The organism is Streptomyces sp. NPDC127068 (assembly GCF_042724695.1).
Taxonomy (GTDB): Bacteria; Actinomycetota; Actinomycetes; order Streptomycetales; family Streptomycetaceae; genus Streptomyces.
In genome coordinates, this window is sequence record NZ_JBHXEN010000067.1 from 1 (window position 1) to 42,877 (window position 42,877).

Here is a 42,877-nt window from a genome sequence, read left to right on the forward strand (position 1 = left end):
CGCCACCGGTCCGTCCGCATACGTTCGTCCCGCTGCGGGCCGCCGAACGACGGCGGCTCCCCAACGGGAACCGGGGGTGTGCTCGTGCGGATCGGATTGTTCGCCGAGGGGGGCTCCCCCTCACCGAACGGTGAGGGGCGGCTCCGCTGTGACCTGCCGGCTCCGTTCCGGTGCACGCCCGAGCCGGCGCCCGGGGCGGCGTCCGAGGTGGTGGCCGAGCAGGGTTGCGGGGCCGCCGGGGGCGCGCCGGGGCGCAGGGCGCGCCGAGGGGTCGCCGAGTACCACGGGTCGCTGTTCGGCGCGCTGTGTGCGCCGGGGGCGCCGGCTCTCGGGGGCGCCCCGGGTGGTGCGTGGGTGCAGGGGGCGCCCGGCAGGTGGAGTGCGCGGGGCGCGGGTTCGACCGGTTCCCGCGCGGTTTCCCCCACCGGCTCGGCAACTATGCCGTCGGACGGGCCCGCCGACGCTCCGATAGGCAGCTGCACCCTTCTGGAGGACCGTTTCGTCACTGCCGTGCCCGGGCTCGCCGACCTCGCCCGTGACACCCCCCGCGCCCCGGCGCTCACCACCGCGCACCGCTGTTCCTGGGCCGGCACCGCACTCGGGGGCGCCCACCGTGCGCCCAGCGCCCCGGCGGCCCCCCGCAGCGCCCGTTGTCTCGGGGGCCCCGCCCTTCCGCCCGTCGCGACCCCCGTCGTCGGTGCCCCGCGCGCCCGCGCCGCCGGACGGTCCGCGCTCGGCGGCACCGGGGACGTCGACCCGGGCCACACGTTCACTCCCAGCCCCGCGGCCCGCGCCGAACCGCTGGCCCGGCGGCCGTGCGCCCCTGTCGTCATCGAGCAGGACGGCACGGCATTTCACGGCATTTACCGAGTGACCCGAGTAACGGCGCCCCCGCACCGGCACCGGAGGCGCCACCTGACGCCCTAGCCCCCGCGCGCCCCCACGCCACCCGTCCGCCACCCCCCACCACACCCCACGCTCCACCCCCCACCCGCTCCACCCCCCACACCTCCCGCGTGGCCGACACCGCGGGCGTTCCAGTACGGCACCACCCCTGAAGGAGAAAGCGAGATGACCACCCTCCGATCCGGAGACCGCGTTCCTGGAGGCGCCCGATGAGAGTGCTGCTGATCGGAGCCGGCGGGTACATCGGCCGCTTCGTCGCCGACCGGCTCATCGCCGACCCGGCCGTACAGCTCACCGCCCTCGGCCGCGGCGACGACGCCGATGTGCGTTTCGACCTCGCCACCGGCAGTCCGGGCGCGCTCACCCGGTTCCTCGACGCCGTCCACCCCGGAGTCGTCATCAACTGCGCGGGCGCCACCCGGGGCGGCGCCCGCGAGTTGATCCGGCACAACACCGTCGCCGTCGCCACCGTCTGCGAGGCCCTGCGCCGCAGCGGGTGCGGGGCCCGGCTCGTCCAGATCGGGTGCGGTGCCGAGTACGGTCCCAGCCAGCCCGGTTCCTCGACCGCCGAGGACGCCGTGCCGCGCCCCGGCGGCCCCTACGGCGTCAGCAAGCTGGCGGCCACCGAACTCGTCCTCGGCTCCGGCCTCGACGCCGTCGTGCTCCGGGTCTTCTCACCCGCCGGTCCCGGCACCCCCGCGGGCTCGCCGCTGGGGCGGCTCGCGGAGGCCATGCGCCGGGCCATGCAGTCCGGTGACGGCGAGCTGAAGCTCGGCGGTCTCGGGGCGCAGCGCGACTTCGTGGACGTGCGCGACGTGGCGCGGGCCGTGCACGCGGCCTCCCTGTCGGCCGCGCAGGGCGTCGTCAACATCGGGTCCGGCCGCGCCGTGCGCCTGCGCGACGCCGCCGCCGTCCTCGCCCGGGTCGCCGGCTACGGGGGCGCGCTGCACGAACTCGACACCTCGGCCGGGCCGCTGCGGGCCGCCCTCGGGCACCCGCGCCCCGACCCCGACCACGTGTCCCCGGCGGCCCACCCCTACCCGGACGGCTGCGGCAGCTGGCAGCAGGCCGACGTCCGCACCGCGCGCGACCGGCTCGGTTGGCGTCCCCGCATCAATCTGGAGGAGTCCCTCGCCGATATCTGGATGGAGGCGGCGTGCCGTATCTGACCAGCGCGCTGCGGGGCGCCACCGGGACGGGCACCGGACCGGGCGTCGGCGCGCCCGGCCCCGCGCACCCCCTGCTCGCCGCCGAGGACTGGCATGCGCTCACCCGGACCGCGGCGCCGCTGCACTGGGTCGTCCTCGACGTGGCGGGCGGCCCCGGGGACCGGCCCGACCCACAGTGCCTGGACGTCGTCGGACGGCTCACCAACGCGGGCGTCCGGGTACTGGGACACCTCGACCTCGACCGGGGGCGCGGCGACCTCCCGGCCCTGCTCGACCAGGCCCGGCGCTACCGCGACTGGTACCGGGTGGGCGGCTTCTACCTCGGTCGCTGTCCCGTCGACCACAGCAGCCTCCGGGCGGTCCGACGCACGGTGAGCAGTGTGCGGGCCCTGCTGGAGGACCCGCACGTCGTCCTCGGTCAGGGGCGTCACCCGCACCCCGGGTACGCGGCGGTCGCCGACCAACTGGTCACCTTCGCCGGCCCGTGGTGCGACTACCGTTGGTCGCAGGTCGCCGAGTGGACCGCGGAGCATCCGCCGGAACGCTTCTGCCACCTCGTCCACGGGGTGCCGCGCAGCCATCTGGACGAGGCGTTGCGCATCGCCCGCTGGCAGGGTGCGGGCACCATCTGGTTCACCGACCGCACCGATCGAGCCGGCGTCGCCGACCCCTGGGAGGGCATGCCCGGTTACTGGGACGAGTTCGTCTCGCGGATCGGAACAGGTGTCTCGGAATGACGGAGTGCGTGGCAGTGTTACACGCAGAACAACCTTCCGATATACCGACCAACGGAGTCCCCGTGTCGCTGCCACCCCTGGTAGAGCCCGCTTCTGAGCTCACTGTCGACGAGGTCCGCAGGTACTCCCGCCACCTGATCATCCCGGATGTCGGGATGGACGGGCAGAAGCGGCTGAAGAACGCCAAGGTGCTCGCCGTCGGCGCCGGCGGTCTCGGGTCGCCGGCGTTGATGTACCTGGCGGCGGCGGGTGTCGGCACCCTAGGAATCGTGGAGTTCGACGAGGTCGACGAGTCGAACCTCCAGCGCCAGATCATCCACAGCCAGGCGGACATCGGCCGGTCCAAGGCCGAGTCGGCCCGGGACACCGTCAAGGGCATCAACCCGTACGTCGAGGTCGTCCTGCACGAAGAGCGGCTCGAAGCCGACAACGTGATGGACATCTTCAGCCAGTACGACCTGATCGTGGACGGCACGGACAACTTCGCCACCCGCTATCTCGTCAACGACGCGTGCGTGCTCCTCAACAAGCCGTACGTGTGGGGCTCCATCTACCGCTTCGACGGTCAGGCCTCGGTCTTCTGGAGCGAGCACGGTCCCTGCTACCGCTGCCTCTACCCCGAGCCCCCGCCGCCCGGCATGGTGCCGTCCTGCGCCGAGGGCGGTGTCCTCGGCGTGCTGTGCGCCTCCATCGGCTCCATCCAGGTCACCGAGGCCATCAAGGTCCTCACCGGCACCGGCGAGTCCCTGGTCGGCCGCCTCATGATCTACGACGCCCTGGAGATGCAGTACCGCCAGGTGAAGATCCGCAAGGACCCGAACTGCGCGGTCTGCGGTGACAACCCCACGGTCACCGAACTCATCGACTACGAGGCGTTCTGCGGTGTGGTGTCCGAGGAGGCCCAGGAGGCGGCGGCCGGCTCGACCATCACGCCCAAGCAGCTCAAGGCGTGGATGGACGAGGGCGAGAACATCGAGGTCATCGATGTCCGTGAGCCCGGCGAGTACGAGATCGTCTCCATCCCCGGCGCCAAGCTGATCCCGAAGAACGAGTTCCTCATGGGCTCCGCCCTGGAGAGCCTGCCGCAGGACCGCAAGATCGTCCTGCACTGCAAGACGGGCATCCGCAGCGCGGAGGTCCTCGCCGTCCTGAAGGCGGCCGGTTTCTCGGACGCCGTCCACGTCGGTGGCGGTGTCATCGGCTGGGTCCACCAGATCGAGCCCAGCAAGCCGGTCTACTGACCGTCACCGCACTCCGCGCATGACCACCGGGTCCCCGTGCTTCCGGGCACGGGGACCCGTCGTGTGCGGGGTGCGCGGCTCGCGGGCACCCCGCACGGCCCACCGGCCCACCGGTCAGGAACAGACCTTGCCGTCCTTCGGCGCCCGGCCGTCCAGCAGATAGGCGTCGACCGCGCCGTCCACGCAGTCACTGCCGTTGCCGTAGGCCCCGTGCCCCTCGCCCTTCCAGGTCATCAGGACGCCGACGCCCGCACCGAGCCCGTCCGCCATGCGGCCCGCCCCCTCGTAGGGCGTCGCCGGGTCGCCGGTGTTGCCGATGACCAGGATGGGCGCCGCGCCCGGGGCGCTCACCTCGGAGCGCTCCTGAAGACCCGGCACCGGCCACTGGTGACACCACCCGGCCGTGTCCCAGCCCAGGAACTCCCCGAACACCGGTGATATCTCACGGAACTCCGCCAGCGAGGCGCGCGCCTGTGCCGGGGTCGTGCGGTCCTTGGAGTCGCGGCAGGAGATCGCCCGCTGGGAGTGGCTCTGGGTGCTGTAGCCCCCGGCCTCGTCCCGCTCGTTGTAGGCGTCGGCGAGGGCGAGCAGCGCGCTGCCGTCACCGTCCTCCGCGCTCTCCAGGGCTTCGGCGAGCGCCGGCCACGACTGCTCGCTGTAGAGCGTGATGACGATGCCGATGGTCGCCAGGGTCTGGGTCAGCTCGCGGTCACCGGAGGTGGGCAGCGGCTCCGCGTCGATGCGCTGCAGCAGGTCCGCTATGGTCCGGCTGCCCTCCGCCGGGTCCTGGCCCTGGTCCTTCAGGTAGTTGTCCAGGGCGCGTTGGAAGCCCCGGGTCTGGTTCTTCGCCTGGGCGACGCCGTCCGCGGTGGGGTCCACCACCGCGTCGAAGACCAGTCGTCCCACCCGGCCCGGGAACAGATGGGCGTAGGCGCCGCCGAGTTGGGTGCCGTACGAGATGCCGAAGTAGTGGAGCTCGTCGTCCCCGAGGACGTGGCGCATCAGGTCCATGTCCCGCGCGGTGTTGTCGGTCGACAGATGGGCCAGCAGCTCCCCGGCGCCGCGCTCGCACCCCGCGGCGAAGTCCGCCGCGTCCGCCAGGAACGCCCGCTCCTCCGTGCCGCCGTCGGGGCTGAGGTCGACCTCCTCGGCGGCCTGGATCGCCTCGTCGGCGCGACAGCGCACGCCCTCGCTGTCGCCGACCCCGCGCGGATCGAAGCTGACCAGGTCGTACCGCTTCTGGAGGCGGTCGTACTCGGGGGCGAAGGAGGGCAGCATGGAGATGCCGGAGCCACCGGGCCCGCCGAAGTTGAAGACGAGGGAACCGATGCGCGAGCCCTCGTCCTTCGCGCCCGCCCGGATCAGGGCGATGTCGATCGTCTTGCCGTCGGGCTTCGCGTAGTCCAACGGGACCTTCAGGTCGGCGCAGCGCCAGGAGTCGTCGGGGGCCTCGCCGTCGGCACCGGCCCCGCACGCGCCCCAGGACAGCCGCTGCTCGGTCAGCGAAGCGGGGAGTCCGCCGCCGGCGGTGTCCGACGGGGCGGGGGCGGGGGAACGCGACGCGGTGCGGTCGCCGGGCGGATCGTCCGCACCGCCGGAACCGCTACTGCATCCCGCGATCATCACGACGGCGGCGAGCAGCGCCGCCGACCGTACGTACCGGGCCATGACCTTCCCCCTCCACGAACTGTCCGGCCATAGTAGGCAGGCCCGGCCGCTCCCCGTCGGAGCCTGTGGACAACTCCTGACACGCCCTCGTCAACCCGGGTTCCGTGCCGTCGGCGCGGGTCAGGGACACACCGTCCCCTTCTTCGGCACCTTCCCGTCCAGCAGGTAGCCGTCCACCGCCCCGCGCACGCAGGTGTCCCCGCTGTCGTACGCCCCGTGCCCCTGGCCCTCGTACGTGAGCTCCACGCCCACGTTCCCGCCGAGCGCGTCCACCATCTTCCGGGTGCCCTCGTAGGGGGTGGCCGGGTCGCCGGTGTTGCCGACGACCAGGATCGGCGCGGAGCCGGGCGCGCTGACGTCCGGGTGGTCGGCGGCGCCCGGGACCGCCCAGTCGGTGCAGGTCACCATGGACCAGGCGAGGAAGTCCCCGAACACCGGGGACGCGGCGCGGAACGCGGGCAGCCGTGCCTCGACGTCCCCCGGCGTGTACCGCGGTTCGTCGTCGGCGCAGTTGATCGCCACGTTCGCGGCCTGGACGTTGCTGTAGTGGCCGTCCTCGCCCCGCCCGTTCATCGCGTCGGACAGGGCCATCAGGATCTTGCCGTCCCCGTCGTACGCCTGCTCCAGTCCCTCCGTCAGGTACTCCCAGAAGTCCGGTGAGTACAGGGACTGGGCGATGCCGCCGGTGGCGGCCGTCTGGGTCAGCTGGCGGGGGAACAGTCCGGGCAACGGTCGGGTCTCCAGGTCCCGCAGGAGCGCGGCGATGCGGTCCTTGACGTCCTCGGCGGTGTCGCCGACCGGGCAGTCCTCGACCTGGGACACGCAGTGCTCGGCGTAGTTGTCGAGGGCCAGTTGGAAGCCGCGGGTCTGCCCGAGGGCGCCCTGTTCCGGGTCCTGGGTCGGGTCGACCACCGCGTCGAACACCGCCCTGCCGACCTTCGTGGGGAACAGGTGCGCGTACACCCCGCCCAGTTCGGTGCCGTACGAGATGCCGAAGTAGTGCAGCCGGTCGTCGCCGAGCACCTGACGCATCAGCTCCAGGTCGCGGGCGGCGTCCGTGGTGCGCACATGGGGGAGCGTCCGGCCCGACCTGTCCTCGCAGGCCGCGTTGAAGGCCCGGGTGTGCGCCACGAGCTGCCGCTGTTCGGCGGCGTCGTCGGGGGTCGCGTCCTGCTGGAAGTACTCGTCGAGCTGTTCGTCGTCCTCGCAGATCACGCCCGCGCTGCGGCCCACCCCGCGGGGATCGAAGCTGACCAGGTCGTAGCGGGTGCGCAGCTTCTCGTACTCGTTCTCGAAGGCGGGCAGGGTCGTCACCCCGGAGCCGCCGGGACCGCCGAAGTTGAAGATCAGGGAACCGATCCGGCGGTCTTCCGGTCCGCTGGCCCTGGCCCGGATCAGGGCGATGCCGATGGTGTCCCCCTTCGGATCGTCCCAGTCGAGGGGGGCCTTCAGGGTGGCGCACTGCCACAGTTCGCCGTCGGGGAGCGGTGAGGGCGCCGGGCCGCCGCCCTCCGCCTGGGTCGGCTTGGGGCAGTCGGCCCACTGGAGTTCCTGCGCCGCCGGGTCGTCCGGGGAGTCGTCGTCGCCGGCGCACGCCACGGCCGATGCGGCCAGCAGGGCGACGGAGGCGGCCAGTGCGGCGGCCCGCCGGGGGAGGGGCTTCGGCATGTCCCCATCCTGTGGCCCCGGCGCGCGGGGCGCGCGGGCCGTGAGCCGTGCGGGTGACCGGCCGCCGGCCCACGCCCTCACGCCCCCACGAGGAGGCGGTCGGACACGCGGCCCTACAGGGCGCCCTTGCGGGTGAGGTGGTTGAAGAACAACCAGCCAGGCAGCACCGGCAGCCACAGCGTCAACAGCCGGTACAGCAGCACCGCCGGGGCGGCGACCTCCTTGGGCAGCCCCACCGCGATCAGACCGACCGTGAGCGTCGCCTCCACCGCGCCCACCCCGCCCGGGGTCGGCGCCGCCGAGCCGAGCGCGTTGCCCGCGAGGAACACCACCGCCACGCTCGCCAGGCTCAGTGAGGTGGTCTCGTCGCCGAACGCCCGGATCGACGCGTCCAGACACATCACGAAGCAGGCGGTCAGCAGCAGCATCCCGCCGATCCCGGTGATCAGCTTCTGCGGGCGCTGGAGCACGTCCAGCATGCGCGGCACCACCCCCGCGAACAGCGAGCGCACCCGGGTCACGACGAACTTGCGCAGGAACGGGATCGAAGTGACCACCAGGACCAGCACGGCGACCGTCAACAGCCCCGCGATGACCGTCCGCGACGGCGACAGGGACGGCGTCTTCTCGGTGCCCGTCAAGTACCCGAACGCCAGCAGCAGCAGGATGTGCGAGCCGAGCCCGAACAGCTGCGAAGCGCCGACGCTCGCCACCGCGAGCCCCGGACGGACCCCGGAGCGCTGCAGGAACCGGGTGTTGAGGGCCACCCCGCCGACCGCCGCCGGAGCCACCAACTTCACGAACGAACCGGCGACCTGGGCGGACACCGTGCGCAGGAAGGGCACCCGCTCCGGTACGAATCCGAGCAGGCTCATCGCGGCGGCGAAGTAGCTCAGCGCCGAGAACAGCGCGGCGGCGGCGACCCACCCCCACTCGGCCTCCTCGATCAAGGTCCCGAACTCGATGTGGGTGAGCTGCGACAACAGGAAGTAGGCACCGATCGCGCCCGCGATGAAACTGATCAGGGTGCGGGGCCGGATGCGTTCCAGCCGGGCCGGTTCCACGGGGGCCTGCGGACGGATGAGCAGCACCTGGTGACGGATCTGGGTGAGCAGGTCCTCCTCGCGGGCCTCCTCCAGCGCGTCGTCCATGGCCCGTTTCTCGGCCTGCTTTTCGGCGCGCACCGCCTTCTTGTCGCCCGCCGGGCGGGCGACGGCGCTCCCCGGGACCGCCCCGGCCGTCCCGACCGCGGTGCCTGCCGTTTCCGGTGCGCCTGCCGTTTTGGGTGCGTCTGGCGTGCCCGCTGCACTGGTTGTGCCCGCCGTGCCCGCCGTGCCCGCCGTGTTCGCGGTGTCGGTGTCGGCGGTGTCGGCGAGTCGCTCCTGCTTCGCCTTGCGGGACGCCTCAAGCACGGCCTCCCGCTCCCGCTGCGCGCGTTCCCTGGCGAGCTTGCGCAGGGTGCCGCGGGTCGCCCGGGTCAGGGCGATCGGCTGGAGCAGCGGCAGACAGTCCGCCACCAGGTCAGGCCCCAGCACGGCCACCGCCGAGGCCACCGACCGCTCGGCGCCCACCCGCAGCCCCAGGGTCGTCAACAGCTGGGCGACGTCCATCCGCAGCACCAGGTCGCCCGCCGCGATCTCGCCGCCCCGCAGATCGGTCAGGATCACCGTGCCGGAACGATCCACCAGGATCGCGTCGCCCGCCAGCCTGCGGTGCGCGATCCGACGCGACTGGAGGGCCTGCACCTGCCGCCAGGTGTCGTGCAGCAGCCCGTCCGTGATGTCGCTGTCGGGCAACGAGTCGAAGCTCCGCCCGCCGGTGTGCTCGTACACCAGCATCACCGCGTCCGGGCCCAGCTCCGAGGTGGCGATCAACTTGGGCGCGTTGGCGCCCGCCGCGATCGCCGCGTACGCGATCAGCGCCTCCTGCTCCAACGCCTGGCGCAGCGACTGGAGACTGCGGCGCGTGGTGATGCCCCGCAGCGTCATCCGCCGCCACACCCGGTAGAAGAACCCCTGGGCCTGCTGTTCCCGGTCCACCACGGTCACGTCGAGCGGGGGACCGTCCTCCAGGGTGACGCAGTACCGCCGGCCCCGGTCACCGCTGTCGGCGCTGTCCGGGGCGCCTTCCTCGCGGGCCGCGCTCACCGGGTGGAAGCCCACCCTGCGCAGCCCCGCCAGGAGCGTCTGGCCGGTGGGCCGCACGTTCGGGGAACCCACCGCGTACAGCGTCCCGTACGCGATGGTCCAGCCGATGAGGATCGTCAGGATGATCGAGAACGGGGTGGTGTAACCGGTGACGAGCATCGCGAACGCGTCGAGCAGCAGCACCACCCACAGCACGACCCGCCAGCGCGGCCGGCGTGACATCCCCACGGCGGTCATGTACGCGATCACGGGCGCCAGATAGCCGTGCACCGGGTCGGTCAGCGCGTGGATGTCCGCGGGGGACGGCCGGGTCAGCGCGTCCTGGATCGACTGCGGCGCCGCCTGGGCGACCCACAGGTCCGTGGCGAGCGTCACCCCGTGCGCCAGGACCGCCGCCAGGACCCCGTCGGCGATCCGCAGCCCGTCCCGTTTGATCAACCGCTCGACGGCGAAGGCCACCGGGACCAGCAGCACCGCGATGCTCGACGCCAACCCCGCGAACTTGATCAGCAGGTCGGGGGCGTCCTCGGTGCCCTTGCTGATGTCCTGCTCCAGGCCCGACGTCGTCCCGTGCGCGAACGTCGCGATCGCCAGCACCACCGCGATCGCCAGCACCCCGCTGAGCAGCCGCATCAGGTCGGACGGCCGGTGCACCCGCGCGGGCAGCAGCGGCTCGTCGCCCTCCACCTCGTCGACGTAGGACCCCGACGAGCCGACGGCCTCCGTCAGCTCGTCGGGATCCGCGGGACCCTCCGGAGTGACGGTCACGGGGTCCGCACCGGCCGGCACCGGCACCGGCGCGCGCCGCTCGGCACCCGGCCCGTCCGGCCCGGGTGCTCCCGCGCCGGCGGGCGCGGTCTCGTCCGAATCCTCGTGCGCCTTCAGGGGCTGCTCTCCGGTGTCAGGGCGCGTCGACGCACCAGGGATGCCCGCTCCATCGGGTTCCATGCCCTGTCGCTCCGCCGCGCCTTCTTGTTCTCGTATCACCAGTCACCGCCCGCATGATCCTGGCATGCCCTCCCGGCAGAGCGGGGCATCAGGGTGCGATACGGCGGTGCCGGGACCTCCTCACCCGCCTTCCTCGGGCGCCCCGCGCGGATCGCTGCGCGCCCTTCGTGCTGTCGGTGGTGTGGGGCAGGATAGGACGGATGAGCGAGGAGAGCCGTCCCGCGGACGGACCGTCCGAACACCCCGGTCACCCCGAGTACGCCGAGCGGGTCTTCGAAGTGGCCGAGCTGATCCCGCCCGGCCGCGTGCTGACGTACGGCGACGTCGCCGAATGGCTGGAGACGGGCGGCCCCCGCCAGGTCGGCCGGGTCATGGCGCTGTACGGCGGAGCGGTGCCCTGGTGGCGCGTGGTGCGCGCGGACGGCGTACTGCTCCCGGGGCACGAGCGCGAAGCGCTGGGCCACTACCGCGCGGAGGGCACCCCGCTGCGCACGGCGGGCGGCACCTCCGGAACCCACCTGCCGCGGCTCGACATGCGGCGCGCCCGATGGGACGGACGAACCGAGACATGACACGCACCACACGACGAACTGACGCACACCGGCAAGCTTCCGCCACGCGACCCCCGAACGGGCGACGGACCGCCGCAGCAGAACGGAACCGGACCGCCGGAACCCGCCGGGACCGGCCCGCCCGCGGGGACCGTCCCCGGCCCGCTCCCGCCCCGGTCGTCCCGCGCCCGCTCGCCACCGCGTAGCGTCCGGGGTACCCGGCGGGCAGTGACCCGCCGGCAGACGCCCACCGCCCCCCGCGCACCACCGCGCCCCCATCAGCACGACCACCAGGACCGGCGACCCACGTGAGCTTCCCCTCCTCCACCAGACGCCCGCCGCACCCCCGTGCGCGGCCGGGGAGCCCCGGCGCGTACCGACTCGTGCGCACCGCGCAGGCTCCGGTGGACTCCCCTCGTCTGGACGCAGGCCAGCGCGCGGTGGTTGACCACGGCAAGGGCCCGATGCTCGTCCTCGCCGGGCCCGGCACCGGCAAGACCACGACCCTCGTCGAAGCGGTCGCCGCCCGGCTGGCCCGCGGCGCCGACCCCGCACGCGTCCTGGTGCTCACCTTCAGCCGCAAGGCCGCCGTCGAACTGCGCGACCGGATGGCCCTGCGCATCGGCGCCGCCCGCGCCCCGCAGGCGACCACGTTCCACTCCTTCTGCTACGCCCTCGTCCGCGCCCACCAGGACGCCGACCTGTTCGTCGAGCCCCTGCGCCTGCTGTCCGGCCCCGAGCAGGACGTCACCGTGCGGGAACTGCTCGCCGGACAGATCGACCTCGAACGCGCCGGCCTGCGCCACGTGCGCTGGCCCGACGAACTGCGCGCCTGCCTGACCACCCGGGGCTTCGCCGACGAGGTGCGCGCCGTCATCGCCCGCACCCGGGAACTGGGCCTCGCCCCCCGCGCCCTCGGGGACTTCGCCGCCCGCACCGGCCGCCCCGACTGGGGCGCCGCAGCCGCGTTCCTCGCCGACTACCTGGACGTCCTCGACCTCCAGGGCGTCCTCGACTACACCGAACTCGTCCACCGTGCCGTCCTCCTCGCCCGTCGCCCCGAGGTCGCGTCCGCCCTGGCCGGACAGTACGACGCGGTGTACGTCGACGAGTACCAGGACACCGACCCGGCGCAAGTACGCCTCCTGGACGCGCTCGCCGGCGGCGGACGCACCCTCGTCGCCCTCGGCGACCCCGACCAGTCGATCTACGCGTTCCGGGGCGCCGACGTGAACGGCATCCTCGACTTCCCCACGACCTTCCGGCACCCGGACGGCACCCCCCCGCGCGTGACCGTGCTCGGCACCTCCCGCCGCTCCGGCGCCGAGCTGCTCGCCGCGACCCGACGGATCACCCAACGCATGCCGCTCACCCGGCTCCCCGCCGAGCAGGTCCGCGCCCACCGGGACCTCGGCGCCGCCCGGGACGGCGGGCGGGTCGAGGCGTACACCTACCCGACCGCCGGTACGGAGCTGGACAACATCGCCGACGTCCTGCGCCGCGCGCACCTGGAGGACGGGGTGCCCTGGCGGGACATGGCCGTCCTCGTCCGCTCGGGCGGGCGCACCATCCCGTCGCTGCGCCGCGCCCTCACCTCGGCGGGGGTGCCCCTCGACATCGACGGCGACGACCTGCCGCTGCGGCACGAGCCCGCGGTGGCGCCGTTGCTGATGGCCCTCAAGGCGGTCGCCGAGGCAACCCTCGCCGGGCCCGCGGGTGCGGGCACGCCGGCGGGGCCGGGCACCTCCACGGGTTCGGCTGCGCCCACGGGTTCGGCTGCGCCCGCCGGTGCGTCCGGCGGCCCTGCCGGCCCGCTCGACGGTCCCGCCGAAAGCTCCGAGGACGCCCCCGGAGACGCCTCCGAAGGCACCTCCGGGAACACCCCGGCGCCCGCCCCGGCGCCCGCCCCGGCGCCCACCCCCGGGAACCCCCCTGGGAACACCTCCTGGCTGGACACCGAGACCGCGCTCACCCTCCTCGCCTCACCCCTCGCCGGCATGGACACCGCCGACCTGCGACGCCTGGGCCGGGCCCTGCGCGCCGAGGAACGCGCCGCCGGCAACCCGCTGCCCGAAGCCTCCGACGTGCTCCTCACCCGGGCGCTCGCCGAACCCGAACGCCTCACCGCGCACGACCCGTCCTACGCGCGCGGCGCACAGCGCCTCGGCGCACTGCTGCGCGCCGCCCGCACCCGCCTCGCGGACGGCGGGACCGCCGAGGAAGCCCTGTGGGACCTGTGGCAGGGCACCTCCTGGCCCCAGCGCCTGGAACGGTCCGCCCGGCGCGGCGGCGCCGCCGGACGCAACGCGGACCGCGACCTCGACGCCGTCTGCGCGCTCTTCGCCGCCGCGGCCCGCGCCGAACAACGCACCGGCGGGCGCGGCGCCCTCAACTTCCTCGCCGAGACCGAAGCCGCCGACATCGCCGCCGACACCCTCACCCGGCGCGCCGTCCGCCCCGACGCGGTGCGCCTGATGACCGCCCACCGGTCCAAGGGCCTGGAGTGGCGACTCGTCGTCGTCGCCGGCGTCCAGGAGGGACTCTGGCCCGACCTGCGGCGCCGCGGCTCGCTGCTGGAGGCCGACCGCATCGGCCGGGACGGGCTCGCCGAACCGCTCTCCCCGGGCGCCCTGCTCGCCGAGGAACGCCGCCTCTTCTACGTGGCCGCCACCCGTGCCCGCGAACGCCTCGTCGTCACCGCCGTGAAGGCCCCGGCCGACGACGGCGACCAGCCGTCCCGCTTCCTCGCGGAACTCGGCGTCGAACCCCGGGACGTCACCGGCCGCCCGCGCCGCCCGCTCGCCGTCGCCGCGCTCGTCGCGGAACTGCGCGCCACCACTGTCGACCCGAACGCCTCCGCCGCACTGCGGGAGGCCGCCGCAAGACGCCTCGCCGAACTCGCCGCACTCGACGACGGCGAGGGCCGCCCCCTGGTGCCCGCCGCCCACCCCCACCGCTGGTGGGGCATGGACGACCCCACCGAGAGCAGGGTCCCGCTCCGCGACCGCTCCCACCCGGTGGCCCTGTCGGGCAGCGCCCTCGACCAACTCGCGAACACCTGCGCCCTCCAGTGGTTCCTGGGCCGCGAGGTGAAGGCCGACGCCCCCGCCACCGCCGCCCAGGGCTTCGGCAACGTGGTGCACGTGCTCGCCGACGAGGTCGCCTCCGGACGCACCCCCGCCGACCTCGCCGTCCTGAGGGAACGCCTCGACTCGGTGTGGGACGCGCTCGCCTTCGACGCGCCCTGGAAGTCGGCCCAGGAGAAGGAACACGCACGGGCGGCACTCGAACGCTTCCTGCACTGGCACGTCACCGACCGCGCCGGGCGCACCGCCGTCGCCAGCGAGCAGGACTTCGACGTGACCCTGACGGCCGGCTCCTTCGAGGTGCGCATCCGCGGCTCCGTGGACCGCGTCGAACGCGACGGCGAGGGCCGCGCCTACGTCGTCGACTTCAAGACCGGCAAGCACGCCCCCTCCGCGGCGGAGGTCGCCCGCCACCCCCAGCTCGCCGTCTACCAGCTCGCCGTCACGGAGGGCGCCGTCGACGACGCCTTCGGCGGCGAGCGCCCCGTCCCGGGCGGCGCGGAACTCGTCCACCTGCGGCAGGGCGCCGCCCGCCGGGACGGCGGTGACGAGGTGCCCAAGATCCAGGCCCAGGAACCGCTGGCCGGACAGTGGATCGGCGACCTCCTCGCCACCGCCGCCGGCAAGGTCCTCGACGAACGGTTCGCGCCCACCACCGGCCAGCACTGCGGACACTGCGCGTTCCGCGCCTCGTGCAGCGCCCGCCCCGAGGGACGCCACGTCATCGACTGACCGCGGGCCCCGCACCCACGTCACCCCACGGCCGTACGGCCACCCGACCCGGTGACGACGACGGGCACCGCGGGTCCGGGGGGCGTTGCCGGAACCGCCGGCCGGCCCGGAATGTCACCGTCCCCGGTTAGCCTCGTCCGTGTGCCCGCACGCATCACCGACCCCGAGCAGCTGAAACAGCTCCTCGGCATCCCGTTCACCCCGGAGCAGACGGCCTGCATCATCGCGCCGCCCGCCCCGCAGGTCATCGTGGCCGGAGCCGGCTCGGGCAAGACCACCGTCATGGCCGCCCGCGTGGTGTGGCTCGTCGGCACCGGACAGGTCGCCCCCGAACAGGTCCTCGGACTGACCTTCACCAACAAGGCCGCCGGCGAACTCGCCGAACGCGTCCGCAAGGCCCTCCTCGCGGCCGGCGTCACCGACCCCGACGCCATCGACCCGGACAACCCCCCGGGCGAACCCGTCATCTCCACGTACCACGCCTTCGCCGGCCGGCTCCTCACCGACCACGGACTGCGCATCGGCCTGGAACCCACCACCCGGCTCCTCGCCGACGCCACCCGCTTCCAGCTCGCCGCCCGCGTCCTGCGCGAAGCCCCCGGCCCCTACCCGGCGCTCACCCGGTCCTTCCCCGACCTCGTCAGCGACCTCCTGGCCCTCGACGCCGACCTCGCCGAACACCTGGTGCGCCCCGAGGACCTCCGCGCCCACGACGCCGCACTGCTGCGCACCCTGGACGGCGCCACCCTGTCCAACCCCGATCTGCGTAAGGTCCCCGAGGCCGCCGCCGCCCGCCGCGACCTCGCCGCCCTCGTCCAGCGCTACCGCGAGGCCAAACGCAGTCGGGACCTCCTCGACTTCGGCGACCAGATCGCCCTGTCCGCCGCCCTCGCCCGCACCCGCCCCGAAGTCAGCGGCATCCTGCGCGACGAGTTCCGCGTCGTCCTCCTCGACGAGTACCAGGACACCTCCGTCGCCCAGCGCATCCTGCTCTCCGGGCTCTTCGGCAACGGCACCGGCCACCCCGTGACCGCCGTCGGCGACCCCTGCCAGGCGATCTACGGCTGGCGCGGCGCGTCCGTCGCCAACCTCGACGACTTCCCCCGGCACTTCGCCCACGCCGACGGAACCCCCGCCACCCGCCACGCCCTCAGCGAGAACCGCCGCAGCGGAGGGCGCCTCCTCGACCTCGCCAACCACCTGGCGACCCCCCTGCGCGCCCTCCACGCCGGCGTGGAAGCCCTGCGCCCCGCCCCGGGCGCCGAACGCGAGGGCACGGTCCGCTGCGCCCTGCTCAGCACCCACGCCGAAGAGCTCGACTGGCTCGCCGACTCCCTCGCCCACCTGGTGCGCACCGGCACCCCGCCCGGCGAGATCGCCGTGCTGTGCCGCACCGCCGCCGACTTCGCCGACATCCAGGGCGCCCTCGTCGCCCGGGACGTCCCCGTCGAGGTCGTCGGCCTGTCCGGACTGCTGCACCTGCCCGAGGTCGCCGACCTGGTCGCCGTCTGCGAAGTCCTCCAGGACCCCGGCGCCAACGCCTCCCTGGTCAGGCTGCTCACCGGACCCCGCTGGCGCATCGGCCCCCGCGACCTCGCCCTGCTGGGGCGCCGCGCCCGGCTCCTCGTCCGCCACGCGCACCCTGCCGACGAAGGGGCCGACGGCGACCTCGACCGGCGGCTCGCCGCAGCCGTCGAAGGGATCGACCCGGCCGAGGTGGTGTCCCTCGCCGACGCGCTCGACACCTTCCTGGAACGACCCGCCGACTCCGGCGACGACGGCCTGCCGTTCTCGGCCGCCGCCCGCGTCCGCTTCGCCCGCCTCGCCGCCGAACTGCGCGATCTGCGGCGCTCCCTCGCCGACCCCCTGATGGACGTGCTGCACCGGGTCCTCGCCACCACCGGCCTGGAGGTCGAACTGTCGGCGTCCCCGCACGCCCTGGCCGCCCGCCGCCGCGAGACCCTCGCCAACTTCCTCGACACGGCCGCCTCCTTCGCCGCCCACGACAACGACGCCACGCTCCTCGCCTTCCTCGGCTTCCTGCGCACCGCCGCCCAGTACGAGAAGGGCCTCGACAACGCCCTGCCCGGCGGCGAGAACACCGTCAAGGTCCTCACCGCCCACAAGTCCAAGGGCCTCGAATGGGACGTCGTCGCCGTCCCCGGGCTCGTCCGCGGCACCTTCCCCAGCGCCCAGGGCCGCGACAAGTGGACCGCCCAGGGCAAGGTCCTCCCGCACCCCCTGCGCGGCGACGCGGACACCCTGCCCGAGGTCGCCTCCTGGGACGCGCGCGGCCTCAAGGCGTTCCACGAGGACCTGAAGGACCACCAGCACACCGAGGAACTACGCCTCGGCTACGTCACCTTCACCCGCCCCCGGTCCCTGCTCCTCGGCTCCGGCCACTGGTGGGGACCCACCCAGAAGCGCACCCGGGGCCCCTCGGACTTCCTCCACGCCCTCCACGACCACTGCGCCGCCGGCCACGGCGAGATCGAAACCTGGGCCGACCGCCCCGAACCGGAGGACGAGAACCCGGCGCTCCGGGCGGCCACCGCCGAGCACGCCTGGCCGCTGCCGCTCGACCCCGACGCGCTCGCCCGCCGCCGGGCCGCCGCCGACGTCGTCCTCGGCCACCTCGACCGGCTCACCGACACCCGCGCGCCCGGGTACGACCCGGCACCCGCCTACGACCCCGAGTGGCCACCGCCCCCGGACGACCCCGAGGACGAGGCGCACCACCCCGTCGGGGAGAACTCCGCCGACAGGGAGGACTCCGCCGACTGGGAGGAGTGGAGCCACGACCGTCCCACTCCGCACCCGCACGCCCCCACCCCCGCGATCCCGCACGCCCGCGCCCCCCACCCACCGACCGCGGCGGAGCGACCCGCCGCCGCCGCGGACCTCACCCCCGAGGAGGCCCGCACCATCGCCTCCTGGGACCGCGACCTCACCGCCCTCACCGGGGAACTGCTGCGCGCCCGGCAGAGCGTCACCGACGTCCCGCTGCCCCCCTCCCTCACCGCCTCCCAACTCCTCCACCTCGCCGCCGACCCCGACGGCTTCGCCCAGGAACTCGCCCGGCCCATGCCGCGCCCCCCGCAGCCCGCCGCCCGCCGCGGCACCCGCTTCCACGCCTGGGTCGAAACCCGCTTCGAGGCGCTGCGCCTGCCCCTGCTCGACCCCGACGACCTCCCCGGCAGCGACGCCGAGATCGACGACGAACACGACCTGGAAGCCCTGAAGGACGCCTTCGAGCGCACCCCCTACGCCCGGCGCACCCCGTACCGGGTGGAGGCCCCCTTCCAGCTGGAACTCGCCGGACGCGTCGTCCGGGGCCGCATCGACGCCGTCTACCGCGACGACGACGGCGACCGCACCACGTACGAGATCGTCGACTGGAAGACCGGCCGGGGCCACCACGCCGACCCGCTGCAACTCGCCGTCTACCGACTCGCCTGGGCCGAGCGGCAGGGCGTCCCCCCGGAGTCGGTGACGGCGACCTTCCTGTACGTGCGCAGCGGCGAGACCGTGCGCCCCGCGCACCTGCCCGGCCGCGCCGAACTGGAACGACTCCTCACCGGCGACGACGACGGCACCGGGCGCGCACCGGCCCCCGGGGAACCAGCGGACGGGACCACCTCGCGGGACGGTTAGGCTCAAGGCCATGAGCAAGCCCGTTGACAGTGCCGTCAGCGCCGTCAGTGCCGTCAGTGCCGTCCGCGCATACGTCCAGAACCATCGCGACGCCTTCCTCGCCGACCTCGGCGACTGGCTGCGGATCCCGTCCGTCTCGGCCCAGCCCGAGCACGCCGCGGACGTGCGGCGCAGCGCCGACTGGCTCGCCGCCGCCCTGAAGGACACCGGGTTCCCGACCGTCGAGGTCTGGGACACCCCCGGTGCCCCCGCCGTCTTCGCCGACTGGCCCTCCGACGACCCGGACGCCCCCACCGTCCTCGTCTACGGTCACCACGACGTCCAGCCCGCAGCCCGCGAGGACGGCTGGCAGACCGACCCCTTCGAGCCGGTGGTCACGGGCGGCCGGCTGTACGCGCGCGGCGCCGCCGACGACAAGGGGCAGGTGTTCTTCCACACCCTCGGCGTCCGCGCCCACCTCGCCGCCACCGGCCGCACCGCGCCCGCCGTCCACCTCAAGCTGCTGGTCGAGGGCGAGGAGGAGTCCGGCTCGCCGCACTTCCGCGCCCTGGTCGAGGAGCGCGCCGCCCGGCTCACCACCGATGCCGTGATCGTCTCCGACACCGGCATGTGGTCCGCAGACACGCCCACCGTGTGCACCGGCATGCGGGGCCTCGCCGACTGCGAGATCGAACTGTTCGGACCCGACCAGGACATCCACTCCGGGTCCTTCGGCGGCGCCGTGCCCAACCCGGCGGACGCCGCGGCCCGCCTCGTCGCGGCCCTCCACGACGAGCACGCGCGCGTCACCGTCCCCGGCTTCTACGACGGCGTCGAGGAGCTGACCGACCGCGAACGGGAACTCTTCGCCGAACTCCCCTTCGACGAGGCCGCGTGGCTGCGCACCGCGAAGTCGTACGCCACCCGCGGCGAAGCCGGCTACACCACCCTGGAACGCCTGTGGGCCCGCCCGACCGCCGAGGTCAACGGCATCGGCGGCGGCTACCAGGGCCCCGGCGGCAAGACGATCATCCCCGCGCGGGCGATGCTGAAGCTGTCGTTCCGGCTGGTCGCCGGCCAGGACCCGGACCGCGTCGAGGAGGCCGTCCGCAGCTGGGTCGCCGACCAGCTCCCCGCCGGCATCCGCCACGACATCGTCTTCGGCGCGGCGACCCGCCCCTGCCTCACCCCGCTCGACCACCCCGCCCTCCAGTCGGTGACCCGGGCCATGGCCCGCGCCTTCGACACCGACATCCGCTACACCCGCGAGGGCGGCTCCGGACCCGCCGCCGACCTCCAAGACGTCCTCGGCGCCCCGGTGCTGTTCCTGGGCATCTCGGTGCCCTCCGACGGCTGGCACGCCCCCGACGAGAAGGTCGAACTGGACCTGCTGTTCAAGGGCGTGGAAACCGCCGCCCACCTCTGGGACGACCTCGCCGAGAACTGGCGCGGTGCCCGCTGAGCCCCCGCCCGCCCGGACGGGCCACCCTCCGGGCGGCACCCCGGGGCACACGGGTGGGACCCCCCCCACCACCGCCGGGCCGCGCCCCCCACCGCCGCCCGCCGCCCGCCTCGCTGAACCCGCCGACACATCCGCATCCCCGGGGGAGATGGAAGCACCTGTGACCACCTGGACCGAGCGCAACGCCGATCACCCGCTGCCGCTGACCGCGCCGAGCGGCATCGACCGCGCCGCCCACCAGCGCCTCGACGAAGCGTGGCTCGCCGCTGCCTGGAGCCACCCCACGACCAGGGTCTTCGTGGTGTCCGGGGGGCAGGTCCTCATCGACGAGACACCGGACGGCCACACCGAACTGGTGATGACCCCGACCTTCGAAGCACCCCTCACCGAAGCCCACCGCTACTTCCTCGGCACCGACGAGGACGGCGTGCGGTACTTCGCGCTCCAGAAGGACACCCTGCCGGGCCGTCTCGACCAGTCGGCGCGCGCGGCGGGCCTGAGGGAAGCGGGCCACCTGCTGTCCCCCCGTGACGTCGGTCTCATGGTGCACGCCGTCGCCCTGGAGAACTGGCAGCGGATGCACCGCTTCTGCTCCCGCTGCGGCGAACGCACCGTCATCGCCGCCGCCGGCCACATCCGCCGCTGCCCCGCCTGCGGCGCCGAGCACTACCCGCGCACCGACCCCGCCGTGATCATGCTGGTGACGGACGACGAGGACCGGGTGCTCCTCGGCCGCCAGGTGCACTGGCCCGAGGGCCGCTTCTCGACCCTCGCCGGGTTCGTGGAGCCCGGGGAGTCCATCGAGCAGTCGGTGCGGCGCGAGGTCCGCGAGGAGGTCGGCGTCACCGTCGGCGAGGTCGGCTACGTCGCGAGCCAGCCGTGGCCCTTCCCGTCCAGCCTGATGCTGGGGTTCTTCGCCCGGGCCACGACGACCGAGATCGACGTGGACGGCGACGAGATCTCGGAGGCCCGCTGGTTCTCCCGGGACGAACTCGGTGCGGCCTTCGACGCCGGTGAGGTGCTGCCCCCGTACGGGATCTCGATCGCGTCCCGGCTGATCGAACTCTGGTACGGCAAGCCCCTGCCCAAGCAGGGCCCCGCCGTCTGACCGCGCAGCGCCCGCAGCGCCGTAGCCCCTGCCGCCCCTGCGGCATGACGAAGGCTCCCCCCGACGGGCGGCCCGTCGGCCGCGGGGGGAGCCTTCGGCGGTGCGTCACCGGGACGCACCGCCACCGTTCAGCTGGCGAGGGCCTGCTTCACCTGGGCGAGGCTCGGGTTCGTCATCACCACGTCGGAGCCGCCGCCGCGGGGCGCGACCACGACCGTGGGCACGGTCTGGTTGCCGCCGTTCGCCGTCTCCACGAACTTCGCGGACTCCGGGTCCTGCTCGATGTTGATCTCCGAATAGCCGATGCCCTCACGGTCCATCTGGCTCTTCAACCGCTGGCAGTAACCGCACCACGTGGTGCTGTACATCGTCACAGTGCCCGGCATCTGTCTCCTGCTCCTTCGTGCCCAGGGGTGAGCCTCGGCGCCCGCCCGCACAGCAAGAACGTACGTGGGGGAGCCGCCATTCCCGCCGCCGGGTCGACCGACCCCCCGCGCGCAGCGAACCGCCCCCCGCCCCGCCGGGCAGGGGGCCACCCCGGAACGACAGGCGACCCACCCCCTCCGAACAGCGGGCAATCCGAACCCGCCGGACGGCGGGAATGGCGCCGGACGAGTCATACAAGTACGACTGCGATCGTCACCCTGTGGATAACTTCCGCGACCGGGTCGAGGGACCTGGCAGCATGGCGGGGTGACATCAGCAACGCACTCCACACTCTTCCCACGGGAACCGGGCCCCGGCCAGTTCCCGGCGCCGCCGCAGGGCGCAGACGCCGTGCTGGACGGGCTCGACCCCGAACAGCGCGCCGTCGCCACCGCCCTGCGCGGCCCGGTGTGCGTACTGGCCGGCGCCGGCACCGGCAAGACCAGGGCCATCACCCACCGCATCGCCTACGGGGTCCACGCCGGAATCCTCCACCCCGGCAGCATCCTCGCCGTCACCTTCACCCAGCGCGCGGCGGGCGAGATGCGCGGACGCCTCCGCCAGCTCGGCGTCCAAGGAGTGCAGGCCCGCACCTTCCACTCCGCCGCCCTCCGCCAGCTCCAGTACTTCTGGCCCAAGGCCGTCGGCGGCGGCCTGCCCCGCCTCGTCGACCGCAAGATCGCCATCGTCGCCGACGCCGCCGCCGCCTGCGGCATCCGGCTCGACCGCAGCGAGCTGCGCGACGCCACCGCAGAGATCGAATGGTCCAAGGTCACCCAGACCGTCCCCGCCGACTACGCCGCCGCCGTGCACGCCGCCGGCCGGACCGCCCCCCGCAACCCGGCCGAGATCAGCCAGCTCTACAGCGCCTACGAAGACCTCAAACGCCAGCGGTCCGTCATCGACTTCGAGGACGTGCTGCTGCTGACCGTCGCCGTCCTCCAGGACCGCCACGACATCGCCGACCAGGTCAGAAGCCAGTACCAGCACTTCGTCGTGGACGAGTACCAGGACGTCAGCCCCCTCCAGCAACGCCTGCTCGAACTGTGGCTCGGCGACCGGGACGACCTCTGCGTCGTCGGCGACGCCAGCCAGACGATCTACTCCTTCACCGGCGCCACCCCCGACCACCTGCTCGACTTCCGCACCCGCCATCCGGGGGCCACCGTCGTCAAGCTCGTCCGGGACTACCGCTCCACCCCCCAGGTCGTCCACCTCGCCAACGGCCTGCTCGCCCAGGCCAGCGGCCGGGCCGCCGACCACCGCCTCGAACTGATCTCCCAGCGCGACACCGGCCCCGAACCGCAGTACCGGGAGTACCCCGACGAACCCGCCGAGGCGGAGGGCGCCGCCCGCCGCATCCGCGACCTCATCGCCGCCGGCGTGCCCGCCAGCGAGATCGCCGTCCTCTTCCGCACCAACAGCCAGTCCGAAACCTACGAACAGGCCCTCGCCGACGCCTCCGTGCCCTACCAGCTCCGGGGCGCCGAACGCTTCTTCGAACGCCCCGAGGTCCGCGAAGCGGGCGCGGCCCTCCGCGGAGCCGCCCGCTTCGGCGCCAACGACAGCCTCCTCGACGACGCCGTCGACCTGCCGTCCCAGGTCCGGGCCGTCCTGTCGACCAAGAACTGGACACCCCAGCCCCCCGCCGGCTCCGGAGCCGTACGCGAACGCTGGGAATCCCTCGCCGCCCTCGTACGACTCGCCGAGGACCTCACCCGGGCCCGCCCCACCGCGACCCTCGCCGACCTCGTCGCGGAACTCGACGAACGCGCCGTCGCCCAGCACGCCCCCACCGTGGAAGGCGTCACCCTCGCCTCCCTGCACGCCGCCAAGGGCCTCGAATGGGACGCCGTCTTCCTCGTCGGAGTCGCCGAGGGAATGATGCCGATCACCTACGCGCGCACCCCCGCACAGATCGAGGAAGAACGCCGCCTCCTCTACGTCGGAGTGACCCGCGCCCGCCACCGCCTCCACGTCTCCTGGGCCCTCGCCCGCTCACCCGGCGGACGACCCGGCCGCAGCGCCAGCCGTTTCCTCGACGGACTGCGCCCCGGCTCCACCGGCGGCGGCACCCGCATCGGCCAGCTCGGCCGAGGAGGCGTCGAACCCGGCAGCGGACAGGACGCCCCCGCCCCCGCCGCCCCGCGCCGCGCCCGCACCCCCGCCCGCTGCCGCGTCTGCCGCCGCACCCTGACCGACGCCGGCGAGATGAAACTGATGCGCTGCGACGACTGCCCCTCGGACATGGACGAGGGCCTCTACACCCGGCTGCACGACTGGCGGGCCACCCGCGCCAAGGAGACCGGCCAGCCGGAGTTCTGCGTCGTCACCGACAAGACCCTCATCGCCATCGCCGAGACCGTCCCCCTGGATGAGGGAAGCCTCGCCCGCATCCCGGGGGTGGGGATGCGCAAGGTCCGCGGCTTCGGCGGCGAAGTCCTCGCCATCTGCGCAGGTCAGGAACGATCTCCAGAGGGAGATGACCACTGAGGCAAACTCGTCGGAAAAATAGTTTGCACATGCCCCGGCCGTCACCATAGGTTCTTAAGCACGGAAACGGGGGCTTCTCCGAAGCGCCCGATCCGTGCTGTACTTCATATCCGTCGGACCAGGCTCGACCAGGTCCCCCAAGACGCCGAGAGGAGGCGAATCCAGTGAGCAGCATCAAGACCCGCACCTTCGTCAGCAGCGCCGTGATGCACGATCGCTCGGCCATCGCCTCCTGCCTGCCCGGCTTCTCGAACCCGGGGACAGGTCTGTCCGCCGCCGTCGCTCTGCGTCCTGAGCCCGTCCTGGTCGCCAATGGCCTCGTGATCCGCGAGCGCTCCGGCCGACCGACCGAGGCACCGGAAGCAGGAGAGGCAGCCAAGGCACTGGCCTATGGCTTTACCGCGACCGGCGCCGAACTCGGCAAGCGGCAGTCGAAGCAGCACCACACGATGTGGGCCTTCCGTGGGCTCGAACCCTGGAGTCATCCAGCCTGATCCTCGATCAGGCCGGCGCCTTCAGGGCCGCGGAACCCCACCCGGGATCCGCGGCCCTTCTGTTTTCCCCGAGCGGGAAGACGGAGCGAAGGGGTCTCGGGACAACAGAACAACCCGGTACCAGCCTCCCCAGCCACCGCTGCGGGAGACAGCCACCGGCCGACCGGCCGGACCGAACCAAACGAGGAAGACACCCCGTGCAACTCGAAGCGCACGCTCCGTCAGCTCCGCCCTCGGACACGATCTCCCCGCCCGGCCCCACGAAGGACTCCACCGTGACGCCCCTCACCGCGCTCACCGCGCTCGACGACGCCATCGAGAACCTCGGCGTACCCGTACCCTGCCGCTCCTACGACCCGGAGGTCTTCTTCGCGGAGTCGCCGGCCGACGTCGAGTACGCCAAGTCGCTGTGCCGAACCTGCCCGCTCGTCGAAGCCTGTCTCGCCGGGGCCAAGGAGCGGCGCGAGCCGTGGGGCGTCTGGGGCGGCGAACTGTTCGTCCAGGGTGTCGTCGTCGCCCGGAAGCGGCCCCGCGGCCGTCCGCGCAAGAACCCGGTCAGCGCATGAACGCCCTAGGCACCATCGACCGCCCCCTCACGCACGACCCCCGGAAACAGGCCCCGATGACCACCACCCACGAGCCCGCCGGCTCCACGCACACAGACTTCTCCACCACCACCGGCGTCGAAGCACGCCAGAACAGGAACCGAGCCATGCAACTCATCCCAGAAGCCCTGGCACGCGCGCATATGCGCGAGCGGCTTCGAGAGGCCGAGGCGGCCCGCCCGGCCGCCCGGATCGTCGCGGCCCGGCGCATGCAGCGCCGTGCCGAACGTGCGTCGATGCGGGCGCGCCGCGCGCTCGCCGTCGCCGTCATGCAGTAACGCGCAGTACCCCCGCATCCGGTGCGGCGACCACCACGGTCACCGCACCGGCACGGCACGCGGAACGCCTGCACGGTCCGCTGAACACCCGTACGGCACGGGGAACGCCTGCCGCGGCATGGGCAACGGCTACCGCGACACGTGGAACACGCACACGGCACCCTGCGGGGCCCGGTGCGGCGGCACCCCGCACGGCCGCCCCCGCCGCCCCGGGCGAGCAGCCGCCGCGGAGTCGACAGCCGCCCGTAGAACGAGTGTGCGGTTCTCGATCCGGAACCCGCGCAGCACCCACCAGCCCGCGGGGGCCAGTCCCGAACGGACCGGCCCCCGTAGGCAGTTGACGCACACGCCGCACACCGACGCCACCGCGAACCCACCCCGACCCGGCGCCCCCGCCGACAGCGCTGCGCCGCGGTCGGCCGACCCGTCACCGCGGGGATATCGTCGCCCGGTGGAACGTCAGAACATCGACAACCCCAGCGGCACCCGTGCCCCCGACCGCACCAGCGGCGCCGGCCCCGCACCCGACACCCCGACCGCCTGCGCCCGCTGCGGCACCACCGACGGCGCCGCCACCACCTGGACCTGTTCCGTCGAGAACGGAGTCCGCCGCTACTTCTGCGACCGGTGCGCCCGGAACAACCTCAGAGCCATCGAGGGTCGCCTCGACTCACCCTGGTGGTGACCGGGCGTCCCGCGGTCAGGACGAACCGGCCGGTACGGCCGCCTCGGAGACGTCCTCGTCCGGCAGGAAACCGGGAACCCACGCCTCCAACTCCGCGCGGAGCCGAACCGTCGCACCCAGCTGGCACAACACACCGATCGTGCTGAGCGTCACCCGGTGGATCAACAGATACGCCGGCGGAAGGTTCAACCGCTTGCCCAACTGGTACGCGGGCGACCGCGGATCAGCGATCCGAGCCGCCTGCCTCCGCATCCACTCCCGGGTGAACGTGAACTCGTCCACCTCGGCAGCCTCGACGATCGGCAACAGGTAGTCGACCACCCCCTGCGGATCGAGCGCGATGTCCGCCTTCACGAAACCCTCGTCACGCAACAACTGGTACACGGCCTCCGCCTCGCCGTCCAGCGTCATCCGCAGGGACTCGCCTATCGTCGCGGGCAGACCACCGGGCAACCGGTCCACCGTCCCGAAGTCCAGGACACCGAGCATCCAACCCCCGTCACCGTCCGGCAGCAGACGGAAGTTCCCCGGATGCGGATCGGCGTGCAGCAACCCCGTCCGAGCAGGGCCCGAGAACAGGAACCGGGCCAGCAACTGCCCCGCACGGTCCCGCTGTTCCTTCGACCCGTCGGCGATCACCTCCGACAGCGGAACGCCCTCGATCCACTCCGTCACCAGTATCCGATCGCACTGGTGAACCACCGCCGGCACCCACACGTCCGGATCATCGGCGAACTCCTCCGCATGGACGCGCTGCGCCTGCGCCTCCAAGCCGTAGTCGAGCTCCTCCTCGACCCGGTCCCGCATCTCGGCGATCAGCGGCTTCACGTCCACGCCCGGCAACAGCGGCCCCAACATCTTGGCGAAGCGCCCCAGTTGCGTGAGGTCCGACAACAGCGCCTCACCCGCGCCCGGATACTGGATCTTGACGGCCACCTCGCGCCCGTCGTGCCAGACCGCGTGGTGCACCTGACCGATCGACGCCGCCGCCGCCGGCTCGTCCTCGAACTCCTCGAACAAGTCGCGCCAGTCTTCCCCCAACCGCTCCACCAACACCCCGTGCACCGTGCGCTTCGGCATCGGAGGCGCGGCCTCCTGGAGCTTCGTGAGGGCGGCCCGGTACGGCCCCGCCACCTCTTCCGGAAGGGCCGACTCGAAGACGGACATCGCCTGCCCGAACTTCATCGCCCCGCCCTTCAGCTCACCGAGGACCTTGAACAACTGGTCGGCCGTGCGCTGTTGCAGCTCCCGCCCCACGATCTCCGCGGACTTGCCGCCGATGCGTTTCCCGAGCCCCCACGTCGCGCGCCCGGCGATGCCGAGTGGCAGCGCGGCCAGCTTGGCGGTTCGGGTAACCGCCTTCCGGGGAAGATCAGACATACGCCCCTCCAAGTCCCAGACCGCCGTGCCGCGTACGGCGGCTACCGGGCCATTGTCTCGTGTGCCGCGGGTCGCCCGGAGGGGTGTTCCGCATTCGCGGCGCGGGCCGCCGCACCACACCGACACTCCGGGTGCGGCCCCAACGACCGCGCACGCCAGGCGAGACGCGGTAACACGGCCTCCCAGCGACTGTCCGCACTCGCCGGAACCGTACCGTCCAGCACGGCCAACGCGTGCCCGGCGGCGAGTCCCGCCACCGCAGTGGCCAGTGTCACATCACAGGGCGGGACGCGCTGCGCGGCCCCCGAACGCCACTGGGCCAACAAACGCGGCCAGGCGGGATCGTCAGCCAGCTGGTGCAACGCGAGGCACTGGGCGCAGGCCGTCACCCCGGGCAGCACCAACGGCCCCACCACCCCCGTACCCTCCACCACCCCCGCATACAGGTGCGGGACCCCGGCCGCCATGAGCTCCGCCGCCGCTCCCGGGTCGGGTGCGTGGACGTCCACCCCCTCGCGCGGGGTGAGGAGCACCAGGGCGAGCGGCGGCTCAGCGGTGGGGGAGGGGCACGGGGTGCCGGAGGTGTCAGAGGTGCCAGAGGTGTCGGGGGCATCCGGGGCATCGGGAGAAGCCTGTCCCCCGGAAGGCCGTGGTCGGGGTCGCGACCGTGGGCGGGGCCGCGGTGCCCGATCCGGCCTGGCCCCGCGCACCGCTCGACGTGCGGAGTCCTCACGCCGCTCACCCACTGCATCGGGACCGTGCCCACCCGGTCCCACCTCCCAGGGCGCGACGCGACCCCCGTCGCGCACGTCCACCAGCCCCACCCCCGCCGCCGCCAGCAGCGAGGCGATCACGGCACCGGTACGCCCCGCACCCCGCACCTGAACCCGCGCCGTGCCGCGCGCCGCCAGGGCACGCATCGCCGCGCCCGCCCCCAGCCGGGTCACCGTCAGCGAGGCGTGATCGGCGCGGAGGCGGTCGACGACGGTGCCGCGCCGGCGCAGCGCCCCGGCCGAAGGGCCGCCGCCCGTCGTGTCGTCCAGGAGCCCCGCCTCAGCGAGCTGCTCCACTACGGCATCGGCGCGGCCGTCGGGCAGCCCCAGCCGCCGGGCCTCCTCGCGCAGGAGCACGCGTCCCCGGGTGCCGTCGAGGAGGGCCAGGAACGAGGCGGTCGCCGGGTCGAGGGGCCCGAAGGTCAGCGCGTGCGCCGGAGCCACGCCGCACTGAACGGTGCGCAGGTCACGCCAAGCACGTCGGAGAGCGGGCTTCAGCAGGGGGTGCGCGGGCATGGCGGGTGCTCCTTGGGCGGTGACGGTTGATTTGGTTCGCGCTGTTCTTGGGGGGGCTCCCCCCTCCCCCTCCCCACCCCAGCCCCCCTCCCCACCCACACCCCCGCACCGCCCTCCCCTCGCCGCCGCCCCGCGGGACGGCGGCGGATGCCGGGCCCAGGAGCCCGAGCACCGACCAGTGGTCGTGTCCCCGTACCCCAGATCCGGCCCCGGGTCTTTGGCCCCGGGTCTTTGGCCCCGGTCCGGCCCCGAGCCCGGCCCCGGCCCAGGAAGAGCGGGCTGCTGCACCGGCGGAGACCCCCGTGCTCCGCCGGTGTGTTCAATGATGCGGAATCGGGGGTGAGGGTGCGGAAAGTTATCCACAGGCGGGGGGATTCTTCATACCGGCTCGACGCTGAGGGAGTGGATCAACGGGGACCCGACCCGGGGTCGGGACTTCTCACCGGTGCAACGGGTAACGTCGTGGCGTGCCCGTCGACCCCTTGCACAGCGCCGGACAACCACCGCGCAGTACGACGAGCCGCCTGTCCGGCGGCTCGCGGTCGAGCGCGGTCGAGGTGCGCAGGAGTGCGCGTCGACGGCGTACGGTCTCCGCGTACCGGGAGGGCGACCGTACCGTGGTGCTCATCCCCGCCCGGATGTCCGAGGCGGAGGAGCAGCGGTGGGTGGGCGTCATGCTCGACAAGCTCGCCGCGCAGGAGAGCAAGCGGCTGCTCGGGGACGCGGAGCTCGTGCAGCGCGCCGAGCGCTTGTCGGGGCAGTACTTCGACGGTCTCGCGCGACCGCTGTCCGTGCGGTGGGTCACCAACCAGAACACCCGTTGGGGGTCGTGCACGCCTTCCGAGGCCAGCATCCGGCTCTCGCACCGGCTCCAGGGGATGCCCGAGTACGTCGTCGACTACGTGTTGCTCCATGAGCTCGCGCACCTGCTGGTGCCGGGGCACGGTCCGGACTTCTGGCGATTGCTGGAGGCGTACCCCAAGACCGAGCGGGCCCGCGGCTATCTCGAAGGAGTGGTCGCCGCCGACCGGCTCCCGTACCGGCCGGTGACGTCCGAGGAGTGACGCCCCGGGGCGGCGCCCCGACGGCACTGCCGGGCGCCCCCTTCGCCGCACCGTCGGTCACGACACGACACGACACGACACGGCACGGCACGGGCCGGCGCGCGGACGCAGCACGAGTGATCGTTTGGTGTGCCGTTGCGAATGCGTTTGTGTACCGGGTCTGTACCGGGATGCTCCGATGTCGGCGTTTGCGGTTAGCCTGTCGCGACGTACACGTATCCGGGATGGGGGACGGTCGTAACGCATGGCCAGGGAATTCCAACGGGGCCACAAGGCCAAGATCAGTGATCTCACCGCGGGTACCGATCTGTACGTCGGTGTGCAGATAGCCGCGCCGGGGTTGACCTTCGACATCAGCTGCTTCGGGCTCGACGCGAAGGACGAATTGTCGGACGACCGGTACTTCGTGTTCTTCAATCAGCCGAAGAGCCCGGAGGAAGCGATTCAGCTGCTCGGCCCGCAGGCCGGGGACACCGAGTCGTTCCGGGTCACGCTGGAGAAGATCCCCGCGACCGTCCACAGGTTGTCGTTCACCGCGGCGATCGACGGCGCCGGCCAGATGTCGCAGATCGCGCCCGGTTACCTCCGTATCGTCGCGGGTGGCGAGGAAGTCGCCCGGTACCCGTTCGACGGCACCGAGTTCACGACGGAGCGTGCCGTGATGCTCGGGGACCTGTACCTGAAGGACGTGTGGCGCTTCGCCGCCGTCGGGCAGGGGTTCGACGGCGGGCTGGACGCGTTGCTGCGGAACTTCGGCGGCGAGGTCGCCGAGGATGAGCCGGCCGCCCCTGATCCGGTGCCCGGGTTCGCACCCCCGGCCCAGGGCCAGCCGGCTCCCGGCTTCGCGCCCCCCGCAGCACCGGCCCCCGCGCCCGGTTTCGCACCGCCAGCCCCCGCACCGACCGTGCAGCCCGCGGCGCCCGCCGCTCCCGTACCGCCCGCCGCCGTGCAGCCCGCGCCTCCGGTGCCGCCGGTCCACGCCGCGCCGACGATGGCCGCGCCGCTCGCCGCGGCCCCGCCCGGACACACCCAGCCGTCGGCCCCGCCGCCGCCGGGATACCCCCAGCCCGTCGCACCCCAGGTGCCGGCGCCGTCCGCCCCGCCGCCCCCCGGCTACGGCACGCCGTCCGCCCCGCCGCCCCCGGGCTACGACCAGCCGCAGGCGCCCCACCAAGGCCAGGCGCCCCACCAAGCTCAAGCGCCCCACCAGGCCCCGGCCCCGTTCGCCGCCGGTCAGCCCTTCGCCGCCGGGGCACCGAGTGCGCAGGCCGCCACCCCGACGGGTGTCGCCGCCGGACTGCAACGCTTCAACGAACTCGCGACCGGCCAGCGCTGGACGATGCAGAGCGAGAAGCTGGCCCGGGTGGACCTCGCCGCCGGAGGCGGCGGCGTGCTCGCCCGGCAGGGCAGCATGGTGTTGTACCAGGGCAAGGTCGACTTCAGCCACAAGAGCGCCGGCTTCGTCGGCCGCGCCGTCGGCAGCGGCACGGGCCAGGAGATGCAGCTGATGCGCTGCACCGGCAAGGGGCAGGTGTTCTTCGCCGAGGAGGCGTCGCACCTGCACACCATCGAGTTGCAGGGCGACGCGGTCTGCGTCTCCGCGGAGAACGTCCTCGCCTTCGACGAGACGCTCCAGTACGAGGTCCGCCGCATCGAGGGGCACGGCATTCCGGGCGGCGCCCTGTTCACCATGCAGTTCCAAGGGGCCGGCACCCTGATCGTGAAGACGCACGGCGTCCCGGTCGTCCTGCCGGTCACCCCGAGCACGTTCGCCGACTGCAATGCGCTGGTCGCCTGGTCGGCGGGCGCCCAGGTGATCGTCACCAGTCAGGTGCGACTGCGGTCGAACCGCTCGGCGGGCTCCACGGGTGAGGGCGTGAACCTCCAGTTCCGCGGCGCGCCCGGGAACTTCGTCGTCGTCCAGCCCTACGAGGCCTGAGGGAGACCGTCATGATGGACCCACACTTCCCGGGCTTCGCCCCGGCCCCCGCCGCCCCCGTGGGCGTCCGCATGGAGAACCACGGCAAGCACATGGTCAAGGTGGCCCTCCAGACCGGGCAGGACGTCTACGCCCGGGCCGGCTCCATGGTCGCCTACGACGGATACGTCCAGTACGACGGCAGTCCGCCCGCGCTGCGCCAGCAGGCCCGGGAGTGGGCGACCGGTGAGGGCGCCCCGCTGATGCGGTGCTTCGGCGACGGGCTGCTGTACCTCGCCGACTACGGTGCCGACACCGTGGTGCTGAACCTGGGGGGCGACGCGATCTCGGTCAACGGCAGCAACCTCCTGGCGTTCGACGCCCACCTCCAGTGGGGCGTGGAGAAGGTCAAGGGACTCACCCGGCTCGCCGGCCAGGGCCTGTGGAACGTCACGGTCGGCGGTCAGGGCTGGGTGGCGCTCACCTCGCGCGGCACGCCGATCGTCGTGGAGTGCGGCCGGGGCGAGGACGAGACGTACGTCGACCCCGACGCGCTGCTCGCCTGGTCCCCGAACCTCAAGGTGAAGGGCAAGCGCAGCTTCAAGGCCGGGGCGCTGGTCGGCCGGGGCAGCGGCGAGGCATTCCAGATGGCGTTCTCCGGGCAGGGCATCGTCGTCGTCCAGCCCAGCGAGGACAGCACCGACCGTCTCCGTATCCGGGGCTGAGGGGAAGCGCACACCATGCAGAGCCCGCTGTTCGCCCATGCGGACAACCAGACCCGGGAGCGGTACTCCCTCCAGAACCCGCAGCTGCTGCGGGTCGCCCTGACGGGCCGGGACGACGTCCTCGCCCGCAAGGGGTCGATGGTCGCCTACCAGGGGTCCGTCGAGTTCGACGCCGAGTACCAGAGCGGCCAGGAACGTCGCCGTCGCCGACAGACCGGTGAGGGCCTGGACCTGATGCGCTGCCAGGGCGAGGGCATCGTGTACTTCGCGAACCTCGCCCAGTACGTCCACCTGGTCGACATCGAGTCGGACGGCCTCACCGTCGACAGCTCCTACGTCCTCGCCCTGGACTCCACGCTGAACTTCCAGGTCATCGCCGTGGACAGCCAGTACGGCATCTCGGGGACCGGGAAGTACCAGCTCAACATCACCGGCCGGGGCAAGGTCGCCCTCATGACCTCCGGTGAGCCGCTGATGTTGCGGGTGGGGCGCGAGAGCACCTCGATCAACGTCGACTCGGACGCGATCGTCGCCTGGTCCGCCGGGCTGCGGGTCCAGATGCAGGCCCAGACCCAGTCGAGCACGGCGCGCAGCCGCCGCGGCAACACCGGGGAGGGTTGGGAGCTCGGCTTCCAGGGCGAGGGGTACGTCCTCGTGCAACCGAGCGAGTTGTTGCCCCCGCAGAACGCGCGGATCGGGTCCGGTGTCGCCGCGCAGTTCGGCATGGGCGACCGCGGCTCCCACGGCCAGAACCGCGGCAACGACTGGAACTGACCGCCCGGCCGCGCATCCCGAGCCGGCCCCGTCGCGGGGCGTGTGTGACGGAACGGTGACGACCGCCTCCCGCAACGGTCATCGTCCCGTCACACACCCTGCTCGGCGCGGTCACGCCCACCTGTGAGCATCCCTGCCGTCCCCGGTACCCACCCGGGGATGGAAGAGAGGCTCACACTGTGTCTGCTGTCCTCACGACGCCCGGCCGGGACCTGCCGTACTCCGCCGCCACAGCGCACGGCCACCGACCCGCGGGACACGGCCCGGGTTCCGGCCCCCAGGCGGCGCCCGTCCGGCTGGAGCCCGTCACCGAAGCCCAGTACCGGGCGTTCCTGGCGTCCCGCGCCGGCGACGCGCTCGGCGCCGGCTTCCTCCAATGCCCGTCGTGGGCACGTGTCAAGGAGCAGTGGCGGCCCCTGCTGTTCGGTTGGGGCCCGAACCCGGCCGCCGGACTCCTGCACGGGGTCGCCCTGGCGCTGCTGCGCCAGTTCCCCGGCACCCGCAAGTACTTCGCCTACCTGCCGGAGGGCCCGGTCGTCGACTGGGCGGCGCCGGACGTCGACGCCTGGCTCGACCCGCTGCTCGACCACCTGCGGGCCGCCGGCGCCTTCGCGGTGCGCATCGGGCCCTCGCCCGCCCACCGCCGCTGGACCGCCCGGACCCTCAAGGCCCGGACGGGTCCCGGCGCGCACCTCACCGACGTCCTCGACTGCGCGGTCGACCCGCTCGGCACCGTCGTCGCCGAACGGTTGCGCGCCCGCGGCTGGCACCGCTGCGGCGACCCCGTCCGCGGCGCGAAGGGCGGCCCGGGCGCCGCGGCCGTCGCGGGCGGCGACGGGGACGCCCAACCCCGGTACGTCTTCCAAGTGCCGCTGGCCGGGCGCACCCCCGACGAACTGTGGTCGGGGCTCAACCAGGAGTGGCGGCGCAACATCCGCCGGGCCCAGAAGTCCGGTGTCGAGGTCGTCGTCGGGAGCGCCGCCGAACTGCCGGAGTTCTACCGGCTGTTGGGCCTGACCGAACGTCGCGACGGGTTCCGTCTCGGTCGTTCCCTCGACTACTACGAGCGCCAGTACGCGGCGTTGAACGCCGAGGAGCCCGGCCGGATGAGGCTCTACCTGGCCCGGCACGCCGGGGAGGTCCTCGCCGCGCACACCATGGTCACGGTGGGCCGGCGGGTCTGGTACCAGACGGGCGCGTCCGCCGACCACCGCAGGGACGTGCGGCCGTCCAACGCCCTCCAGTGGCGGATGATCCTGGACGCGCACGCCCTCGGCGCGGACGTCTACGACATGCGCGGGGTGCCCGCCACCCTCGACCCCGCCGACCGGCCCTTCGGGCTGATGCGGTGGAAGCTCGGCACCGGGGGCGAGGTCGTCGAGACGCTGGGGGAGTGGGAACGTCCGCTGCCCGGCACCACCAACCACGCCCTGTACCGGGCCTTCCAGGCGTACCTGGCCCGCCGGTGAGCGTGACCGCCGGACCCGGGGCGCCCACCGGACCCGCGGCGAGCACCCCGCGCACCCGCGTCGACCGTCGGGCCGCCCCCTCCGTCGCCCGCAGCGGCGCGATCATGGCCGCCGGGTCCCTCGTGTCCCGGGCCACCGGGTTCCTGCGCTCCGCGATCGTCGCCGCCGCGCTCGGCGTGGGGCTCGCCGCCGACGGGTACGCGGTCGCCAACGCCGTCCCGATGATCGTCTACACCCTGTTGATCGGCGGCGCCCTCAACGCGGTGTTCGTCCCCGAACTGGTGCGGGCCGCGAAGGAACACGCCGACGGGGGCGCGGCCTGGACGGACCGGCTGCTCACCGTGTGCGTGCTCGCGCTGCTCGCCCTCACCGGGGCCGCGGTGTGGGCGGCACCCGTGATCGTGGAGGCGTACACCGGGTACGACGGGGAACAGGCCGCCCTCACCGTCGCGTTCGCCCGCTACTGCCTGCCGCAGATCTTCTTCCTCGGGGTGTTCACCCTGCTGGGTCAGGTGCTCAACGCGCGCGGCCGGTTCGGCGCGATGATGTGGACCCCGGTCCTCAACAACGTCGTCGTCATCTCCGTGTTCGGCCTGTACCTCGCGGTCGGCGACGGCGGTGACCTCACCGGTGCGGAGACCGCGCTGCTCGGCTGGGGCACCACCGCCGGGATCGCCCTCCAGGCGGTGGCCCTGGTGCCCGCGCTGCGCACCGCCCGGTTCCGCTGGCGGCCCCGTTTCGACTGGCGCGGCAGCGGACTCGCCCGGCCGCTGCGCTCCGCGGGCTGGCTGGTGCTGCTCGTCCTCACCAACCAGGCCGCGTACTGGGTGGTGACCCGGCTCGCCACCACCGCCGGTGAGCGGGCCGCGGCCCTCGGCACCGACGGGGGCGTCGGGTTCAGCGCCTACAACAACGCCTACCTGTTGTGGGCGGTGCCGCACGGCATCGTGACGGTGTCGCTGGTCACCGCCCTGGTGCCGCGGATGAGCCGGGCCGCGGCCGACGACGACCTCGCGGCCGTGCGACGCGACGTGTCCGGGGCGCTGCGCACCTCCGCCGCGGCGATCGTGCCCGCGGCCTGTGCGCTGTTCGCCCTCGCGGGGCCCGCCATGGCGGTGGTCTTCCAGTACGGGCGCACCGACGCCGACGACACCGCCGCCATGGCGCTCACCCTGATGGCGTTCGCCCCGGGACTCATCGCGTTCTCCGGGCAGTACGTGGTGGCCCGCGCCTTCTACGCCCTGTCGGACACCCGCACCCCGTTCTTCCTCAACCTGGTGATCGCGGGGCTGAACGCGGGCCTGGCCGTCACCGCGTACCTGGTGCTGCCGGCGCGGTACGCGGTGACCGGCATGGCGGGCGGCTACTCGGTCGCCCTGCTCCTCGGCTGGGCCCTCACCGCGTACGTCCTGCACCGCAGGCTCACGCCCCGCCGCACCGCCCCGGTCGCCGGCCACCGCCGCGGCGGCCGGCCCGCGGGCAGCCGCCGGCGGGCCCGCCGGTCGCCGACCCGCCCGCTGTGGCGCTCCACCACCCTGGGGGAGCACGGTCGGCTGCTGGCGGCGGCGGTGCCCGCCACCGCCCTCGCCCACTACACCACCGTGGGTCTCGCCCCGCTGGGCCACCTGATCGCCGCGATCGGGGGCGGTGCCGTCATCGCCGTCGTCTTCGCGGTGCTCGCCCGACCCTTGCGCCTGACCGAACTCGACCGGCTGACCAGCGGCGTCACCCGACGCCTGCTGCGGCGCTGATCCCGACCCCTGGAATAATCCGCTCATGCCACGTGTGCTCCTCATAGAAGACGACCTCTCCGTCCGGGAAGGGGTCGCACTCGGTCTGCGCCGCCGGGGACACGAGGTGCGTACGGCCGCCACCGGGGAGGACGGGCTGGCCGCCGTCGACGATTTCCACCCCGACCTCCTGCTGTTGGACCTGATGCTGCCCGGCGTCAACGGCGTCGAGGTGTGCCGCCGGGTCCGGGAGCGCAGCCAACTCCCGATCATCATGCTCACCGCCCGCGGCGACGACTTCGACATCGTCATCGGGCTGGAGGCGGGCGCCGACGACTACATCGTCAAACCCGCCCGCACCGAGGTCATCGAGGCCCGCATCCGCGCCGTGCTGCGCCGGCTGGACACCCCCGGCTCCGGGCGATCCGCCGTCGAGACGCACGGGGAACTCGTACTGGACCGGGCCGGGCTCGCCGTCTCCAAAGCGGGGCGCGCCCTCGCCCTCGCCCCCTCCGAACTGCGGTTGCTGCTGCATCTGAGCGCGGCTCCCGAGCAGGTCTTCAGCCGTCAGCAGCTCCTCGAACACGTCTGGGAGCACAGCTACCACGGTGACGCCCGGCTGGTCGACGCCTGTGTGCGGCGGCTGCGCAACAAGATCGAGGACGTCCCCGGCAGCCCCCGCTACATCCAGACCCTGCGCGGCTTCGGCTACCGCTTCGGCCCCCTGTGATCGGCCGCCCCCGCCGGTCCCGGCACGCTGCGGACGCGACGGCACGGGACGCGACCGGGCCCGCCCGGCGGCGCCGGCGGGCGCCGTTCGGGCTGCGGACCCGGCTCGTGCTGGCGTTCCTGCTGGTCGCCGCCGTCAGCGCCGGTACCACCGCGACCCTCACCTATCGGGAGGCCCGCAACTCGGTCCTCAGTTCCGTGCAGGACACCGCGGTGGCGTCCTTCCGCGAACAGGTCTCGGGGATGTGGGTGCAACCGCCGCTGACCCGCCGCAGCATCCAGGACGAACTGCTCAAGATCGCCCGCAAGGGCAAGCCCCGCACCTGGGTCGTCTTCGCCGAGTACGGGAGTCTGCGGGTGTCCTCGGGCACCAGCCCGACGTCCACGGTCATCACCCCGCAACTGCGCCGCGCCGCCACCTCGCCCGACCACCCGCACGGCAGCTTCCAACGGGTGCTGAAGAACGGCGAGCCCTACCTCACGATCGGTGTGCCGGCCGTCTTCCGGGCCGGCACCGACGGGGTGCTGCCCACCCGCCTGGTGCTCTACGCGGTGTTGCCGATGCGCGAGGAACAGGCCCAGACCGAGGCTCTGGTCGCCGCCGCCCGGGCCGGGGCCATGCCGGGCCTCGCCATCGCCCTGGTGCCCGCCCTGCTCGCGGCCCGCAGCGTGCTCCGCCCGGTGCGCGAGCTGCGCCGGGCCGCCCGCAGCATGGGCAGCGGGCGGCTCGACACCCGCATCCCGGTCCGGGGCAACGATGAACTCGCCGACCTCGCCCACACCTACAACGAGTCCGCGGGCAAGCTGGAACAGTCGGTCACCGAACTCCGACGCGCCGAGGAACGCGCCCGGCGCTTCGCCTCCGACGTCTCCCACGAACTGCGCACCCCGTTGGCCGGGATGCTCGCCGTCACCGAGGTCCTGGACGAGGACGCCGAACGGTTGCCGCCCGACACCGCCCAGGCGGTCCGGCTGATCAGCGCCGAGACGGGGAAGCTGGCCGTGCTCGTCGAGGACCTGATGGAGATCTCCCGCTTCGACGCCCGCGCCGCCGAACTCCACACCGACGAGGTCGACGTGGCAGAAACGATTCACCGCACCCTGCGCAGTCGGCACTGGACCGGTGGGCACCCCGAAGGGGTCCGCACCGACCTGCCCGACGGCATCCGGGCCCGACTCGACCCGCGCCGTTTCGACGTCGTCGTCGCCAACCTCGTCGGCAACGCGCTGCGCCACGGCGCCGCCCCCGTCACCGTCCGGCTCCGCCGGGGCACGACGCCCCACGGCACGCCGACCTTCGTCACCGAGGTCATCGACAGCGGCCCCGGCATCCGGCCCGAGGTGCTGCCGCACATCTTCGACCGTTTCTACAAGGCGGACGCCGCCCGGGTGCGCTCCGCGGGCAGCGGGCTCGGCCTCGCCATCACCCAGGAGAACGTCCACTTGCACGGCGGCGCCGTCCGCGCCGCCAACCTCCCCGGCGGCGGCCTCGGCGTCGACGGCGCGGGCGCCGTGTTCACCGTGGAGATACCGCTGTACGGGCCGGAGGGCGCGCAGTGAACACGAACGGCACCCGAAGCGTCGGGCGACCCGTGCGCCGCCGGACCGTGCGCGGCCTGGCCCTGGCTGCGGCGCTCGCCCTCACCGGCTGCGGGGTGCAGGCCACCGACGTCATCGAAGCCGGCGGCCCCGCGACGGTCCTCGTCATTCCCGGCGAGGGCAACTGGATGCTGCTGTTCTTCGAGACCCCGGACGGCGAGCTGATCCCGGTGCCCCGCCCCCTCACCAACGGCACCTGGGGCGGCGCCACCCCGGTGACCCTCGGCCGGGCGCTCAAGACGCTCCTCGACGGCCCCACGAAGGAGGAACGCGCCGCCGGACTGCGCACCGGACTGCCGAAGTCGTCCGTCGTGGGCAGCAAGCTGGGCATCGGCACGAACGCGGCGGGGAACGCCACGGCGGTGTTCCTGCCGCTGCGGCTCGCCGACCTCGACGACCGGGCCGTCGAACAGGTCGTCTGCACCGTCGCCTACGCGGGGAGCCCGAGCGGTACGCGCCCGGTGGCCCTGCACGGAACGGACGTCGACATGGAGGCCACCACCTGCCGAGTCGACGTCAACCGCGACGACGTCCCCCGGCCGGCGGCCTCGACGCCGTCCCAGCGCACCTGGCCGCGTCTGCCGGCCGAGCCGACCGAGCCGACCGAGCTGACCGAGCCGACCGAGCCGATCGAGCCGGCGTCGGAACGGTTCTCCGGCGAACCGCCGCCGACCAGCGGGACACTGCCGCCCGCCGTCCCCTGAGCCCCGTCACAGCAGGGCGCGGGTGCCCTCCAGCAGCCGTACGACCGAGGCGTCCGCGACCTTCGCCACCTCGTCGTAGCCGAACCAGCGCAGGTCCAGGGACTCGTCGCTGAGCGTTTCCACCGCCCCCGCGGGGGCCAGCGCGGCGTACTGCACGTCGAGGTGCCAGGCGCACGGCGTCAGATGCCGGTCGAGCCGGACCGGTCCGCCGCGCAGCAGGCGCAGCGAGGCGATCCCGGACTCCTCGGTGGCCTCGCGCAGCGCCGCACCCGCGAGGGTGCGGTCACCGGATTCGCAGTGACCGCCCATCTGGAGCCACTTGTGGATCTTGCCGTGGAGGGTCAGCAGGACCCGTTCGCGCTCCGGGTCGACGACCAGGGCACTGGCCGTGACGTGACCGTCCCCGCAGGACCTCCACACCCCGTCCGGGTGGGCGGCCAGGTGCGCGAGGTACAGCTCCCGCAGTTCGTCCTGGTCGCCGTACCCGCGCAGGACCTCGACCGTGTCGTCGTACAGGCTCACTTGCTGTCGTCGCCGTCCTCGCCGTCGGTGCTGTCCTTGCCGTTGCCGTCGTCGGGGCCGGTGGCGCCGGGGTCGGCCTTCTTCGCCGGGCCGTCGGTGCCGGTGGGGCCGGTGGCGCCCGCCGCCTCGCCGAGGAGCTTGTCCAACTCGGAGAAGTCGAGCTGCTCGCGGTGGACGAAGCCGTCGGGGTCGTCCAGGTCGGAGGCCGTGGGCAGCATGTCCGGGTGGGCCCAGAGGCCGTCGCGCCCGTCCACCCCGCGCGCGTCGGTGAGCGAGGCCCACAGCCGGGAGGCGTCCCGCAGTCGGCGCGGACGGAGCTCCAGACCGATCAGGGTGGCGAAGGTCTGTTCGGCCGGGCCGCCGGAGGCGCGGCGTCGACGCAGCGTCTCGCGCAGGGCGTCCGCCGACGACAGCCGGGGCTTCGCCGCCTCGTGCACCACCGCGTCCACCCAGCCCTCGACCAGGGCGAGGGCGGTCTCCAGCCGGGCCAGGGCGGCCTTCTGCGCCGGCGTGTCCTCCGGCTGGAACATGCCCTGCTGGAGGGCGTCCTGCATCTGCTCCGGGTTCGACGGGTCGAGCTGGCCGACCATGTCCTCCAGCTTCGAGGTGTCGACCTGGATGCCGCGCGCGTACCCCTCGACCGCGCCGAACAGGTGCGCCCGCAGCCACGGCACATGGGCGAACAACCGCTGGTGGGCGGCCTCGCGCAGGGCCAGGTAGAGCCGCACCTCGCCCTCGGGGACGCTGAGGTCCTTGCCGAAGGCGGCGACGTTCAACGGGAGCAGTGCGGACTTCCCGGTCGGGCCCAGGGGCAACCCGATGTCGGAGGAGCCGACGACCTCACCCGCGAGGACGCCGACGGCCTGGCCCATCTGCGTGCCGAACATGGCGCCGCCCATCGAGCGCATCACGCCGATCAGCGGGCCCGCCATGGCCTGCATCTCGTCCGGCAGCACCTGACCCATGGCCGCGCCGACCCGCTCGGCGACCGGGTCGACCAGTTCCCGCCAGACCGGGAGGGTGGCCTCCACCCACTCGGCGCGGCTCCACGCCACGGCCGAGCCCGAACCCGAGGGCAGCGAGGTGACGCCGTCCAGCCAGAGATCGGCCAGCCGTACCGTTTCCTCGACCCAGGCGTGGTCCGCCGGACTCACGCTGGCGTCCTTGGTGCCGTCGGGCGTGCCCTGGGAGACCGTCTGGCGGGCGATCTGCTTGGCCATGTCCCAGTTCACCGGGCCGCCCTCGTACGAGAGCATCTGGCCGAGCTGCTGGAACGCGGCGCCCAGGTCGTTGGGGTTCATCGAACCGAACATTGCGGCGAACGGGTTGTCCCCGCCCTGACCGCCCATGCCGGGCAGCCCGAAACCGAACGGATTGGCAGGTCCCTGACCACCACCGCTCTGGTCCTTCTGCTTGCCCTCGTCGCCGTTGTCCGGCTCCTCCGGCGGAAGGCCGAATCCGAATGGGGTGTCACTCACGGGATTCCTCGGCTCGTCGGGCCGCCGGTGTCTCCCGACGGCGAATGCGCTGCGTCACCACCCAGCGTAGACACCCCGGGCCGATCGAGCCTCGGTGCTCCGCCGACTCCCGGCCTGCGGCAGGATGGGTGCCACCTGGTCCGTACGCGTCACAAGCCGTACGTACTGAAGACAACCGCTGGAGACGCCCGGTGAGTTCCCCAGATCAACAGGTTCGCGCAGCGCGAAACCACTCGGCCGGCCCGCCACCGCGCGGGCCCGTCGTCGCCGTGACCGGCGCGGCGGCCGGGGTGGGCGCGCTGCTCGTGGCGCGGCTCGCCGCGAGCGACGAGGTCAAGCGGGTCGTCGCCATCGACGAACGGCGCGGTGACTGCGAGGACGCACAGTGGCACGTCCTCGACGTGCGCGACCCCGCCATCGCCGAGAAGCTCCGCGGCGCGGACGTCGTCGTCCACCTCGCCCTCGACCTCGACCTGGAGACCGACGCGGCGGCCCGCACCGCCTACAACGTCCGCGGCACCCAGACCGTGCTCACGGCCGCCGCGGCCGTCGGGGTGCGCCGGGTCGTGCTGTGCACCTCCGCCATGGTCTACGGGGCCCTCGCCGACAACGAGCTGCCGCTCGCCGAGGACGCCGAGCTGCGGGCCACCGCCGAGGCGACCGGTGTCGGCGACCTGCTGGAGATCGAACGGCTCGCCCGCCGGGCGCCCAAGGCGCACCCCGGACTGAACGTGACCGTGGTGCGCCCCGCCGTGCTCGTCGGCGGCACCGACACCGCGCTGACCCGCTACTTCGAGTCGCCCCGGCTGCTCGTGGTCGCCGGCTCCCGGCCCGCCTGGCAGTTCTGCCACGTCGACGACCTGTGCGGGGCGCTGGAGTACGCGGTGCTGGAGAAGGTCGAGGGCGAAGTGGCCGTCGGCTGCGAGGGCTGGCTGGAGCAGGAGGAGGTCGAGGAGCTCAGCGGCATCCGCCGCATGGAGCTGCCGTCCGCCGTCGCGCTCGGGGCCGCCGCGCGGCTGCACCGCATCGGGCTCACGCCGTCGCCCGCGGGGGACCTCGCGTACACGATGTACCCGTGGGTGGTCAGCGGGAGTCGGCTGCACGACGCGGGGTGGCGTCCGCGGTGGACCAACGAGGAGGTCCTCGCGGAGCTGCTGGAGGAGGTCTCCGGGCGGCACACGGTGGCCGGGCGGCGGCTGGGGCGCAAGGACGCGACTGCCGCGGGGGCGGCGGGGGCTACGGTGGCGTTGCTCGGTACGGCTGCGCTCGTGCGGCGGGCGCGCAAGGCGCGCCGCCGCATCTGACGGTTCCCGTCGCGGTTCGCGGTCGCTGCGGGTGCGCTGTTCCGTGCGCCCCTGGGGGGTGCCTCTTGACGCGCGCTGTTCCCTGCGGGCATGTCGTGGTTGCCCGCGCAGTTCCCCGCGCCCCTATGGGGCTGCCCCTCTGAGGGGCCCAGCCG

Annotated in this window: 31 protein-coding genes; 23 read left to right on the top strand and 8 right to left on the bottom strand. The window is 73.5% G+C overall.

Going from position 1 to position 42,877, the window contains the following annotated elements; translation table 11 throughout:
• The first annotated feature begins 1,115 nt into the window (after positions 1-1,115).
• From ACFWIA_RS30985 to moeZ, 3 genes are all read left to right on the top strand, one after another.
• Positions 1,116-2,075: an NAD-dependent epimerase/dehydratase family protein gene (locus tag ACFWIA_RS30985; RefSeq protein ID WP_385494578.1), complete on the top strand. Its 960-nt coding sequence runs from the start codon at positions 1,116-1,118 to the stop codon at positions 2,073-2,075.
• The gene (locus ACFWIA_RS30990) at positions 2,063-2,812 is read left to right on the top strand and encodes a spherulation-specific family 4 protein (RefSeq protein ID WP_387010574.1); all 750 of its coding nucleotides are present in this window, start codon (positions 2,063-2,065) and stop codon (positions 2,810-2,812) included. The genes ACFWIA_RS30985 and ACFWIA_RS30990 overlap by 13 nt, the downstream gene beginning before the upstream one ends.
• Positions 2,813-2,874: 62 nt before the next feature.
• A complete protein-coding gene (gene moeZ, locus ACFWIA_RS30995) occupies positions 2,875-4,053 on the top strand; it encodes an adenylyltransferase/sulfurtransferase MoeZ (protein ID WP_387010575.1) in 1,179 nt (392 codons plus the stop codon).
• 114 nt (positions 4,054-4,167) lie between these two features.
• On the opposite strand, the gene ACFWIA_RS31000 is transcribed toward moeZ, so the two are convergent.
• The 3 genes from ACFWIA_RS31000 to ACFWIA_RS31010 form a co-directional block, all read right to left on the bottom strand.
• Positions 4,168-5,721, bottom strand: coding sequence for an alpha/beta hydrolase (locus ACFWIA_RS31000; RefSeq protein ID WP_387010576.1), 1,554 nt, complete (start codon positions 5,719-5,721; stop codon positions 4,168-4,170).
• 120 nt (positions 5,722-5,841) lie between these two features.
• Positions 5,842-7,389, bottom strand: a complete 1,548-nt coding sequence (locus ACFWIA_RS31005; protein WP_387010577.1) for an alpha/beta hydrolase — start codon at positions 7,387-7,389, stop codon at positions 5,842-5,844.
• 113 nt (positions 7,390-7,502) lie between these two features.
• Positions 7,503-10,523 (bottom strand): lysylphosphatidylglycerol synthase domain-containing protein, encoded by a 3,021-nt coding sequence (locus tag ACFWIA_RS31010; RefSeq protein ID WP_387010578.1) that lies wholly within the window; start codon positions 10,521-10,523, stop codon positions 7,503-7,505.
• Between the two features lie 161 nt (positions 10,524-10,684).
• Between ACFWIA_RS31010 and ACFWIA_RS31015 the strand changes: the two genes are divergently transcribed.
• The 5 genes from ACFWIA_RS31015 (at position 10,685) to nudC (ending at position 21,056) form a co-directional block, all read left to right on the top strand.
• On the top strand, positions 10,685-11,056 hold the full coding sequence (locus ACFWIA_RS31015) for an MGMT family protein (protein WP_387010579.1): 372 nt from the start codon (positions 10,685-10,687) through the stop codon (positions 11,054-11,056).
• 287 nt (positions 11,057-11,343) lie between these two features.
• Complete coding sequence (locus tag ACFWIA_RS31020; RefSeq protein ID WP_387010580.1) at positions 11,344-14,853, top strand: ATP-dependent helicase; 3,510 nt, start codon at positions 11,344-11,346, stop codon at positions 14,851-14,853.
• 141 nt (positions 14,854-14,994) lie between these two features.
• The gene (locus ACFWIA_RS31025) at positions 14,995-18,507 is read left to right on the top strand and encodes a UvrD-helicase domain-containing protein (RefSeq protein ID WP_387010581.1); all 3,513 of its coding nucleotides are present in this window, start codon (positions 14,995-14,997) and stop codon (positions 18,505-18,507) included.
• Positions 18,508-18,517: 10 nt separating this feature from the next.
• Positions 18,518-19,948 carry a dipeptidase gene (locus tag ACFWIA_RS31030; RefSeq protein WP_387010582.1) on the top strand — a complete coding sequence of 477 codons (1,431 nt, stop codon included), beginning with the start codon at positions 18,518-18,520 and terminating at the stop codon, positions 19,946-19,948.
• A 148-nt stretch (positions 19,949-20,096) separates the two neighbouring features.
• Positions 20,097-21,056 carry an NAD(+) diphosphatase gene (gene nudC, locus ACFWIA_RS31035; RefSeq protein WP_387010583.1) on the top strand — a complete coding sequence of 320 codons (960 nt, stop codon included), beginning with the start codon at positions 20,097-20,099 and terminating at the stop codon, positions 21,054-21,056.
• Between the two features lie 128 nt (positions 21,057-21,184).
• Here the strand turns inward: nudC and ACFWIA_RS31040 are convergent, their stop codons facing one another.
• Positions 21,185-21,442 carry a mycoredoxin gene (locus tag ACFWIA_RS31040; RefSeq protein ID WP_385494564.1) on the bottom strand — a complete coding sequence of 86 codons (258 nt, stop codon included), beginning with the start codon at positions 21,440-21,442 and terminating at the stop codon, positions 21,185-21,187.
• Positions 21,443-21,749: 307 nt separating this feature from the next.
• Here ACFWIA_RS31040 and ACFWIA_RS31045 point away from each other — a divergent pair, with 307 nt between their 5' ends.
• From ACFWIA_RS31045 to ACFWIA_RS31065, 5 genes are all read left to right on the top strand, one after another.
• Positions 21,750-23,975 carry an ATP-dependent DNA helicase UvrD2 gene (locus ACFWIA_RS31045; RefSeq protein WP_387010584.1) on the top strand — a complete coding sequence of 742 codons (2,226 nt, stop codon included), beginning with the start codon at positions 21,750-21,752 and terminating at the stop codon, positions 23,973-23,975.
• Positions 23,976-24,181: 206 nt separating this feature from the next.
• Entirely contained in the window at positions 24,182-24,469 is a 288-nt protein-coding gene (locus ACFWIA_RS31050; protein ID WP_387010597.1) for a hypothetical protein, read from the top strand.
• Between the two features lie 197 nt (positions 24,470-24,666).
• Complete coding sequence (locus ACFWIA_RS31055) at positions 24,667-25,035, top strand: WhiB family transcriptional regulator (RefSeq protein ID WP_362369541.1); 369 nt, start codon at positions 24,667-24,669, stop codon at positions 25,033-25,035.
• Positions 25,032-25,352 carry a hypothetical protein gene (locus tag ACFWIA_RS31060; RefSeq protein WP_387010585.1) on the top strand — a complete coding sequence of 107 codons (321 nt, stop codon included), beginning with the start codon at positions 25,032-25,034 and terminating at the stop codon, positions 25,350-25,352. Before ACFWIA_RS31055 ends, ACFWIA_RS31060 begins: the two co-directional genes overlap by 4 nt.
• 451 nt (positions 25,353-25,803) lie before the next feature.
• Positions 25,804-26,037, top strand: coding sequence for a hypothetical protein (locus ACFWIA_RS31065; RefSeq protein WP_387010586.1), 234 nt, complete (start codon positions 25,804-25,806; stop codon positions 26,035-26,037).
• 15 nt (positions 26,038-26,052) lie between these two features.
• Here ACFWIA_RS31065 and ACFWIA_RS31070 read toward each other — a convergent pair whose 3' ends face one another.
• A complete protein-coding gene (locus tag ACFWIA_RS31070) occupies positions 26,053-27,417 on the bottom strand; it encodes an ABC1 kinase family protein (RefSeq protein WP_387010587.1) in 1,365 nt (454 codons plus the stop codon).
• Between the two features lie 41 nt (positions 27,418-27,458).
• Complete coding sequence (locus ACFWIA_RS31075) at positions 27,459-28,706, bottom strand: ThiF family adenylyltransferase (RefSeq protein ID WP_387010588.1); 1,248 nt, start codon at positions 28,704-28,706, stop codon at positions 27,459-27,461.
• A gap of 467 nt (positions 28,707-29,173) precedes the next feature.
• Between ACFWIA_RS31075 and ACFWIA_RS31080 the strand changes: the two genes are divergently transcribed.
• The 9 genes from ACFWIA_RS31080 (at position 29,174) to ACFWIA_RS31120 (ending at position 39,418) form a co-directional block, all read left to right on the top strand.
• On the top strand, positions 29,174-29,770 hold the full coding sequence (locus ACFWIA_RS31080) for a M48 family metallopeptidase (protein WP_387010589.1): 597 nt from the start codon (positions 29,174-29,176) through the stop codon (positions 29,768-29,770).
• A gap of 244 nt (positions 29,771-30,014) precedes the next feature.
• Entirely contained in the window at positions 30,015-31,709 is a 1,695-nt protein-coding gene (locus ACFWIA_RS31085; RefSeq protein ID WP_387010590.1) for a TerD family protein, read from the top strand.
• Positions 31,710-31,723: 14 nt separating this feature from the next.
• Entirely contained in the window at positions 31,724-32,413 is a 690-nt protein-coding gene (locus tag ACFWIA_RS31090; protein WP_387010598.1) for an AIM24 family protein, read from the top strand.
• A gap of 15 nt (positions 32,414-32,428) precedes the next feature.
• Positions 32,429-33,187: an AIM24 family protein gene (locus tag ACFWIA_RS31095; RefSeq protein ID WP_387010591.1), complete on the top strand. Its 759-nt coding sequence runs from the start codon at positions 32,429-32,431 to the stop codon at positions 33,185-33,187.
• Between the two features lie 296 nt (positions 33,188-33,483).
• Positions 33,484-34,656: a lipid II:glycine glycyltransferase FemX gene (locus ACFWIA_RS31100; RefSeq protein ID WP_387010599.1), complete on the top strand. Its 1,173-nt coding sequence runs from the start codon at positions 33,484-33,486 to the stop codon at positions 34,654-34,656.
• Between the two features lie 2 nt (positions 34,657-34,658).
• Positions 34,659-36,407, top strand: coding sequence for a murein biosynthesis integral membrane protein MurJ (gene murJ, locus ACFWIA_RS31105; RefSeq protein WP_387010600.1), 1,749 nt, complete (start codon positions 34,659-34,661; stop codon positions 36,405-36,407).
• A 25-nt stretch (positions 36,408-36,432) separates the two neighbouring features.
• Complete coding sequence (locus tag ACFWIA_RS31110) at positions 36,433-37,116, top strand: response regulator (protein ID WP_387010592.1); 684 nt, start codon at positions 36,433-36,435, stop codon at positions 37,114-37,116.
• Complete coding sequence (locus ACFWIA_RS31115; RefSeq protein WP_387010601.1) at positions 37,116-38,675, top strand: ATP-binding protein; 1,560 nt, start codon at positions 37,116-37,118, stop codon at positions 38,673-38,675. The genes ACFWIA_RS31110 and ACFWIA_RS31115 overlap by 1 nt, the downstream gene beginning before the upstream one ends.
• The gene (locus tag ACFWIA_RS31120) at positions 38,672-39,418 is read left to right on the top strand and encodes a hypothetical protein (RefSeq protein WP_387010593.1); all 747 of its coding nucleotides are present in this window, start codon (positions 38,672-38,674) and stop codon (positions 39,416-39,418) included. The genes ACFWIA_RS31115 and ACFWIA_RS31120 overlap by 4 nt, the downstream gene beginning before the upstream one ends.
• A 6-nt stretch (positions 39,419-39,424) precedes the next feature.
• Here ACFWIA_RS31120 and ACFWIA_RS31125 read toward each other — a convergent pair whose 3' ends face one another.
• Positions 39,425-39,940 carry an NUDIX hydrolase gene (locus ACFWIA_RS31125; RefSeq protein WP_387010594.1) on the bottom strand — a complete coding sequence of 172 codons (516 nt, stop codon included), beginning with the start codon at positions 39,938-39,940 and terminating at the stop codon, positions 39,425-39,427.
• On the bottom strand, positions 39,937-41,418 hold the full coding sequence (locus ACFWIA_RS31130; protein WP_387010595.1) for a zinc-dependent metalloprotease: 1,482 nt from the start codon (positions 41,416-41,418) through the stop codon (positions 39,937-39,939). Before ACFWIA_RS31130 ends, ACFWIA_RS31125 begins: the two co-directional genes overlap by 4 nt.
• Positions 41,419-41,609: 191 nt before the next feature.
• Between ACFWIA_RS31130 and ACFWIA_RS31135 the strand changes: the two genes are divergently transcribed.
• A complete protein-coding gene (locus ACFWIA_RS31135) occupies positions 41,610-42,722 on the top strand; it encodes an SDR family oxidoreductase (protein ID WP_387010596.1) in 1,113 nt (370 codons plus the stop codon).
• Positions 42,723-42,877: the final 155 nt, after the last annotated feature.

Bases quoted from the DNA above. Each gene is read 5' to 3' on its own strand.
- ACFWIA_RS31040 (WP_385494564.1), bottom strand. From the start codon at position 21,442: ATGCCGGGCACTGTGACGATGTACAGCACCACGTGGTGCGGTTACTGC.
- ACFWIA_RS30985 (WP_385494578.1), top strand. From the start codon at position 1,116: ATGAGAGTGCTGCTGATCGGAGCCGGCGGGTACATCGGCCGCTTCGTC.
- ACFWIA_RS31110 (WP_387010592.1), top strand. From the start codon at position 36,433: ATGCCACGTGTGCTCCTCATAGAAGACGACCTCTCCGTCCGGGAAGGG.
- ACFWIA_RS31060 (WP_387010585.1), top strand. From the start codon at position 25,032: ATGAACGCCCTAGGCACCATCGACCGCCCCCTCACGCACGACCCCCGG.
- ACFWIA_RS31090 (WP_387010598.1), top strand. From the start codon at position 31,724: ATGGACCCACACTTCCCGGGCTTCGCCCCGGCCCCCGCCGCCCCCGTG.
- nudC (WP_387010583.1), top strand. From the start codon at position 20,097: ATGGAAGCACCTGTGACCACCTGGACCGAGCGCAACGCCGATCACCCG.
- ACFWIA_RS31075 (WP_387010588.1), bottom strand. From the start codon at position 28,706: ATGCCCGCGCACCCCCTGCTGAAGCCCGCTCTCCGACGTGCTTGGCGT.
- ACFWIA_RS31050 (WP_387010597.1), top strand. From the start codon at position 24,182: ATGCACGATCGCTCGGCCATCGCCTCCTGCCTGCCCGGCTTCTCGAAC.
- ACFWIA_RS31070 (WP_387010587.1), bottom strand. From the start codon at position 27,417: ATGTCTGATCTTCCCCGGAAGGCGGTTACCCGAACCGCCAAGCTGGCC.
- ACFWIA_RS31005 (WP_387010577.1), bottom strand. From the start codon at position 7,389: ATGCCGAAGCCCCTCCCCCGGCGGGCCGCCGCACTGGCCGCCTCCGTC.
- ACFWIA_RS31085 (WP_387010590.1), top strand. From the start codon at position 30,015: ATGGCCAGGGAATTCCAACGGGGCCACAAGGCCAAGATCAGTGATCTC.
- ACFWIA_RS31000 (WP_387010576.1), bottom strand. From the start codon at position 5,721: ATGGCCCGGTACGTACGGTCGGCGGCGCTGCTCGCCGCCGTCGTGATG.
- ACFWIA_RS31095 (WP_387010591.1), top strand. From the start codon at position 32,429: ATGCAGAGCCCGCTGTTCGCCCATGCGGACAACCAGACCCGGGAGCGG.
- ACFWIA_RS31015 (WP_387010579.1), top strand. From the start codon at position 10,685: ATGAGCGAGGAGAGCCGTCCCGCGGACGGACCGTCCGAACACCCCGGT.
- ACFWIA_RS31030 (WP_387010582.1), top strand. From the start codon at position 18,518: ATGAGCAAGCCCGTTGACAGTGCCGTCAGCGCCGTCAGTGCCGTCAGT.